The 52,700-nt window shown below is 41.6% G+C and carries 50 protein-coding genes, 1 tRNA gene, 1 other RNA gene and 2 pseudogenes; 45 read left to right on the plus strand and 9 right to left on the minus strand.

The window, feature by feature from the left end; translation table 11 throughout:
- From DSBG_RS12345 to DSBG_RS12385, 9 genes are all read left to right on the plus strand, one after another.
- On the plus strand, nt 1–1,245 hold the full coding sequence (locus DSBG_RS12345; RefSeq protein WP_068964634.1) for a peptide ABC transporter substrate-binding protein: 1,245 nt from the start codon (nt 1–3) through the stop codon (nt 1,243–1,245).
- 172 nt (nt 1,246–1,417) lie between these two features.
- Complete coding sequence (locus DSBG_RS12350) at nt 1,418–2,749, plus strand: HAMP domain-containing sensor histidine kinase (protein ID WP_068964635.1); 1,332 nt, start codon at nt 1,418–1,420, stop codon at nt 2,747–2,749.
- Nucleotides 2,746–3,372: a response regulator gene (locus tag DSBG_RS12355; RefSeq protein ID WP_068964636.1), complete on the plus strand. Its 627-nt coding sequence runs from the start codon at nt 2,746–2,748 to the stop codon at nt 3,370–3,372. The genes DSBG_RS12350 and DSBG_RS12355 overlap by 4 nt, the downstream gene beginning before the upstream one ends.
- A gap of 150 nt (nt 3,373–3,522) precedes the next feature.
- Complete coding sequence (locus DSBG_RS12360) at nt 3,523–5,151, plus strand: peptide ABC transporter substrate-binding protein (protein ID WP_068964637.1); 1,629 nt, start codon at nt 3,523–3,525, stop codon at nt 5,149–5,151.
- 70 nt (nt 5,152–5,221) lie between these two features.
- Nucleotides 5,222–6,154: an ABC transporter permease gene (locus DSBG_RS12365; protein WP_207647234.1), complete on the plus strand. Its 933-nt coding sequence runs from the start codon at nt 5,222–5,224 to the stop codon at nt 6,152–6,154.
- A 4-nt stretch (nt 6,155–6,158) separates the two neighbouring features.
- Nucleotides 6,159–7,076 (plus strand): ABC transporter permease, encoded by a 918-nt coding sequence (locus tag DSBG_RS12370; RefSeq protein ID WP_068964639.1) that lies wholly within the window; start codon nt 6,159–6,161, stop codon nt 7,074–7,076.
- 14 nt (nt 7,077–7,090) lie between these two features.
- Nucleotides 7,091–8,086, plus strand: a complete 996-nt coding sequence (locus tag DSBG_RS12375; RefSeq protein ID WP_083236845.1) for an ABC transporter ATP-binding protein — start codon at nt 7,091–7,093, stop codon at nt 8,084–8,086.
- Between the two features lie 17 nt (nt 8,087–8,103).
- Complete coding sequence (locus tag DSBG_RS12380; RefSeq protein WP_068964641.1) at nt 8,104–9,057, plus strand: ABC transporter ATP-binding protein; 954 nt, start codon at nt 8,104–8,106, stop codon at nt 9,055–9,057.
- Between the two features lie 225 nt (nt 9,058–9,282).
- Nucleotides 9,283–9,882 carry a nucleoside/nucleotide kinase family protein gene (locus DSBG_RS12385; protein WP_068964671.1) on the plus strand — a complete coding sequence of 200 codons (600 nt, stop codon included), beginning with the start codon at nt 9,283–9,285 and terminating at the stop codon, nt 9,880–9,882.
- Between the two features lie 261 nt (nt 9,883–10,143).
- Here the strand turns inward: DSBG_RS12385 and DSBG_RS12390 are convergent.
- Nucleotides 10,144–10,219, minus strand: a tRNA-Arg gene (locus DSBG_RS12390).
- A 261-nt stretch (nt 10,220–10,480) separates the two neighbouring features.
- Here DSBG_RS12390 and DSBG_RS12395 point away from each other — a divergent pair.
- Both DSBG_RS12395 and DSBG_RS12400 read left to right on the plus strand, forming a co-directional pair.
- Nucleotides 10,481–11,371, plus strand: a complete 891-nt coding sequence (locus tag DSBG_RS12395; RefSeq protein ID WP_068964642.1) for a YitT family protein — start codon at nt 10,481–10,483, stop codon at nt 11,369–11,371.
- A 71-nt stretch (nt 11,372–11,442) separates the two neighbouring features.
- On the plus strand, nt 11,443–12,462 hold the full coding sequence (locus DSBG_RS12400; RefSeq protein ID WP_242877591.1) for a hypothetical protein: 1,020 nt from the start codon (nt 11,443–11,445) through the stop codon (nt 12,460–12,462).
- A gap of 6 nt (nt 12,463–12,468) precedes the next feature.
- Here the strand turns inward: DSBG_RS12400 and DSBG_RS12405 are convergent, their stop codons facing one another.
- A complete protein-coding gene (locus DSBG_RS12405) occupies nt 12,469–13,260 on the minus strand; it encodes a polysaccharide deacetylase family protein (RefSeq protein ID WP_068964643.1) in 792 nt (263 codons plus the stop codon).
- 145 nt (nt 13,261–13,405) lie between these two features.
- The gene (locus tag DSBG_RS12410) at nt 13,406–13,663 is read right to left on the minus strand and encodes a hypothetical protein (RefSeq protein ID WP_068964673.1); all 258 of its coding nucleotides are present in this window, start codon (nt 13,661–13,663) and stop codon (nt 13,406–13,408) included.
- 211 nt (nt 13,664–13,874) lie between these two features.
- Between DSBG_RS12410 and DSBG_RS12415 the strand changes: the two genes are divergently transcribed.
- From DSBG_RS12415 to DSBG_RS12470, 12 genes and pseudogenes are all read left to right on the plus strand, one after another.
- Nucleotides 13,875–15,137: a tetratricopeptide repeat protein gene (locus DSBG_RS12415; RefSeq protein ID WP_068964644.1), complete on the plus strand. Its 1,263-nt coding sequence runs from the start codon at nt 13,875–13,877 to the stop codon at nt 15,135–15,137.
- Nucleotides 15,138–15,260: 123 nt separating this feature from the next.
- Nucleotides 15,261–15,791, plus strand: coding sequence for a hypothetical protein (locus DSBG_RS12420; RefSeq protein ID WP_068964645.1), 531 nt, complete (start codon nt 15,261–15,263; stop codon nt 15,789–15,791).
- The gene (cobO, locus tag DSBG_RS12425) at nt 15,791–16,324 is read left to right on the plus strand and encodes a cob(I)yrinic acid a,c-diamide adenosyltransferase (RefSeq protein ID WP_068964646.1); all 534 of its coding nucleotides are present in this window, start codon (nt 15,791–15,793) and stop codon (nt 16,322–16,324) included. The genes DSBG_RS12420 and cobO overlap by 1 nt, the downstream gene beginning before the upstream one ends.
- A 275-nt stretch (nt 16,325–16,599) precedes the next feature.
- A complete protein-coding gene (glnA, locus tag DSBG_RS12430; RefSeq protein WP_068964647.1) occupies nt 16,600–17,928 on the plus strand; it encodes a type I glutamate--ammonia ligase in 1,329 nt (442 codons plus the stop codon).
- Between the two features lie 305 nt (nt 17,929–18,233).
- Nucleotides 18,234–18,446: a hypothetical protein gene (locus DSBG_RS12435; protein ID WP_242877593.1), complete on the plus strand. Its 213-nt coding sequence runs from the start codon at nt 18,234–18,236 to the stop codon at nt 18,444–18,446.
- 149 nt (nt 18,447–18,595) lie between these two features.
- A pseudogene (locus DSBG_RS12440) lies at nt 18,596–20,496 on the plus strand (PrkA family serine protein kinase).
- An 18-nt stretch (nt 20,497–20,514) separates the two neighbouring features.
- Nucleotides 20,515–21,652: pseudogene (yhbH, locus tag DSBG_RS12445) on the plus strand (sporulation protein YhbH).
- 71 nt (nt 21,653–21,723) lie between these two features.
- Nucleotides 21,724–23,208: a SpoVR family protein gene (locus tag DSBG_RS12450; RefSeq protein WP_068964648.1), complete on the plus strand. Its 1,485-nt coding sequence runs from the start codon at nt 21,724–21,726 to the stop codon at nt 23,206–23,208.
- Nucleotides 23,209–23,442: 234 nt separating this feature from the next.
- Nucleotides 23,443–24,057 (plus strand): DedA family protein, encoded by a 615-nt coding sequence (locus DSBG_RS12455; RefSeq protein ID WP_176716266.1) that lies wholly within the window; start codon nt 23,443–23,445, stop codon nt 24,055–24,057.
- 68 nt (nt 24,058–24,125) lie between these two features.
- Complete coding sequence (locus DSBG_RS12460) at nt 24,126–24,731, plus strand: DedA family protein (RefSeq protein ID WP_009621530.1); 606 nt, start codon at nt 24,126–24,128, stop codon at nt 24,729–24,731.
- A gap of 101 nt (nt 24,732–24,832) precedes the next feature.
- Nucleotides 24,833–25,351, plus strand: coding sequence for a peptidylprolyl isomerase (locus DSBG_RS12465; RefSeq protein WP_083236846.1), 519 nt, complete (start codon nt 24,833–24,835; stop codon nt 25,349–25,351).
- 160 nt (nt 25,352–25,511) lie between these two features.
- Nucleotides 25,512–26,420 (plus strand): selenium metabolism-associated LysR family transcriptional regulator, encoded by a 909-nt coding sequence (locus DSBG_RS12470; protein WP_068964650.1) that lies wholly within the window; start codon nt 25,512–25,514, stop codon nt 26,418–26,420.
- Between the two features lie 21 nt (nt 26,421–26,441).
- On the opposite strand, the gene DSBG_RS12475 is transcribed toward DSBG_RS12470, so the two are convergent.
- Entirely contained in the window at nt 26,442–27,326 is an 885-nt protein-coding gene (locus tag DSBG_RS12475; protein ID WP_083236847.1) for an amidohydrolase family protein, read from the minus strand.
- Nucleotides 27,327–27,470: 144 nt separating this feature from the next.
- On the opposite strand from DSBG_RS12475, the gene DSBG_RS12480 reads away from it, so the two are divergent.
- From DSBG_RS12480 to lgt, 6 genes are all read left to right on the plus strand, one after another.
- Nucleotides 27,471–28,439, plus strand: a complete 969-nt coding sequence (locus tag DSBG_RS12480; RefSeq protein ID WP_068964651.1) for a DnaA/Hda family protein — start codon at nt 27,471–27,473, stop codon at nt 28,437–28,439.
- A 130-nt stretch (nt 28,440–28,569) separates the two neighbouring features.
- Nucleotides 28,570–29,541, plus strand: coding sequence for a 6-phosphofructokinase (gene pfkA, locus DSBG_RS12485; protein ID WP_068964652.1), 972 nt, complete (start codon nt 28,570–28,572; stop codon nt 29,539–29,541).
- A 38-nt stretch (nt 29,542–29,579) separates the two neighbouring features.
- The gene (locus tag DSBG_RS12490) at nt 29,580–31,007 is read left to right on the plus strand and encodes a glucose-6-phosphate isomerase (protein ID WP_068964653.1); all 1,428 of its coding nucleotides are present in this window, start codon (nt 29,580–29,582) and stop codon (nt 31,005–31,007) included.
- Nucleotides 31,008–31,484: 477 nt separating this feature from the next.
- Nucleotides 31,485–33,590 (plus strand): cell division protein FtsA, encoded by a 2,106-nt coding sequence (locus DSBG_RS12495; protein ID WP_068964654.1) that lies wholly within the window; start codon nt 31,485–31,487, stop codon nt 33,588–33,590.
- A gap of 56 nt (nt 33,591–33,646) precedes the next feature.
- Complete coding sequence (locus DSBG_RS12500; protein ID WP_068964655.1) at nt 33,647–33,844, plus strand: hypothetical protein; 198 nt, start codon at nt 33,647–33,649, stop codon at nt 33,842–33,844.
- 157 nt (nt 33,845–34,001) lie between these two features.
- Complete coding sequence (gene lgt / locus DSBG_RS12505) at nt 34,002–34,787, plus strand: prolipoprotein diacylglyceryl transferase (protein WP_068964656.1); 786 nt, start codon at nt 34,002–34,004, stop codon at nt 34,785–34,787.
- Between the two features lie 38 nt (nt 34,788–34,825).
- Here lgt and DSBG_RS12510 read toward each other — a convergent pair whose 3' ends face one another.
- Together DSBG_RS12510 and DSBG_RS12515 are read right to left on the minus strand one after the other, a co-directional pair.
- Complete coding sequence (locus DSBG_RS12510) at nt 34,826–35,257, minus strand: formylmethanofuran dehydrogenase subunit E family protein (protein ID WP_068964657.1); 432 nt, start codon at nt 35,255–35,257, stop codon at nt 34,826–34,828.
- A gap of 242 nt (nt 35,258–35,499) precedes the next feature.
- Nucleotides 35,500–35,871: a TIGR04086 family membrane protein gene (locus DSBG_RS12515; protein WP_068964658.1), complete on the minus strand. Its 372-nt coding sequence runs from the start codon at nt 35,869–35,871 to the stop codon at nt 35,500–35,502.
- Nucleotides 35,872–35,977: 106 nt separating this feature from the next.
- Between DSBG_RS12515 and panB the strand changes: the two genes are divergently transcribed.
- From panB to DSBG_RS12535, 4 genes are all read left to right on the plus strand, one after another.
- The gene (gene panB / locus DSBG_RS12520) at nt 35,978–36,811 is read left to right on the plus strand and encodes a 3-methyl-2-oxobutanoate hydroxymethyltransferase (protein ID WP_068964659.1); all 834 of its coding nucleotides are present in this window, start codon (nt 35,978–35,980) and stop codon (nt 36,809–36,811) included.
- A gap of 133 nt (nt 36,812–36,944) precedes the next feature.
- Nucleotides 36,945–37,406, plus strand: coding sequence for a hypothetical protein (locus DSBG_RS12525; protein ID WP_040412646.1), 462 nt, complete (start codon nt 36,945–36,947; stop codon nt 37,404–37,406).
- Between the two features lie 56 nt (nt 37,407–37,462).
- Nucleotides 37,463–37,642, plus strand: a non-coding RNA gene (ssrS, locus tag DSBG_RS12530) — 6S RNA.
- A gap of 241 nt (nt 37,643–37,883) precedes the next feature.
- Nucleotides 37,884–38,546: a histidine phosphatase family protein gene (locus DSBG_RS12535; protein ID WP_068964660.1), complete on the plus strand. Its 663-nt coding sequence runs from the start codon at nt 37,884–37,886 to the stop codon at nt 38,544–38,546.
- A 96-nt stretch (nt 38,547–38,642) separates the two neighbouring features.
- On the opposite strand, the gene DSBG_RS12540 is transcribed toward DSBG_RS12535, so the two are convergent.
- On the minus strand, nt 38,643–39,665 hold the full coding sequence (locus DSBG_RS12540) for a phospholipase D-like domain-containing protein (RefSeq protein WP_083236848.1): 1,023 nt from the start codon (nt 39,663–39,665) through the stop codon (nt 38,643–38,645).
- 148 nt (nt 39,666–39,813) lie between these two features.
- On the opposite strand from DSBG_RS12540, the gene DSBG_RS12545 reads away from it, so the two are divergent.
- The 12 genes from DSBG_RS12545 to surE all read left to right on the plus strand — a co-directional run bounded on the left by DSBG_RS12545 (nt 39,814) and on the right by surE (nt 50,374).
- Nucleotides 39,814–42,153 carry a M28 family metallopeptidase gene (locus tag DSBG_RS12545; protein ID WP_242877595.1) on the plus strand — a complete coding sequence of 780 codons (2,340 nt, stop codon included), beginning with the start codon at nt 39,814–39,816 and terminating at the stop codon, nt 42,151–42,153.
- A 68-nt stretch (nt 42,154–42,221) separates the two neighbouring features.
- The gene (locus DSBG_RS12550) at nt 42,222–42,461 is read left to right on the plus strand and encodes a YkuS family protein (protein ID WP_009621503.1); all 240 of its coding nucleotides are present in this window, start codon (nt 42,222–42,224) and stop codon (nt 42,459–42,461) included.
- 442 nt (nt 42,462–42,903) lie between these two features.
- Nucleotides 42,904–44,178, plus strand: coding sequence for a class I SAM-dependent rRNA methyltransferase (locus DSBG_RS12555; protein ID WP_068964662.1), 1,275 nt, complete (start codon nt 42,904–42,906; stop codon nt 44,176–44,178).
- A gap of 110 nt (nt 44,179–44,288) precedes the next feature.
- Nucleotides 44,289–44,738, plus strand: coding sequence for a Fur family transcriptional regulator (locus DSBG_RS12560; protein ID WP_068964663.1), 450 nt, complete (start codon nt 44,289–44,291; stop codon nt 44,736–44,738).
- 268 nt (nt 44,739–45,006) lie between these two features.
- Complete coding sequence (locus DSBG_RS12565) at nt 45,007–46,176, plus strand: tetratricopeptide repeat protein (protein ID WP_068964664.1); 1,170 nt, start codon at nt 45,007–45,009, stop codon at nt 46,174–46,176.
- Between the two features lie 180 nt (nt 46,177–46,356).
- On the plus strand, nt 46,357–46,734 hold the full coding sequence (gene queD / locus DSBG_RS12570; RefSeq protein WP_068964665.1) for a 6-carboxytetrahydropterin synthase QueD: 378 nt from the start codon (nt 46,357–46,359) through the stop codon (nt 46,732–46,734).
- A 4-nt stretch (nt 46,735–46,738) separates the two neighbouring features.
- A complete protein-coding gene (queC, locus tag DSBG_RS12575) occupies nt 46,739–47,431 on the plus strand; it encodes a 7-cyano-7-deazaguanine synthase QueC (RefSeq protein ID WP_068964666.1) in 693 nt (230 codons plus the stop codon).
- Between the two features lie 61 nt (nt 47,432–47,492).
- Nucleotides 47,493–48,050 (plus strand): DUF366 family protein, encoded by a 558-nt coding sequence (locus tag DSBG_RS12580; protein ID WP_068964667.1) that lies wholly within the window; start codon nt 47,493–47,495, stop codon nt 48,048–48,050.
- Nucleotides 48,050–48,784, plus strand: a complete 735-nt coding sequence (locus DSBG_RS12585) for a 7-carboxy-7-deazaguanine synthase QueE (protein ID WP_068964668.1) — start codon at nt 48,050–48,052, stop codon at nt 48,782–48,784. The genes DSBG_RS12580 and DSBG_RS12585 overlap by 1 nt, the downstream gene beginning before the upstream one ends.
- Before the next feature lie 46 nt (nt 48,785–48,830).
- Complete coding sequence (gene folE, locus DSBG_RS12590) at nt 48,831–49,406, plus strand: GTP cyclohydrolase I FolE (protein WP_176716267.1); 576 nt, start codon at nt 48,831–48,833, stop codon at nt 49,404–49,406.
- 13 nt (nt 49,407–49,419) lie between these two features.
- Nucleotides 49,420–49,605: a YpmA family protein gene (locus tag DSBG_RS12595; protein WP_009621486.1), complete on the plus strand. Its 186-nt coding sequence runs from the start codon at nt 49,420–49,422 to the stop codon at nt 49,603–49,605.
- A gap of 13 nt (nt 49,606–49,618) precedes the next feature.
- Nucleotides 49,619–50,374 carry a 5'/3'-nucleotidase SurE gene (surE, locus tag DSBG_RS12600; protein ID WP_068964669.1) on the plus strand — a complete coding sequence of 252 codons (756 nt, stop codon included), beginning with the start codon at nt 49,619–49,621 and terminating at the stop codon, nt 50,372–50,374.
- Between the two features lie 172 nt (nt 50,375–50,546).
- Here the strand turns inward: surE and DSBG_RS12605 are convergent, their stop codons facing one another.
- Together DSBG_RS12605 and DSBG_RS12615 are read right to left on the minus strand one after the other, a co-directional pair.
- Nucleotides 50,547–50,774: an alpha/beta-type small acid-soluble spore protein gene (locus DSBG_RS12605; RefSeq protein ID WP_009621480.1), complete on the minus strand. Its 228-nt coding sequence runs from the start codon at nt 50,772–50,774 to the stop codon at nt 50,547–50,549.
- Nucleotides 50,775–51,158: 384 nt separating this feature from the next.
- On the minus strand, nt 51,159–52,700 hold a 1,542-nt coding region (locus DSBG_RS12615; RefSeq protein ID WP_068964678.1), incomplete at its 5' end, for a putative polysaccharide biosynthesis protein.

Here is a 52,700-nt window from a genome sequence, read left to right on the forward strand (position 1 = left end):
ATGGATCCTTCGAATGCCACAGGGTATGCATACCCAATAGCTGCTTATATTAAGGGGGGAGCTGCCTATAATGCAAAAATGGGAAAAGCTGAAGATGTCGGTATAAAAGTGATCAATCCACAAACATTAGAAGTAACGCTTGTCAATGTTGCTCCTTACTTTCTGGCTCTGACTGCATTTCCGACCTATTTTCCAGTTGATAAAAAGGTTGTTGAAGCGAATAAGGATTGGAACCTTAAAGCGGAGACATTTGTCAGTAATGGTCCTTTTCAAATGAAATCGTGGATTCATAATAAGGAAATCATCGTTGTGAAAAACGATAATTACTGGGATGCTAAATCGGTTAAAATTTCAGAACTTACGTTTAACCTTATTGAAGATCCTAAAGCTGCACTGACTGCCTATGAAACAGGTCAAGTTGATGGAATAGATAGAGTTCCGGCAAGTGATACTTATCGTCTACTTAAATCGGGAGATCTTAAAATTGATCCTCAAGTAGGTACCTACTATTATGCTTTTAATGTTACGAAGAAGCCTTTTGAAGACCCAAAAGTGCGCCAAGCCTTGACCTTATCGATCGATCGCCAGGAAATTATTGCTGATGCAACCCAAACAAATGAAAAGCCGGCCTTTGCTTTTGTACCATACGGTATTAACGATGCCAATACAACTAAACAATTTCGCGATGTCGGCGGTGACTACTTCCAAGAAGACGTCGCAAAAGCTAAGAAACTCATGTCCGATGCGGGTTTCCCCGGTGGAAAAGGTTTTCCGGAAATCAAAATCCTATTTAATCCTAATTTCAATCACGAAAAAATTGCAACTCTTATCAAAGATATGTGGAGTAGAAACCTTGGAATCTCCGTTACACTTCGCAAAGAAGAAGGTCAAGTCTATTTGAAATCGTTACAAAGCTTTGATTTTGATGTAGCTCGTGTTGGCTGGACTGTTGACTATATGGACCCACTGTCTTTATTGGATATTTTCACAAAAGGTGGTGCAAATAATAAAACTGGGTGGGCTAACCAACAATATGATACGCTTATTGCAGGAGTAAAGAAAAACCTGAACCCTGAGGCCCGCATGCAACAAATGCATGATGCTGAAAAAATCTTAATGACTGAAATGCCTGTGATGCCTATCTATTATGAAAACCTTAAATACACTTCAAAGTCATTTGTTAAAGGTGTAATTCATTCGCCCCTTGGTCTTGTAGACTTTAAAAACGCATCTGTAGAAAAATAAACATAAAACTTCGTAAAAAATGAAGTTTTCCAATTGGTAGGTCAACTTGACAGAGGTGAGATCAAATCGTAAAGTTGTCTTATTGGGGAGAGTTATACCCACTTGAAGCGGAAAAATTATCAGTATTCCGATTTCATGTTACAATCTCATGAGTAGGAAGGTGGTAATTTAAGTGGGGAAAGTCGTAAGGTCGCGGAAAATATGGATAGGAATTGGGTTGTTTTTGTTAGGTGTCTTAATTCCACTTTGGTTAAAACCGCAACTTCTGAGGTTAGATCAATTACTCCAAACGATGGATCATAGAACTGACGGAAATGCGTTAATGATTGACGCATTTCTTACTGTATCAATTAATACCATTATTACCACCCCCCAGTTTCTCAGTGTGGTGATGCTAGGGGATGGAATGGCAGATGTTTTCAATCGTCCTGCCTTAAAGACTATCGTTCCCCTGGTTGCTGTGCCACTCGCTTATGTTATTGTTAATGTAATGACGCCGCTAAACTATAGTTTTGGAGCTACAGATATTTTCCTTTGGCTTACGATCGTGGTTATGCAGCAACTAAGCAAACAAAAATTGAATATGGGAATGAAATTACTGGTTTTCTCCCAACTGATTTTTGGTGTTGCTTGGTTAAATCAAGTTCCTTTTCTTACTCAATATGGTTTCGGACGAGGTTCTCTATCGATAAAAGTAAAGCAGGCAGCGATTCAACTTGGATTTGGTCGAGTGCTCGCCCTTTATGCGAATGTACTGTTTTTTATCTTCGTGGCTAGCGCTCTCACTTTATGGATTTACTTGATTTTATATATGGAAAAATGGTCTATTTCTCAGGACCTGCATCGTGCTCAACTTGAAGCTCATGAATCTCGATCAGGACGTGAGGTTCTTCATCTTGTCCATGACCTTAAAACTCCACTTGCTACAGTCGAAGGATTGGTTTCTTTAATGGAAATACGATGGCCCGATCCTAAGATGCAAGAATACTGTCAAACCATTTATGGCTCGATTCAAGCGATGAGTAGAATGGTTTCGGAAATTTTGTATGAGGATCGAAAGAACTGGTGTGAGCTTAAAGAATTAATTGATTATATTCGAGCTAGTCGGCTAAGTGGAACTAATTTATTGGTGGATATTGAGTTAGAGGAAGAACCTCACCCGATTATTTACATTAATAAAATTAGGCTGACTCGAGCAATCATAAATTTAATTGATAATGCCTTGGATGCCACTCGAGAGCAAGACAATGGAAGAGTAGTCCTGCGCGCGAAAACATTGCCAGACGCAGTTATATTAGAGGTTGAAGACAATGGGCATGGTATTCTGGCAAACGATGTAAAAAAAATCTGGAAAACCGGATACAGCACTAAAAACCATCCTGGAGTTGGTTTAGCTTTTGTGCGACAGGTAGCGGAAGGTCATGAGGGATCCGTTAATATAAAAAGTGAAGTGGGGCAGGGGACGAAAGTTTGGATAACCCTGCCATTGGGAGAAAGCCAATGAGAATATTAATTATGGACGATGACCAGTCTCTTCGTTATATGCTGAGTGAAATATTTAAATTTGTTGGTTGGGAACCCGAGGCCTATCCTAATGGAAGAGCCGGAATTGAGGGGTTTCTCAAGCATGGCGCGGATATCATTTTAGTGGATTATCATATGCCGGAAATTGATGGCTTAGAAACAGTTCGTCTAATTCGGGAACAAGATCAGCAAATACCAATCCTTGTACTTACCGTTGATGAAAGGCAGGAAATTGCCGATCGTTTTTTAGATGTAGGTGCCACCGATTTTGCCCTTAAACCTGTCAAAGCACCTGATTTAATTGCTCGCGTGCAACTGCATAAACGACTGTTGGATATGACGAAAACTTTTCAAGCAACACCTAAAGTCCAAGACGAAGTGTTCGTAACCAAGGGAATTAGCAAGCCGACGCTATCTTATATCGAACGATATCTAACGACTTGCCAGCAACCTTCCACAGTAGAGGAAATTTCCAAGGAATTATCCCTCGCCGTTCCCACCGTTTATCGCTATCTGATGTATCTTGTTCAAAATGGTAAAGTAAAACCAATTCCTAGTTACAAAAAAATAGGACGACCGAAAAATCGATATTGTTGGATTTAACGCAACCTTTTAAGGAGTCCCAAGGGGGATTCTCTCAAATCCGGCAAATATAATCAAATTAATACTTTTTATCTTTTTTATTTCTTTAGTTGGTCCATGCATTTTGTTATAATAACTAAAAATGCTGCACATTAATTAAGGAGGATACATATGACTAACGCAAAAAGGTTGATTGCTGGAATCTCAACCACTATGCTACTTGCCGGGCTACTTACAGGGTGTGGTGGAAACACGGCTCAATCAGGCAGTGCGGGAAATTCTAAGCAATTATTAAAAATGACTTTGCTGGCAGAACCGCAGGCCCTGGACACATCAGTTGCTAACGCCGCCGTATCGTTTGATATTCTGAATGCGATTAACGAAGGCCTCTATCGATTAGGAGCAAACGGAGAACCGATACCTGCTTTAGCTGCTTCGATGCCGGTGATTACGAACGAAGGAAAGACTTATACAATCAAGCTACGGGATAACATCAAATGGTCAGATGATTCACCAGTGACGGCAAAAGATTTCGAATATGCTTGGAAGCGTACGTTGGATCCAAAAACAAAAGCGGATTACGCCTTTATGGTTGCTTGGATTAAAGGTGGAGATGCCTTCATGAACGGAAAGGGGAGCGCTGACCAGGTTCAGGTCAAAGCAATTGATGACAAAACCCTCACGTTCACACTGGAGAACCCAATTCCTTTTATGACGGCCCAACTCTCTTTCCCAGTCTTTTTCGCAGAAAAGCAAGAGTTTGTCGAGAAATATGGTGACAAGTATGCTGCTGATGCTGACAAGCTGTTGTTCGATGGTCCTTTCCAACTAAGCAAATGGGATCATGAACAAAGTTTGACCTTAGTGAAAAACGATAAATATTGGGACAAAGATAATGTAAAACTGAATGAAGTAGATGTTCAAATCGCTTCGGACAATAATACCTTAGCTAACTTGTATCAATCCAACGCCATCGATGTAGCTCGCATCACCCGAGACCAGGTGGATCAATGGAAAGCTAAGCCCGATTATCAGATTTCACCCCAACTCTATATTACCTACGTAGAGATGAATGAAGCTGTGCCAGCCTTGAAAAACGATAAAATTCGTCAGGCTCTGGCTTTGTCGATTGATCGCAGCAATTTAGTCGATATTGTATTCCATGATGGAAGCCAAGCGCCGACTGGATTCGTACCGAATGGGACTATGGACGGAAACAATAAAGAGTTCCGTAAAGATGCAGGAAATGTACTGCCGAAATATGATCCAGCCAAAGCCAAAACATTATTAGCTCAAGGATTAAAAGAAGCAGGACTTACCTCCTTCCCAATCTTAAAATTCACAGGTGATGATACCGAAGATGGGAAAAAGGCTTTGGAATTTATCCAAGGGCAATGGAAACAAAATCTTGGGATTGATGTAACAGTTGAGTCGATTCCCCACAAACTGAGGATTGAACATGGACAAACGCATCAATTCGATCTGTTGTTATTTAACTGGGGTGCGGATTATAATGACCCAATGACTTTCCTAGATTGCCATGAATCAACTTCTTCCTTCAACGAAAGTCAGTTTAAAGATCCAGAGTACGATCAATTGATTGAAAAAGCTAAAGCAGAACCTGATGGAGCGAAACGTGCTCAATATTTAGTTGATGCTGAAAAGATTTTAGTTGCTAAAATGCCAGTTGCTCCCGTGAATTTCCGTGCTTATTCCTATCTGGTTAAACCAAACGCCAAAAATATTTTATTCTTCCCTTATGGTTCAGAGTGGGATCTCAAAAACGCATCTGTCGAATAGTTAGATCAATTTAGAAAAGATAGAGGGGTTCCATCCGGAACCCCTTCCTTTTTAGTTTGTAGGAGGTGTTATGATGTATCGTTTTATTCTGCGACGTTTCTGTTATATGTTGATCACGTTCTGGATGATTGTAACTGTGACTTTTGTGCTCATGCATAATTTGCCAGGTGATCCATTCGCCAATTCCGAGAAACTTTCTACCCAACAGAGGGCGTTATTGTCCAAAGAATACGGACTGGATCAGCCGATTTCCGTTCAATATAAAGACTATCTCATTAACATAGCAAAGGGTGACTTAGGAGTATCTTTTGCTTATCCTACCCGTAGAGTCACTGAGATCATTAAACAGTCCTTCCCTGCATCAGCTGAACTTGGAATAGAATCAATTATTTTTTCTGTTTTAATTGGGTTGATTCTCGGGATTACAGCAGCTCTCAAACATAATAAATCTTGGGATTATGGAGCGATGTTTATTGCTATTGTCGGTGTTTCAATTCCTTCATTTGTTCTGGGACCAATTTTGCAATATCTAGTGGGTGTCAAATGGGGGATTTTACCCGCGGCTCTTTGGGATGGACCCGCCAACCGAGTCTTACCCGCCTTGACCTTATCATTTATGACGATTGCTATAACTGCGAGAATGATGCGTACCTCAATGCTTGATGTCCTTCATTCGGATTATATCAAAACAGCTCGGTCGAAAGGATTGTCTCAATTCTCTATTATCCTTAAGCATACCTTGCGTAATGCGATTCTACCGATCGTTACAGTTCTTGGACCTATAACAGTCAATGTTATTACGGGAACTCTTGTGGTAGAACAGATTTTTGCCATACCAGGCCTAGGAAAATACTTTGTTCAGGCTGTTTATTCTAATGATTACACGTTAATCATGGGGTTAACCATCTTTTATAGTCTGTTGCTCATCGTGGTGATGTTCTTGACGGATATCGCCTACGGATTCATTGACCCTCGAATTCGTTTAGCGAAAGGGAGGAATTAATACTATGCCGGAAGTCAGAGATAACCTGTTTGTCCCCGTTATAAAACAGGCTGACCAACAAGAGAAAATTACTCGACCTTCGATCACCTATTGGCAAGATGCTCGGCGACGGTTGAGGAAAAATAAGTTCGCAATGGCCGGTTTCTATTTCTTACTGGGAATTACTTTATTCGCTCTTCTTGGGCCGTTTTTACAAAAAAATGGGTATGATGTGCAACACCTGACAGCGAGAAATGAGATGCCCAACAGCACATTTTGGTTTGGAACGGATGAATTCGGACGAGATCTTTGGGTTCGGCTCTGGTGGGGAACCCGTATCTCGTTGTTCATCGGGATTATGGCCGCGCTGATGGACTTGTTTATTGGGGTTCTTTATGGTGGAATTTCTGCCTATTACGGTGGGAAAATCGACGATATGATGCAGCGCTTTATTGAGGTGGTCTACTCCATTCCGTATTTATTGATCACGGTGTTACTCATAGTGATGATGGGATCGGGAATTTGGACGATTGTATTTGCCTACGGTATAACCGGTTGGATTTCGATGGCTCGTCTGGTTCGAGGACAAATCCTTTCCTTGAAAGAACAAGAATACGTGTTGGCGGCCACCTCTTTGGGTGCCAGCCCTTGGCGAATCATTACCAAACATCTTATTCCCAACGCGCTTAGTTTTATTATTATTCAGATTACCTTTACGATTCCTCAAGCTATTTTTACAGAAGCTTTTCTTTCCTTTCTCGGACTTGGAGTTAAAGTTCCCCTAGCTTCATTAGGAATGCTACTCTCGGATGGAGTTGGTTCGATGCGTGTATACCCCTGGAGATTGTTGTTCCCGGCCCTGGTCTTTTCGTTAATGATGGTCTCGTTTAATCTTCTCGGAGACGGTTTGCGTGATGCGCTTGATCCAAAATTTAGAAAATAAAAGGAAGTGTCCGTGTGGAAAACATTCTGGAAGTAAAAGATCTAAAAGTATCTTTTCATACGTATGCGGGAGAAGTTCAGGCTGTGCGAGGCGTTTCCTTTGATTTAAAGAAAGGGGAAGTCTTAGCCATTGTGGGGGAATCTGGGTGTGGGAAATCAGTAACTTCTCAAACCATAATGCGATTAATTCCGAGCCCACCTTCCATTATCAAAGAAGGTTCAATTCTCTTTGACAAGAAGATAGACCTGTTGCAACTTACCCTAAAAGAAATGGAATCAATACGTGGTTCCGAAATTGGCATGATCTTTCAAGATCCAATGACATCCTTAAATCCAACAATGACTATTGGCAAGCAAATCACCGAAGGATTAGTCAGACACCAAGGGCTCAGCAAGGAGAAAGCTCAAAAGCAAGCGATTGAACTACTTTCGTTGGTAGGTATTCCTCGTCCTGAAACTCGGATAAAACAGTATCCGCATGAATTTTCGGGTGGGATGCGTCAACGGGTAATGATTGCTATTTCTCTGGCCTGTCGTCCCAAATTATTGATTGCTGACGAGCCCACTACGGCGCTCGATGTAACAATTCAAGCCCAAATCATCGATTTATTAAAGGATTTACAGGAGAAAATTGGCTCTTCAATTATCATTATTACGCACAATTTGGGAGTCGTTGCCGACATCGCTCAACGTGTGGTGGTTATGTATGCCGGAAAAATAGTGGAGCAAGGAACAGTGGATGACATTTTCTACCGTGCCCAGCATCCCTACACCTGGGGGCTTTTACATTCCATTCTACGGCTCGATGATGATGAAAAGAGCGAACTAGTGCCAATTGAAGGAATGCCGCCGGATTTGTTAGCTCCTCCGCAAGGATGTGCTTTTGCTGCACGGTGTCCGCACGCTATGAACATTTGTTTAAATGAGGATCCGCAAACTCAGATTATACAAGATGAACATAGCATGGCTTGTTGGCTAATGGACAAGCGAATGAGGACGGAAATTCGCTAAAGCAAGGAGGGAACACTGTGTCTGATCCAATTTTAGAAGTTAAAAATCTAAAAAAATATTTTCGCGTGACGAATGGCGTTTTGAAAGCCGTGGACAATGTCAATTTATCTATTCAACGGGGAGAAACCTTTGGCTTAGTGGGAGAATCGGGATGCGGAAAGTCTACTTTGGGACGCACAATTATGCGCTTATATAATACATCTGAGGGACAGGTTCTTTTTAATGGAGAGAATGTTCATCAGCTAAAAGGAAATAAATTGAGACAGTTTAATCGCCAAATGCAGATGGTGTTTCAAGATCCTTATGCTTCGTTAAACCCCCGGATGACCGTAGGAGATATCATTGCCGAAGGGATCGACATTCATAGATTATCTAGCGGTGTCAAACGACGGGAGCGGGTCTCTGAGTTGTTGCATACAGTTGGTCTTCCCGAAGAGCATGCTTCCCGTTTCCCCCATGAGTTTTCCGGAGGACAAAGGCAACGAATTGGAATCGCGCGAGCCCTCGCGATCAAACCCCAATTTATCGTTGCGGATGAGCCAGTCTCTGCGTTAGATGTTTCCGTACAAGCCCAGGTCATTAATTTGTTTAAGCGTCTACAAGAAGAAAATGGACTAACCTATTTGTTTATTTCTCACGATTTAGCCATGGTCAAACATATTGCCGATCGAGTTGGAGTGATGTATTTAGGATCGTTGACCGAAGTTGCCCAGTCTAACGAATTATATCGTAATCCTCTTCATCCCTATACCGTAGCCTTATTATCTGCAATTCCAATCCCTGACCCTGAAGTGGAACGAAAACGGGAGAGAATTATTTTAGAAGGGGATGTTCCTTCTCCGATTAATCCTCCACCGGGTTGTCGCTTTTTTGCTCGGTGTCCAAAAGCCATGCCTCAATGCCAAGTGGATACTCCGCGTTGGATTGAAGTGAAAACGGACCATTATGTAGCTTGTCATTTATATAAATAGTCATATCCATCGGTCAACGGCCAGAAACTCAATGATTATTCGACGACGTCGGTTACAGGCTTCCTAAACGGAGAACGGTAGCCGATGTCTGTTATTGTTCAAGAGTTAATATGGTTTAAATACATGTTTCGTTCGTTCTATGCTCAGGTTTGCCATTCTTTGATAAGCGATGTTACAATAGAATCTACAGTAAAGTGTAGTAGTGATTATGAGGGATGGGACGATGTGGGTAAGATATTCTGCCTAATGGGTAAAAGTAGCTCTGGAAAAGATACTATTTCTAAAAAGCTTTTACAAGATAAACAACTTAATTTGAAGTCTATAATTCCATATACGACGAGACCAATAAGGCACAACGAAGTCCAAGGGTTTGATTATCACTTTGTATCTGAAGAATTATTGGCACATTATCGAGAAATGGGTAAGATTATAGAACAGAGGGATTACTATACTATTAATGGTAAATGGTCTTACTGTACGATTGACGATGGTCAAATTAACTTGACGCAGGATAATAATTATCTGCTGATCGCTACGTTAGAGTCCTATGAAAACCTTCAAAATTATTTTGCGACAAGTGATGTTATTCCCCTGTATATTGAAGTTGACGATGGAGTTAGACTGCTACGGGCAATAGAAAGGGAAAAACAGCAAGCTCAACCTAACTATGAGGAGCTATGCAGAAGATTTTTAGCGGATAGTAATGATTTTAGTAAACAAAAACTAGAAGATCTTGAAGTGACAAAATTTTATCCAAATGAGAATATAAATCAATGTATTAACCGTATTAAAACTGATATTTTGCAAGTAATTCATAAGTCGTAGTCTTATGATGATGATCTGGAATTATAAAAAATATAAGTAATAGGAAAAATGGGTGCCCTGAACTCGTAAAATACCTGCAAAAGAGGTGGTAAAAAATTTACCACCTCTTTTGTTACTAGTTAGAAATGTATCGCCCTTACACTTAAGTCCCTACCCGCCGAAAAAGAATAAGGAGAATCTTTTCTTTATCATTATAGAGAAAGAGAAGTAGTAATTAAAATAAAAAAAGCCACAAACAAGTTGTGACTTAATTTTTAAGTATGGTGCGCCCGGCGGGATTTGAACCTGCGACCTCCGGCTTCGGAAACCGTCACTCTATCCACTGAGCTACGAGCGCTTATAGAGAACACTTTAACACTTTACTCAATAATAAGTATTTTGTCAAGCACATATTGTAAATATATACTTGGTTATGTTGATTATTTGAATCATTCTTACGATAATCCAAATATAATACAGTATATATAAAGAGTTCTAGCTCTGTGCTGGATAAACTATTGTAGGGCAACACCTAGATCTGATTTGAAGGGTTCATTAAGTTGTCTCTAGGGAGACTCTGCAGTATAATTCAACAAGGATAAACAACACGTGGATAATAATGTGTGAACGGGGGATTCAAGTGAACTGGAGACGTTTTCGTGAAATTATTCCGTGGCAATTGTTGCAACACTTGGCGGGGATCATAGTAGGTGCTGCGATCGTGAGTGTAAGTATAAACACACTAATTATCCCTAATCAAATTGCGGATGGTGGGGTCACGGGAATAGCGATCATATTACATTACTTATTTTTTTGGCCCGTAAGCTGGACGGTTCTTCTGCTGAACCTGCCACTTTTTATTTTAGGCTTACGTTTGGTGGGACGAAACTTTTTAGTTTTTAGTGTCGTGGGTGTTGGTATGCTCTCGGTTATGCTTTCTCTGACTTCACATCTCCCGGCATTGACCCATGATACGCTGCTTGCAGTGATATCTGCAGGGGTCCTTTCAGGAATCGGGATGGGCATCATCTTCCGCTCCAGTGGTTCGCTTGGTGGAACGGATATTTTAGCTGTCCTGTTTGCGCGAACAACCTCATTTAGTGTGGGTCAAATATTGCTGGGGATTGATGCCCTGATCTTTCTGGCAGTTGCCATTTTGTTTCGCCCGGAAATGGCTATGTATGCCATGATTTATATGTTTATAGCGACGCGTGTTGTTGATCTTGTACAGGAGGGATTAAGTCACTCCAAGGCGGTGATGGTAGTGACTACTCAGCCTCAGAAAATTGCTGAGGAAATCATGGCGAAGCTTGATCGAGGGGTTACACTTTTTCAAGCGACAGGGGCCTTCTCAGGCGATGCTAAACAAGTAGTTTATTGTGTAATCAATCGTACTGAATTGTCTCAAGTCAAAAAAATTGTTCGGGATCAAGATCATCAGGCTTTTGTGGCTATATCGGAGGTGCCGGAAGTTGTTGGTGAAGGTTTCTCATCCTGGAAAGGACATTGAGAAACAATAGTGATTAATCAAAGAAAAAGAATGTCAGCAATAGTTAAGAAAGATGGAAACGAGGGATAGGATTGTCAAAACGGCGCAAACATGGTCTTAGAAGACGTCGACAGGCCACGTTTTTGCTTTTATTGTCTATCATTTTTATGCTTAGTTGTGGGCCTTTTTTATGGCGTATGGAGCAATTAAGACAAGCTAAAAGTGTTTATGATGTTTCAAAAGTGAGGGATGAACTGCAGTGGTGGAATGCACATGGGGGCCTATTAAATAAACTGGAATTGTTGAAAGAGGCAAATTTATGGCTGGAACTTGAACTTAATGTGGAGAGTAAGGACTTAGAGTCTAAACTGACTATGTATCAAGACGAACGGCACAGATTCTGGTTGTTTTTGTATTACTTGAAAAACGGGAAAACCACTGAAGCGCAGAATGTCCTTGGCCCAATGGGTAAGACGCCGTGGGGTCAGTTGGGGCAAGGGCTCACGTCCTTAGCAAATGGGGATGCAGAAGAGTCACGTAGTCAGTTGGCCAAGACTGAGACAGAAGTGAGTTGGAATCAATTACCGATACAAGAGCAGACTTTAAGACATTTAATTCTAGCGCAAGCTGCAATGAGCATGGGTGATCAACTGGCAGCCAGGGCTGAGCTCGAAGAGGCCCAGAAACTAGAACCTCATAATCCGGCCTGCCTTACTGTAGCTTTTGACGTCGCTGTAGGAGAAGGACAGTGGGCAAAAGCCGTAGAGTTATGTCATTCAATAGTTACTCAAACCTGGCGAACTAGAACTACGTTGTTTGAAACCAAAAGGGCCGTCCTTGCCCTACATGAAAATAATCTGCAGGAATTGACTGCTAGCCTAGCTTCTCTAAAGGAGCTCCCCGGAGGGGATGGTTGTATCGACTATGTGAATGGAATTCAAGCTTTAAGTAAAGGTCAGCAGCAAGTAGGTAAGAACTTGCTTGAACGTGCCATGAACAGTGGGCTTGAGGGAGAGTTAAAAGCAGATGCTCAAAAAGCAGTGGCTCAGGTCATAGATCGACAAAAAGCGAATCAACTCTTGCGATCTGTCGTGGATGAAAACGTTGAATAACGGCACTTATTTATTGGTTGAACTAGGTTCTTCTTTAAGATTACTTTCAGGTGGCCAAGTGCTGTTTGCTTCAGAAAGCAATTGTCCTACTGGGATGAGTGTGTAACCTTTAGTTCTGAGGCGTTGAATGACCGTCGGCAAGGCCTGAATAGTATCTGGCGCTGAGTCTGAGGCATGAAATAAAATAATGTCCCCTGCTTTCGCCCCACCTTCGGAGTGTATCCCGTTGAGTACATTATTAATGACAGCGCCAGGGCCGGGTCGTTTCCAGTCTAGAGAATCAACACTCCATTGGATAACTCGATACCCCAGCTTGTTGGCGGTGGATATGACCTTATTATCATAGGCTCCGTTGGGTGCCCTTATCAATCGGACTTTCTGACCGGATATTTGCTCAAGGACTTGTTGGGCAGTAGTAATTTCATGTTCTATCTCGCCTGATCCTAAAGTATTGAGATCAACATGACGGTTGCCGTGTGATCCGATCTCATGGCCATCGGCCACCATTCGTTGCACTAATTGTTGATGTTTGTCTGCCCATGGACTAGAAAGAAAAAATGTGGCATGAACGCCTTCCTGTTTGAGAATATCAAGTATTGGTTCGGCTGTCTTCTCCCCCCAACTGATATCAAAGGTCAGTCCAATTGCCTGGGTGTTGACGTTTGTTGAGTAAATTGGCTTTAACTTTCCAGAAAAAACAGAAGTGACATTTTCACGATAAGCAATCAAGATGAACAAGAGGATCCCCCAGAGGGCGATATTTCGCCATGATGGACGTTTGAAGATTATAATTTGCATTTGGCATTCCTCCTTTGAGTAAAAGATATTCGTTAGAAAGCCAGATCATGAGGGTAAAACAAAAAAACGCCCTTTCAAGGCGTTAACTTTGGGAAAAATTGTTATCTAATTAAAATCTGCTTAAGCTTAAGTAAATTTGATGCCCCTAGCGTTTCTTATATCGTCCGCCCAACACTAACTTAAATAAATCAATTTTAAATAATAATTTAAGAAAAAAATGAACGACAACAAAGGAGACGCCGACAAAAACAATAAAGCGTATTAGGAAAAAGGCAACTGCAAATACCCACGTGAATACTTTACCTAAGATCAAGGCAGAGAAATAGAGACCCAGAATGAGTATGAGAAGTTTGAGTGCAACCATCCAATAATTTGAAGATTGAGTTGGACGATAAGTATTCAAGGCCAAACACTCCCTTCTTGAACCTGAAATTAGATTATCATATTTCGACTTTTATGTCTAGGTTACAATAAGGTTCGTCCTTAATTTCCTTTGATTTTATGGCTATTCAAATGCTGTTGTGCTGTGAAGAGAAGCTCCAGCTTCGAATTTAAATATTGATGCCCAAAAAATCGACTCGTGCATATGATGGAACAGACACGGAGGCGATAATATGTACGATGGGGAATTATCCGTTTGGCGGAACCTTATGGAGGTTGGAACACAGTGTCTTGGAGAAGAACAGTACATTAAAGCTGAAGAGTATTATACTCAGGGCCTCTTAAAGGCGTATCAATTAACCGTTCCGGAAATCGTCGCATTTACTCTAAGACTGTTAGCGACAGTGAGGGTGCGTTTAGGAAATTTAGAGTTTGCAGAAGAGGGTTTCAAAGAAGCATTACGTATTTGCCAAGAGATTCAGAATGCGAAAGGAATGTCCGAAGCATGGGCAGGGTTAGCCAGTGTCTCGGTTAAGAAGGGTATGCTTCGGGACGCTAGCAGGGAATATGAGCTATCAATATCTGTGTACCCGAGTTCATCTCCACCGTTAAGGTTGGGCATGCTCTATGCTGACCTGGGCCAAGTCTATGCTACCCTCAAAGATTGGGCAATGGCCAAGAAAGCCTATGAGGAGGCACATAAAATCTGCCGTTCCAATGGGTTTCCTAAAGGTGAAGGAGAGTTGGATGTTCTCTTAGGAGAATTGTGCTTTCGACAAGGGAATAATAAGGAAGCAATGATAAACTTAAAGAATGCTTGCCAAATTTTTGCTCAGATAGAGGATCTGATCGCTTTGTCAAATACACTGCAATATTTGGCGTTTCTCTACTTTGATCAAAATGAAATGTTTTTAGCCTTTGAATGTCAACAAAGGGCGGTGGCCCTGTGTTTGAAATTTGATACAAGCAATGTATTTAGTGAAAGTTGTTTTTTCTTGAGTAAAATTGAGCAAATATTAGAAAACTATGAAGAGGCAAAATATTACCTTGAATTATCGATTCAGTTTTATCCAGATCAAAATTTTGACCTAGCCTTGCGTTTTCAAAGTTTGGCGGGCTTATTCTTTCTTTCAATGGATTTAGCTAAGGCTGAAATCTATTATTTAAAAGCCTTAAGTCTTTTCGAATCGATAGAAGACAATCTGCGGATTGGTGAAGTATATGAAGCTTTAACCACTCTTAAAGAAATTCGAGAGAGTAAGGTAGTGCCACAAAAAGCTCTCGTTGAATCAGAAGATAAAGCTCAATTTCATAGAGAATTTTCACTAGAAGCCTTGGTGCGTTTAGCGGAGTTTTATGAAAAGCGTCGTAACTTTAGAGATGCCTTAGAATGTTACTGGAAGGCGCTTGAATTGGGACGAGATGCGGCAATAGCGACAGATTGGATCGAGACAAGTGTTCAGAGGGTTTCCAAACGTCTGCGCCAGAAGAAGTAATTTAAGTCGTTTTCCTAAATATTTTGAAAAGTAGCCTTTATAAATCAATGAGGTTCAGATAAAATAGCATTATAGAAACTCTCCTCCGATCAAAAGGAGGGACGGGGATGAGGGGGAATCAATGTGCGAGAGGAAGATGCGATACTCCTCGAATGCTTGGAAGATGTGTATCACACCTTTGAAACAGCCTTAAAGAAGGCTCAAAAAGTTCGTTCGATCCATGTCCGAAAATTTGAGCGACTCTTTGATGAGTTATTGAGTGAGCGACGGGTTTTTGAAGATATTTCTATTCCAGCTCGACTCATTGTTGAACAGCTACTAGAATCTCAATTTAAAGTTGGACAGGTTGCGTTGGAAGCGGAGTACTTGAGACAACCATTTACAGGCGTAAAATCTGTCAAAGTTGAGGAATTCGGAATGATCCGTGTCAAACTTGGAGATGTAGAAATTTCCTGGCGAGATGGGAATTATTCCTATTACTTCTATCCAGATAAAGTGGAATTAAGAGCGACTGATGAGAAGTCGGCAATCAAATTGTTTTTTTCTATTGCCTTCAATCGGCAAACTCTCGAAAGGTTTCCTGAAATACTAACGTCACCAAAGGTCGTTTATATACATCCACAACTTGAAAAATGGATACGGGGTGTGCTATAATGTCAAATCTTACACAAGGATTAGTACAAGTTTATACTGGCAATGGTAAAGGAAAAACAACTGCTGCCTTTGGTTTGGCAATCCGTGCGGTTGGTCATGGTTTTCGGGTTTATATTATTCAATTTATGAAAGGGAGAGACGACTGCGGAGAGTTAGAAGGTTTGAAACGTTTGTCGCCAGACTGTCAACATGAACACTTTGGAGGAAAAGGTTGGGTTCATAAAGGAGAACATCAAGAAGAACATATCCTCGAAGCTCGTAAGGGCTTTTTAAGGGCACAGGAAATCATTCTTTCGGGACAATGGGATATTGTAATTCTTGATGAAGTCATTAATGCGCTTTGGTTTGATCTAATACCTGAAAGCGAGGTTCTAGATTTACTGAGTAAGAAGCCAGCTCATGTCGAAGTGGTTTTAACGGGCCGAAATGCTTCGCAGCCAATAATCGAAAGAGCAGATCTTGTAACGGAGATGGTCCTAAAAAAACATCCTTTTGAGCAAGGGATTATGGCGCGCCAGGGGATTGAGTATTAAACTCAAGCCAAACCATTGTAAATTGAAATAACAATGGATATACTATCCTTATAAGGCTTGTAAACTGGCTAGCGCCCACGAAGACACTGTCTTTGCACGTATTAGCCTTCTTGCAGCCATCAGGCGACGCCGGTCGCCCTAGTTGCACTAGAAAGTATATAACTTTCAGTTATACTTTCTGACTAGTAGGACAAAGTATTGTCCATGCTGAGCCATTCAGGGTTGACGCATGGACGTTTTTCGTTTTTTAAGAGTGGAAGGGAGAGATTAATAATATGATGATGACCAAAGAAGATGTCTTGCGGGAAGCACATGACAAGGGGGTTAAGTTCATTCGGTTGCAGTTTACAGATATCTTTGGAATTCTTAAGAATGTGGCCATTACAATTGAGCAGCTGGAAAAGGCCCTAGATGGGGAAATGATGTTTGACGGTTCGTCAATTGAAGGATTTGCCCGCATTGAAGAATCCGATATGTATTTGAGACCTGATCCTAATACCTTCGTTGTTTTTCCTTGGCGCCCCAAAGAGGGAGGAGTCGCTCGGCTCATTTGTGATGTTTATAACCCTGATGGAACCCCTTTTGTGGGATGCCCACGCAATGCGTTGAAAAGAGTCTTAAAGGAAGCCTCTGAAATGGGGTATGCTATGAATGTCGGGCCGGAATTGGAATTCTTCCTCTTCCATACGGATGCTGAAGGACGACCAACGACAACTACACACGATAAAGCTGGTTATTTTGATCTAACACCAATCGATCTTGGCGAGAATGCACGTCGCGATATGGTTTTAACGTTAGAACAAATGGGCTATGAGATTGAAGCTTCTCATCACGAAGTGGCGCCCGGACAACATGAGATTGATTTCAAATATTCAGATGCTCTGGATATTGCAGATAAAATGGCAACGTTTCGTTTCGTTGTACGTACGATTGCTCAGCATCACGGTTTACATGCTACATTCATGCCTAAACCTATTTTTGGGATTAATGGATCAGGAATGCACAGTAATCAATCACTTTTTCAGAATGGCAAAAACGCCTTCTATGATCCCAATGATCCGATGGAGCTTTCCGAAATCGCTTACAATTATATAGCTGGCCTTATGAAATATGCCCATTCTCTGACAGCCATCACGAACCCAACAGTCAATTCATATAAAAGACTTGTGCCGGGTTATGAAGCACCGTGTTATGTAGCATGGTCCGGACGAAATAGAAGTCCCTTGATTCGTATACCTGCTAAAAGAGGTTCTTCCACCCGCATTGAACTTCGAAGTCCAGATCCTTCTTGTAATCCCTACTTAGCCCTTGCAGTCCAACTTAAGGCGGGGCTGGAAGGTATTAAGAACAAACTAACGCCACCACCTGCAGTTGATCTAAATATTTACTCTATGACCCGAGAAGAACGCGAAAACTTGGGGATAGCTTCCCTACCGGGGAGCTTAAAAGAAGCATTAGATGAGTTAAGTAAGGCTCCTGCCATCCGTGAAGCACTTGGTAATCATATCTATAATCGCTTTGTCGAGGCAAAGACTGAAGAATGGGATAGTTTTCAAGTCACAGTCACTCAGTGGGAACTTGACCAGTATTTACACATGTATTAAGACTAAAGGGGATGTGTGAAAACTCAGTCTCCAAAATTTCAAGTGGTTACAACAATCAATAAGCGTCCTCATTTTCACTATTAAAGTGGAGTGAGGACGCTTGTGTTTTGATTATATAGAAGCAAAAGTGGGGATGTGAAAAATATAGTAACAAGTTTTAGCACATCCCCTTTAGATTATAAAAATCAAAAGGTCAATAAAAATTTAAAATTGTGAATATTCTAACTTCATCTAGATTTCTAGAGCCAGTTATGCTAATATAAAAATGGTTAATAGCGAAATAGATAAAAGGAGGGTATCACAGATTGGCAATCATAATGCGTGAACCCGAACCGCGCTCTTTCCATCGTCGCCAACAACAGTTTAAAATAGGAGATCGTGTTATCACATGTAACCGTTGCCTGGGTACTGTTGTTCGCGTCGATCGTGATGAGAAAGGAGACTATATTGTAGCTCGTTTAGATATTATGCGTGGTGAATTTGCCTACGACCCCTGGGATTTGAAAAAAATCGAATAATTGTTTTATTCAAAGAAAAGAACATCTCAATTATTTGAGGTGTTCTTTTCATTTTCATCCATAAGTATATGCCTTATCTTCCAAGAGTAGGCATATACTTAAATATGACCCAACAGGTCTTGCTTGAGGTTAGAGAAGGGAGGGCTACCATGGAAGTCATAAAGTGGTTGCGTGAATATCGTGAAAATGAGGCTGCTCTGGCATGGAGCGGTACGTTTGGTGATTACTTGTCAATGGTTACTAAAAACCCTAACTTGGCATTGCATGCTCATGCTCGAATCTATGCGATGATCAAAGCTGCTGGAGTTGAAACAAACGGAGATCAGAAAAAATACAATTTTTTTGACAAGGAGCTTTTTGGGTTAGATAAGACGTTAGAGCGTCTTATCGAAGAGTATTTTCATAGTGCGGCAAAACGTTTGGATGTCCGTAAACGTATTTTATTGTTAATGGGGCCAGTAAGTGGTGGTAAATCGACAATTGTTAGTCTTTTGAAACGTGGACTTGAAGAATTCACTAGAACTGAGGAAGGAGCGGTTTACGCTATTGATGGGTGCCCGATGCATGAGGATCCCCTGCATCTGCTGCCGCTGTCCTTACGTCAAGAGTTTGAACAGAGGTATGGTATCCGGATCGAGGGAAACCTCTGCCCAGTTTGCCGTTTGCGTTTGGAAGAGGAATTTGGCGGTGAAGTTGAAAGTTTTCCAGTGAAACGAATTCTTTTCTCAGAAGAGCAAAGAGTAGGAGTTGGTACGTTTACTCCCTCGGACCCTAAGTCACAAGATATCGCCGATTTAACGGGTAGTATTGATTTTTCGACGATTACTGAATACGGATCAGAGTCTGATCCGCGTGCTTATCGTTTTGACGGAGAACTCAACAAGGCCAACCGAGGCCTCATGGAATTTCAAGAAATGCTGAAGTCCGATGAAAAGTTCCTTTGGAATCTTCTAAGCCTCTCCCAGGAGGGGAATTTCAAAGCTGGGAGATTTGCGCTTATTTCTGCGGATGAGCTAGTAATTGCTCATACCAATGAAAATGAATATCGGGCGTTTATTGCAAATAAGAAAAACGAAGCCCTACAGTCCAGAATTATTGTTATGCACATTCCTTATAATCTCAAAGTAAGCGATGAAGTAAAAATCTATGAAAAATTGATTAGCCAAAGTGACATCCAAAATGTGCATCTTGCTCCTCATAGTCTCTGGGCCACATCTGTTTTCAGTGTCCTATCTCGCTTAAAGCCATCAAAGAAACAAGGGATGGATCTAGTTAAAAAGATGCGGATCTATGACGGCGAAGATGTGGAAGGATTTAATCAAAAGGATATCAAAGAGTTAATGATGGAGGGAGACGAGCAAGGCGAAGGAATGGATGGCGTAGATCCACGTTACGTGATCAATCGAATTTCAACAGCTTTGATTCGAGATCAGCATGCGTGTATTAACGCATTAGATATTTTGAGGGCTATCAAAGATGGGCTAGCTCAGCATACCTCGATCATGAAAGAGGAAAAGGAGAATCTTCTCAATCTAATTGCGGTTGCTCGGCGTGAGTATGACGAAATGGCCAAGAAAGAGGTCCAGAAGGCATTTGTCTACGCGTATGAAGAATCTGCGAAGTCGTTATTGAACAATTATCTGGATAATGTTGAGGCGTTTTGCAATTCTACCAAGCTGTTTGACCCAATTACCAGTGAAGAATTAGCTCCTGATGAACAACTAATGCGCAGTATTGAAGAACAAATCGGGGTTTCGGAAAATGCTAAAAAAACTTTCCGTGAGGAAATTCTCATTCGGATTTCGATGTATGCCCGAAAAGGGAAAGTATTTAGTTATACGTCCCATGAACGGTTGAAGGAAGCCATTGAAAAAAATTGTTTGCTGATTTGAAGGATATAGTAAAGATCACTACCTCTGTTGAACATCCAGATCAAGAGCAATTGTTAAGAATCAATAATGTTATGGATCGTCTCGTTAATGAACATGGATACTGCCCAATCTGTGCCAATGAGATTGTGAAGTATGTTGGGGCCCTCCTTAACCGATAGAGAGGAAGGGGGATAAACGTGGCAGATGACATCATTGTGAGTCGTGATGACTGGAGTTTGCATCGCAAAGGGTATCAAGACCAAACAAGGCACACAGGAAAAAGTTGAGGAAGTCATTAAGCAACAACTCGGTGATTTGATTGTTGATGAAAGTATCATCCTAACAGATGGCAAAAAGAGCACTAAAATTCCCATGCGTTCTCTGGAAGAATTTCGTTTCCGGTATGATTTAAATAAAAAGAATCATACCGGACAGGGAACTAAAAAGATGGTTCCGGGTGAAATTTTGGGGCGTGATCAGGCCAAGGGCAAAGGCGCAGCTGGGAGTGGAGCTGGTGAAGAACCGGGTCAAGATATCTATGAGGCAGAAGTCACTTATGAGGACTTAGCAAATATTCTGTTCGAAGAACTAAAGTTACCCAATCTGGACGACAAAAAAAGACCACTAATTGCTCATGATCGTCCGGAATTCAACGATGTTCGAAAAAAAGGGCTAATGGCGAATGTTGATAAGAAGCGCACGCTGCTGGAAAGTATCAAGAGGCAGGCCTTTTCTCAAAAACAGGAGAAAGATGCCAGATTAAAAATTTCCCCTGAAGACCTGCGCTTTAAGACTTGGGAAACTCGGCCAAATTTTGAGACGAATGCTGTAATTCTGGCGATGATGGATACCTCCGGCTCAATGGGGCAATTTGAAAAATATATCGCTCGGACCTTTTTCTTTTGGATGGTTCGTTTCCTACGCCTAAAGTATGAAAATGTGGAGATACGTTTTCTAGCGCATCATACCGAGGCCAAAGAAGTAACCGAGGCTGAATTTTTTACGCGCGGGGAAAGTGGCGGAACCCGCTGTTCCTCAGTGTATCAATATGCCTTAGATTTGATTGAGACTGAATATCCTCCGGCTCACTATAATATTTATCCCGTTCATTTTACAGATGGCGATAATATTGGTTCGGATAATTCCAGAGCGCTATCCTTGATGCAACGATTAGTCGAAGTGAGCCGGGTTGTAGGCTACGGAGAGATCTTAAGAACGCATTACTCGAGTACCCTAATGTCAACGTTAAAACGCATTACAGACCCAAAACTACGCTTGGTGACGATCAGAGACCGCAATGAGGTATATGCCGCTCTCAAGACGGTTTTCTCCTAAAATTTAGCCCAAGAGTGTAGCCAGTGCTCTAACCTAAAAATGATGAACGCACAAAAGGTAGGGGGGAAGTCATGGACAATGAGAAGCGAGCCTTAAACTCCATAGCTCAGGATATCGCTCAAGTGGCCCGTGGCATGGGACTTGATTTCTATCCTGTAAATTTTGAAATCGTTCCGGCGGAAGCCTTATATACGTTTGGAGCCTATGGGATGCCGGTCCGTTTCACACATTGGAGCTTCGGAAAAGCTTTTTATCGGATGAAGACTCAATATGATTTGAATTTGAGCCGGATTTATGAACTAGTTATTAATACTAATCCGGCTTATGCTTTTTTGTTGGACGGCAATCGATTGGTTCAAAACAAACTGGTAATTGGACATGTTTATGCCCATGTTGACTTCTTTAAGAATAATTACTATTTTTCACGTACGCCAAAGGACATGGTTGAGCGGATGGGTGCCCATGCCGAGAAAATTCGAGAATATGAATTATTGTATGGGCGAGAAAAAGTTGAGCGAACCTTGGATGCAGTTCTAGCTATACAAGAACATGTGGATTATCGGTCTCATATTGGCATTAAAGGCAAAATGGAGAATTTACCCCGGGTCAATCGTCCAAGCAAAGATGAAGGTCATAAGTGCCCAGGTGATGCCTGTTCTGGGAATCATTCTTGTGGTTCCTGTGGAGGAAATTGTACTACAAAGGAACTAAGTAAGGCAGACTCTCCCAAGAAGGTTCGGACAAAAAGAACTTCTTTGCCCTATGAAGATTTATGGGGAGATCTGATGGAAGATGATTGTAAATGCGAGTCCAAACCAGAGTATGAAGATCTTTTACTCTATATTATTAAGTTTGCACCTGGCCTCGAAGAATGGCAAAGAGATATTGTTGGTATAGTTCGGGAAGAATCGCTATATTTCTATCCCCAAATCGAAACGAAAATTATTAACGAGGGATGGGCGACATTCTGGCATGCCAGAATTATGCATGAACTTGATCTTACAGATGCCGAATCCCTAGAATTTGCGCTTATGCACAGTCAAGTCGTGCAACCTTCGCGTATGGGTATGAATCCGTACTATCTGGGTGTAAAGATATGGGAACATCTGGCGAAAATTAAACCTCTAAGCGAAATTTTTGAGCTGCGCGAAACCGAAAACGACCTTTCGTTTATTCGTAATCATCTCACTCGTGAACTAGTGGAGGAACTAAATTTATTCAATTTTCGTAAAGTTGGGGCCCACTGGCAAGTTACCGAAAACGAATGGGAAAAAGTGCGTGACAATCTGGTACAGCAGCTAGTTAATGGAGGGCATCCTCGAATCGTAGTACTTGAGGGAGACTATGAGGGTAAAGGCGGGCTATATCTTAGACACCGTCATGAAGGCGTTGATCTCGATATTGTCTATCTCGAGAGAACCCTTTCCCTTGTTCAATTTCTCTGGGGTAAATCAGTCAGTCTTGAAACAGTGGTAGATACAAAGAAGGTTGTTTATGAATGTTCTAACGGACTGGTAAGTCATCATCAGTTGAGCAAAACGGGAGAAAAGTCATAATCTTTCCAAGAAATAAAAATTAGTTCTTAACCAAAGCAGATGTTAGAAATAATGTCTGCTTTGCGGACCTTGAAGGATTTTAGGGAGTGAAAGTAGAATCTAAAAAATTGAATCGAAAATAAAACAATATAAATTTTTTGGATCGATTTGGCAAAGGGAACGGGTCTGTGGTAAAATACCCACGATACTTAAGAATGAATATTGGTTATCAGAGATTAGTAAAGGGGGTTTACATTGGAAGCAATTTTAACGCACCTTGGACAATTCGTTGAATATATGATTTCATCTTTCGGCTATGCTGGTGTTTTCTTTGCCATGGCAATCGAAAGTGCTTGTATTCCTTTGCCAAGTGAAATCATTCTTCCGTTTACAGGTTACATGGTATTTGCAGGACGATTTGGTTTTTGGCAAGCAACCATCGCTGCAACTTTGGGGAACCTTTTTGGAGCACTTGTTGCTTATTATGTCGGTGTGTGGGGAGGTCTGCCGTTCCTCAAACGTTATGGGCGTTATTTCTTTATCAATAACCGAGAACTGGCTTGGACAGAACGCTTATTTGAACACTATGGTGAAGCGACCGTTTTTGTTGGTCGAATGTTACCAATCGTACGCACTTTCATTTCCTTACCTGCAGGTATCGCGCGAATGAATCCAATGAAAATGGCTGGCTATACGACAATTGGCGCGTTTTTCTGGTGTGCGCTCCTAATTTTTGTGGGTCAAAAATTAGGAGAGAATTGGGATTCACTCAAACCTTACTTTCATCGTGCCGACATAGTCGTTGGAGGGGCCATTGTTTTGGTGGTGATCTATGTGGTGTGGAAACGTCTCAAACGCTGCAAACGCTGAAACATATCAGGTTGTAACTTATTAAATAGTCGAACCACGAACCACGCATCGAGGAAGGCAGGCAGGGTATGCACGGGCTAGAGCACTATGTGACGGACATAATTTATCACTATCGTTATGAAGGCTTATTTCTACTACTTATTGGTGGTATGGTCGGTGTGCCGGTACCCGATGAATTTCTCATGACGTTTAGTGGGTTTCAAACCACATTGGGGCGAATGAATTATGGGGAAACCCTTTTTGTCGCCACTCTTGGTAGTTTTCTGGGAATGAACTTGAGTTATTGGGTTGGAAGGCGATTAGGAATTCCGTTCTTGCATAAGATTGCTCCCTATCTTCATCTGAATGAAAAAAAGATCGCTCGGGCTGAACATTGGTTTCAACATTTTGGCGACCGACTTATTGTGATAGGGTACTTCTTTCCAGGATTTCGTCATTTTACAGCGTACTTTTCTGGGATGAGTAAGCTTCATTTTGGTCGGTATGCAGTGTTAGCCGGGATGGGCGCTTTTCTATGGGCATTAACGTTTATTACACTCGGACGAATCCTTGGAGAACACTGGGCAAAAATCACGTTTATTTTGCATCGTTATTTGGCACGAGGTGGAATTGTTCTTGCCCTTATTGTGTTCTTAATCTATCTTTATAATGTGAAACGAGGTCGGGTAGACTGAAACAAAACCTTCTTAACATTAGGCGAAAGCCAAGTCAAGTGGTATAATTTATAGGATAAAAACCTAAACATAAAAACCCAAACATGAAGGAGGTCACTCAGGTGACAAATGAAAGTACACAAGACCAAGGACTTAAGCAAAATCCTATCGTTACTTTAGAGATGGAAAACGGAAACACGATTAAGATTGAACTATATCCAGAGGTAGCACCTCAAACTGTTAAGAACTTTGTATCCCTCGTCACTGAAGGATTTTTCGATGGCCTCATTTTCCATAGAGTCATTCCAGGCTTTATGATCCAAGGCGGAGACCCCAATGGGACAGGAATGGGTGGTAGTAAACAAACAATTCCAGGTGAATTTTCCGCCAACGGTTTTAAAAATGATTTAAGGCATGACCGTGGAGTTATATCCATGGCTCGGACCTCAGCCCCCAATTCAGCTAGTTCTCAATTTTTTATTGTTGTTAAGGCTTCAACTCATTTAGATGGTCAGTATGCTTCCTTCGGAAAAGTCATCGAAGGAATGGAAGAAGTCGATCGGATTGTCAGTGTTCAGAAGGATCGTAGCGATAAACCATTAGAAGACCAAAGGATGAAGAAAGTTACCATTCAACTCTAGTTACACTCTGAATGGCACTAGATTGTACACTATCGCAGAAGAAGAGGGCCTGGCCCTCTTCTTCTGCGTAGTGCGCCACGCATGGCGATTAACTAGGTGGTGAAAGTTCCACTCGGCCCACGTTAGTTCTAAGATGAAATCTCAGATGGAGGGGGTTAATATGTTAGATTTGCTGCGTTTATTTGGTCAAGTTGTAGAGGAACAGAGTTTTACTGTTGTTGCGCGAAAATTAGGAATTAGCCAACCTGCGGTCTCCAATCAGATGCGGGCGCTCGAAGAGAAACTGGGGGTGAAATTGCTATATCGCAAGGGAAAGGGTTTTGCTCTAACACCGGAGGGTGAAACAGTTTATCGGCATGCCTTCCATATGCTCGATGAATGGTCAGAGCTTATGCGAGAAATCGGAGGTTCGGAAAGGCTAATGAATGGCAAAATCCATATCGGTGCTTCACACATTCCAGGCGAATATTTACTGCCCAATTTCTTAGCTTCTTTCAGAAAACTGTATCCTGAAATACAATTCAAATTATCCATCGGAGACAGTCTAGAGATGGCAGAAAAGGCACTTGCTCACGAAGTGGATTTTGCCGTTGTTGGAGCAGTATTCGATACGGAAAAACTAACTTCTGAATACTGGGTTAAGGATGAACTAGGTTTTGTAGTCCCTTCTGATCATCCATTATGTACTGATCAAAGTGTTGAAATTAATATGCTGCGGGAATTTCCTATGATTATTCGGGAGAACGGCTCCGGCCATCGGAGGGCCTTCGAAGAGGCGCTTACTAAACGCGGACTCGATTTAAATGACTTCAACGTAGCCTTAGAAGTTGGAAGTACAGAAGGTGTGAAAAATGCTGTTCGTTCTGGGTTAGGTTATTCGTTTCTATCAAGACATGCCTTAGAGTCTCATGCCGAGCAAGGTTTAGTATGGGTGAATGTCCAAGATTTTTCGATTGAACGTGGTTTTTACCTTTTAACCCGTAGGAATAAGTCCTTGACGGTTATTGCTGATGAATGCTACAGATATTTAGCAGCTCAGAAGGCAGAGGTCGGAGGCCAAGGGAAATAAAGAAGAAACACTAAGTCTTCTTTATGACTTTTCTGTATGGAGAAATCTCTGGGCATTATCCCATAACAATTGTGTTTTTACTTCTTTCGTAAGAGGAAGCAGGTTAACGGCTTGGATGGCATCATGGGGGGAGTAGTCCATTATTGGGAAATCCGAGCCATAAATGAATTTAGTTGGATTAGCATCGATTGCTTTGAGCCAGTCTTCCTGCAATGGAAAGCGGGGGTTACCTAACATATAGGCAGTATCCAGGTAAACGTTCGAATAGTTAGCAGCTAATTTTACTGCTAGCGAGAAGTCCTTAGGAAGACCCATGTGCGCGATGGTGATCTTCAGATTAGGGAAGGACTTGAGTACATCTAGAAGTGCATCAACTCGTGTATTAGGGGTTTCAATAGGCAGCCCACTTAAATGGAGAATTATCCCCTTTCGCCTTTCACTGAGCATGCGATACATAGGCCACAAACGTTCGTCATTAGCAGCAACATTTTGCACAAACGTGTGAATCTTGACACCGGGAAAATCCCATTCATCAAGGGCTTGACTTAAGATTTTCTCTTGCCCAGTGTCATCTTGATGAAGGGCAGCAAAAGGGTGTAACCAAGGAAACTTCTCGCAAACATCTTTGAGCCATGCGTTGATTCCGGCCGCCATATCCTTTTTGTGGACGTAACCTAAAACAAAAGCCGACGTTACCCCAATGTTTTCAAGATAATTCAAAAGGGTCTCAACGGGTTGACGATAGGGCATAGTCCAACCGCGTTGCACAAACCAATCTAAAATCGCTCCCATTAAGCGATCGGGAAAAAGATGAATGTGGGCATCGCAGATTTTCTGAATATCATACATGCCTTCTCCATTGTTCTTGGCATTTATAGCAAATTTGTCATGCGTATTAGTTGTCATCAACTGTGCTCCCTTCAAGAGTGAAGCTGTATTTCTGAGTGTTTCGACATGTAAGGCTAAATTCCTTTCCAATTTAATGCGATAATAGACTCGATGCTTAGGTAAGCCTTTTTTTCTACTAAGTTAAATAAAGGAGAGGCACGTTTGAACTGGTTTTTAAGCGAATTCAATATTCGAGCCTGGCGTCTGATCAGAAGTTACCGACTAGAAGCAGCCCCAAATGTTGCGCTGATTTACGGACCCAGAGGGATAGGTAAATCAACTATGTTGCGCTCTCTTTATCAACATAACAGGTTGAATGAAGAGAGTATATTTACAGATGCTTTGTCTTTTTCTCGTCAGTATGCTTACGCAGCTCAGGATAACAAGCTTAAGCTTTTTCGGCAACGATACCGCTCTACTCGGTTGCTTCTGATCGATGATCTTCAATTTTTTGAGGGCAAAGTTAAAACGATCGAAGAACTCCATTACACGTACGAATATGTCATTGGAAATGGAGGAAAGATGGTCATTTCACTTGAAGCCGATCTGCCACAGCTGGAATTTCTCGGGGAGCGGCTGGCGTCTCGTTTTTTAAGTGGCGTCGTCGTCCCAGTTAATCGCCCTCTTGAACATGAGATGGAGCGCTTCCTGGAGGAATATATTCATCAAAAACACCTTTTCATGGACAAATTGGTCGTGGGTGTTATTGCTGGGCTTACAGACAATTTAGCAGATGCCATGAGAGTCATTGAGCAATTTATTCAATTTGCAGAATTAGAAGAAGATGAACTTAGCTTGCAGTGTTTCCAAGTCTTTTGGGATAAGGAAGAAGAAAAAAGAAAAATGGTCGCTGACCCAATGAATATTATCAACATAGTTTCCCAGAATACGAAAGTTTCTGTTGAAGAATTGGTAGGGCCAAGTCGAAAGACTAATGTGAATGAAGCGAGACAATTGGCCATATATACGATACGGACTCTTTGCCAGATTTCTTTTCCGTTAATCGGCTGTTATTTTAATCGTAAACATTCTACCATGATAACTTCTTATCAAAAAATCCAGGCTAAGCTGGCAAGTGATCAAGAACTATATAAAAAATATGAAATAATATTAAAGTCTTTTAAAGCATAGTTTTATACTTTTGTCTTTATAAGAACTTAGGCCTTAACGCATACATCAAATAATGCTAGATTAGACAAAAATAATGTGATTTACTAGAGTAGAAACTATGATAAAGAAGATAATGTGAAGGGGTGATACTATGCTGGGTAAAATACAACGGATTGGGGTGCTAACTAGTGGAGGAGATGCTCCAGGTATGAATGCAGCCCTTCGCGCAGTGGTGCGGAAAGGGATTTACCATGGGCTTGAGGTTTACGGAGTAAGTCGTGGCTATGAGGGGCTTATACACGGAGAAATTCAAGAAATGAGTATTGGTTCAGTTGCAGATATTGTGCTTCGTGGTGGAACGATATTGAAGACAGCACGTTCCGAAGAAATGCGGACCCAAGAAGGACAGCAAATGGCTCTAGAACAGTTACATAAGCATAAAATTGAAGCATTGGTGGTAATTGGAGGGGATGGGTCTTTTCGAGGAGCCCAAACTCTAGTCGCTCAGGGTATTCAGATTGTGGGGATTCCAGGAACTATTGACAATGATATCGCTGGAACTGATCTAACAATAGGATTCGATACAGCAACGAATACCGTCGTGGATGCCGTGAGTAAAATTCGAGATACAGCGTCTTCTCACGAACGGACGTTTATAGTGGAAGTTATGGGAAGAAATTGCGGAAATATTGCGCTTCAGGCAGGTTTAGCCTGTGGAGCTGAATCAATCTTGGTCCCTGAAATTCCGTATAATCTAGATGAAATCAGTGATAAATTAAAGCGTGGTCATCAACGTGGGAAAAACCATAGCATTATCTTAGTTTCCGAAGGCGTGGGAAGCGCATATAAAATCGGAGAAGAATTGCGATCCCGTTCAGGGTTTGAGACTCGGATCACTGTTTTAGGCCATATACAACGTGGAGGAAACCCAAGTGCTTTAGATGCCGTGATTGCCGCAGGCATGGGTGGCAAAGCGGTTGAGATCATTTTGGAGAAAGAATCTAATAAGATGACTGCTTATGTCGATCAAGCCGTTGTCTCTAGACCCCTAGATGCCGCTTATGGTATACGGCGACCATTTAATAAAGAACTCTATAATCTAGCGAATGAACTTTCGATTTAGCATACATCAGAAAATAATTTTAGAGATGAGGGTGAATAATGGAAAACCAAGCAAGACCTACAATAATGATCGATTATACAGGAATGATGAGTAGCTATCAAAATCCGAAGGGGTTTAAAGAAGAGGAACTGTTGGGGCTTCAGAACGCTCTGGACCAAGCGCAGGTTTCACTCTTGACCCGAAGAGAGGCTGGAGAGCTTGATTTCTCAAAGCTTTTGGTTTCCATGAAAACCGAGCTCTCAGAAATAATTGAATATGCTAATACTATTGCTCCTAAATTTGAAAATTTTGTAGTTTTGGGAATCGGGGGATCTGCTCTAGGACCGTTAGCTGTTCACCAAGCACTAAATCATTACTATTATAATGAACTTTCTCCGGCCGAGCGTGGTCACCGCCCCCGCTTTTATGTCGTGGATAATATTGATCCGGTACGCGTGAATGAGTTGTTGCAGATGCTTGAGCCAAGCAAAACTCTTTTTAATGTAATTTCAAAATCAGGTAACACCTCAGAAACTATGGCTCAATTTCTAATTGTTCGAGATACCTTACGACGGGTATGTGGAGACAGCTACGCTGAACATATTGTCGTCACGACAGATAAAGAAAAGGGAAATCTCCTGCCGATTGCTCTGAAAGAGGGATATAAACGGTTTGTGATTCCCGCTGGAATTGGCGGGCGCTTCTCAGAACTGACGCCCGTAGGATTGCTTGCTGCCGCTATATGCGGGGTTGATATTAATCAGCTGCTTGAAGGTGCTTTAGTAATGGATCAGCAGATCCGGGCAGCTAAGGGGGTAACCTCTAATCCGGCACAATTACGAGCGGCCCTAGCTCTTTTGTCATGGCAAAAGGGAAAAAATATCTCGGTGTTTATGCCCTATGCGGACGGTTTAAAAACAATGGCGGACTGGTATGCTCAATTGTGGGCTGAAAGCTTAGGGAAAGGTTACGATCGACAGGGACGTGCTGTTCACATCGGACAGACACCTGTGAAAGCGTTGGGGGTAACAGATCAACATTCCCAAGTTCAGTTATATGCTGAGGGGCCCGATGATAAGGTCATAACCTTTGTAGCCGTAGAGAAATTTAAGGAATCTCAAGAGATTCCGATCGATTTAGAGTTACCGGAAGACATTCAATTCTTAGGGGGGCGAACCCTGGAAGAGCTGTTGTTCGCGGAACAAAAAGCAACCGAATACGCCTTGACCCTTGCTGGGCGGCAACATCAGAAGATTATACTACCCACCTTAGATGCTTATCATGTAGGGCAATTACTTCTCCTTCTTGAGTGGGAGACGGCCTATATGGGTGAGTTATTGAACATCAATGCTTTCGACCAACCGGGAGTCGAGGAAGGTAAGAACGGGACATATGCTTTAATGGGTCGCCAGGGATATGAAGCCAGGAAACGTGACATTGAAGAGTATGGTAAAACACGATATGTTTTTGGGGAGGAAGTGTCTTAGCTCGTTTGTACACGCTACACTAAGCAGAAGCTTTTTCTGGTTGCTGTCGACGGGGGTGTAGAACGACCTTAGGGCTTGTGGAACAGCTCCTATATGGGGCCTTGTGCTAGGAAAGCTTGCAAAGTACTTGTGTCAATCATGATACGGTCTGTATGGTTTTCTGGAAATTGAAATTACGCTTGAAAAGCCCTCCCCAAGTAGAGGATTGATTCTACTCAAGAGGGCTTTTTTGTGTTGTTATATACAATGTAAGTTTTCTGTCCGAGAGAAAATCTATCGTGATCTTTAGAGAAACAAGCTTAGAGAGCCCTTCTTCTGGTGTTTCCCTGTAAAAATAAAGGGTGCTACTGGTGGATGGATAAGAGCTGGTATCATAGTAGAAGAATAAACGGTCTCTCACATGTGGAGTTTGTTTAACTGGAACAAGAAGGAATTTAGCTGAAATGAGTCGAATTCTCTTCTAGAGAGGTGAAGCAAGTGGAACCTATTTTTGCGCTTGATATTGGAACCCGTATGGTGATGGGACTTGTCATGACTAAGAACAAAGAGCAGGGTTATGAAATTATAGCTAGCGCTAAGACAGAACATAAGCAGCGTGCCATGTATGATGGGCAAGTTCATGATGTCGATGAAGTTGCTCGGGCTGTTATTAAAGTCAAAGAGGCCCTTGAAAAAAAACTTGATATGCCCTTAAAACAAGTAGCTGTGGCGGCCGCAGGTCGGGCGCTCCGAACCGAAGTTGCTTGTGCTGAACATAAGGAACCTCTTCCTGTGCGCTGGGAAAGGGAGGATGTATTAGCTTTAGAAATGGAAGCAGTGCATCTGGCACTTCGCCAATTGCAGTCATCAACAGATGATGATGCTCAAAGCTATCACTGTGTTGGCTACAGCCCCATCGCCTGGTGGAATGAGGGAGAGGAAATTTCTAATTTGATTGGGCAGAGGGGGAGAGTCGCAAAGGTTTCAGTGATTGCAACCTTCTTGCCCCGGACTGTTGTTGATGGTTTGGTAGCAGTATTAAGTCAGGTAGGTCTAGAAATGACAAGTCTAACTCTGGAACCCATTGCGGCAGGTCAAGCAGCCATTCCAATGAACATGAGGCGCCTTAATCTGGCTTTGGTCGATATTGGGGCTGGAACCGCGGATATAGCCTTGACACGGAATGGTTCATTTTTCGCCTATGGGATGGTCCCTATGGCTGGTGATGAGGTCACTGAAGCGATCTGCACGCACTATTTGTTGGATTTTAAGGTAGGAGAAAAAGTTAAACGGGAAATAACTACCAAAGCACAACTGAGTTTTAAGGATTTTCTCGGAGCTAAAGTCGTCGCCCAAAAAGAAGATGTTTTAAATGTAATTATGTCAGTGGTCGGCAAATTAGCGGAGAGTATTTCAAAAGAGATTCTAATTCTCAACAACGACGTTCCTCAAGCCATTATTCTGATTGGCGGAGGGAGTTTAACTCCTATGCTTTCTGAAATGATCGCTGAGACCTTGGGAATTCCTCAGAATAGAGTTGGGATTCAAGTCAGAGAACGGTTAGGAGAGATCTTTGGGGAAAAGAGTTTAAAGGGACCGGAAAGTGTTACCCCAATCGGAATTGGAATTGCTGCGCTGGAAGGCAAAGGGCTTCAGTATTACAGCGTGACGGTGAACAATACGATTGTTTCGATTTTTGAAATACAACTTGCGACGGTAGCTGAAGCTCTGCTCGCTGCGGGTATATTGCCGCGATCTTTTTTTGGTAAGCCGGGAGCAGCATTGACGTTTGAATGGAATTGCGAAATGAGGGTTATTAAGGGAACGCTGGGAAGCCCTGCCCAATTATCGGTTAATGGCATACCGGGTAAATTAGAACAGGCCTTAAAAGCAGGTGATCAAATTACGTTCATACCCGGAGAGCCGGGAAACGATGCCCAAGTGAGCTTTAAAGAGGTGTTGCCTCCACATGATGCAAAGTGGATATTATGGAACGGTCAACGCGAGATTTATGCCCCGCAGGTTTTGGTGAATAATCAGCTAGCCTACGAAACAGATAAGATTCTTGATGGATATAAAATAACTTACATCCCCAATGATGACTTAAATAATCTTCTTAAGCAAAAGGGCTATAACCTGCAAAAGAAAGAAGAGATAGAATATAGGGTCAATGGAGAAGCACATAATATTAACCTAGACCGAGAGATTTTGGTCAATGGTTGTAGGGTTGAGGATAGTAGTATAATCGATGATGGAGATTCAATAGAAGTTAATACCAAGCAGATCATGATCGGTGAGCTGGGGCTTCTGCCTAGGCCGTTCATTTTTAGCGTAAATGGAGTAGAAATAGAATTTCCTCCGCAAGAAACGATCATTTCCTTCCGTGGAATGCCTGTGTCGGAGAACCAACCGCTTGAGGATGGAATGGACCTGAGGGTAGATGGATTTAAGCGCATGCCAATCCTTTCAGACCTTTTGCCCTACGTCAAGTTTCCTGAAGAGGTCCCGCCAGGGTCCTCATTAAAACTAAGAGTCAATGGTCAAATAGCTGAATTTACAACTGTTTTACATCCGGGTGACCGCGTGACGGCGATTTGGAATTAAAAACACTTGACAATCAGGCTATAGGTCATAAAATAGTAATGGAGGTGTATAGAGAAATGTTAGAAGGATTAATGGTCCTAATTGCAATTGCTATTTTATTTGTTACATTGTACTCCGATGCAGGCTCGGCTAAAAAGAAACATTCCACCTATTTTCAAAAGGTTCAGAAACCGACTAAGAAAACAGTACGAGAGCTTACGATGCCCGATTCCAGTCAAAATGATGGTTTTTTTGCAAAACTTAATAGTTTATAAGCTTAACAGATCCGATGGTGACATCGGATCTGTTATTTATGACGAAACTTGAGACCATTGCTATTTCAGGATATAATACTATGCAGAAGATGGCTTATATCCGAAGAGTTGGGTCTAAATTCGGGAACCCGGTCTTTTTTTAATGAAGGAGGAAAAAATGCATCAGTATTGGTTCTTTATCGGAAGTTTTCCTTTGCGTGCTTACGGGACACTTTTCGCCTTGGCCTTCATCCTCGGAGTGGGCGTAACGCTTTATTTTACCAAAGCTGAAGGACGCCCCGAATACATGGAGATATTAATGGATTTAGCACCCCTTCTGCTTATTTCAGGTATCTTGGGTGCTCGCTTTTGGCAGGTGTTTTTTTTCGATTGGGCATATTATAGCAAATATCCTGGCGAAATCATCGCCGTTTGGCATGGCGGACTTTCGATTCAAGGTGGTGTGGTCGGGGCGTTATTAGTTGGCGGAATCTACGTCTGGCGAAAGAAGTTACCCTTTTGGGAGCTAGCTGATTTAGCTGCGCCAGGGCTTATGTTGGCCCAAGCGATTGGAAGAGATGCCAATCTAATGAATGGTGATGCTTTTGGCGGGCCAACAGGAGGAGATTTTGGAATACTCTATCCAGTTGGGACAATTGCCCGTGACACTTTTGGGAACCAACCGTTGTGGCCGGCAGAAGTTTGGGAAGGGCAGGTTGATGTTATAATTTTTGCCTTACTTGTGATTCTTAAATTGAAAAAATGGCCATCGGGCACAATTTTTTTGTTATATTTAATCCTTTACAACTTATCTAGATTTTTTCTGGAAAATCTCCGAGGGGATAGCCCACGGTTTCTGTTCAACTGGTCTGCAGCCCAATGGAGCAGCATGGCGGCTGTATTAATTGCCTTATTACTTCTAGCTTGGAGGATATGGAGAGAGCGGAAACATGAGGCAGCTTAGGTGTTTTGCGTGGCCCCGGGCTTGAACACTACTTCGAGTTAGACTTTCTGAATGGTACAGAATAGCGTTTCTTCGCTACCTAGAATCAATTGAATGGCTTCTAAATATTTGTTTTGTTTCTCGCGAGTATTCGTGTGTTCGTGAATCCCGACAAGGTGGTCTAATATTTCCGAACGTATCGAGATTTGTAATCCTTCGGATGTACCCGTATATTGAAAGTGATAATCATGTTGTTTCTTTTCATTCACAGTTAAAGTTCCACGTCCGTAGGTTGCGCGGTTTAATACCTGAAAGGCGTCAATGGCGCAGGAATGAGTGTAAGCAGTAACCAACAGTTGGGAGGTCGGTGCAGGACGAATTCCCAGTTCGCGCATGGCAATCTGTGCTACACGAAAACCTAAGGCAATTTCTGGACAAGTATGACCGTGAAAATCAATAACCTGCTCCCAAGGCGTTTTTTCAACACACATAGATCGTTCCCCCTTTTACTATGTTAAGTATATTGTATAACTATAGAACTTTAATATAAAGTACTTAGTATATTTTATAAACAAATGCTGTTTAAGCGCAGGAGTTTTAAGTCGAAAGATAGAAAATTATTAGGAATCCTCCAGAAAGGTTGCTTTGTGAATAGCACAAAAAATGCAAGAGAGGGAAATCTCATAGTGAGATTTCCCTCTCTTCGCAAAAGAAGTGATTTCTTGGATTGTGTTCAGGACTTTGGAAATAGTACTCCGATGATTCCGCCTACTCCACCAGAAACAAGCGCCAAGATGCTTTTCTCTCCCATTTTTAACCACGATGGGGTTTCTGACCAGAAAATAGCGGATAGGACTAGCACCAAGAAGATAAATCCTAGGCCAACAGCCAATCCATAGTACAATCCTCTTGTGCCTGCTTGATGAGCTGTGATAAAAGCAGCGATGAAGATACTTGCGCCAAAGATAATGTTGATTGATAGATCAGATTCAGGAAGTGATGTGTAGGAAAGTAGGAGCCCGAAGATAAGTGACAATGACAATGCTAAGACGGTCGCCATGAGTATTCCTTTTAGAATTAAACTAAACTGAAAGGATTTTAACATTAGTTATCCCTCCTTTGATTGATAACACCTATGCCTCAATTAAAAGGAGTATGACAGCTAAACGCTATAAAATACAAAGATTGAGAAATTTTAAGGAGGAATCGAAATGAAAAAGTCAATCCCTGATTTCGAAAAAATGAAACGAGCTGGTGAGAAAATCAGCATGTTAACAGCGTATGATTATCCATCGGCACAGTTAGTCGAAAAGGCTGGCGTTGATATGATTCTTGTTGGCGATTCTTTAGGAATGGTGGTCTTAGGGTATGATTCAACAGTTCCAGTAACGATGGAAGAAATGCTTCATCATACTAAAGCGGTCTCCAGAGGTGCAACGCAAACGTTTGTAGTTGCCGATATGCCGTTTATGAGTTATGCTACCCTGGATCTTGCTATTCAGAATGCTGGGCGACTCATCAAAGAAGGCGGAGCGGATGCCGTAAAACTTGAAGGGGGATATCACCTGGTCCCCATTGTTCAGGCTCTCACGCGTGCAGGAATACCTGTGGTTGGGCACATTGGACTAACACCTCAAACAGCAAGTCAGCTCGGTGGGTTTAAAGTTCAGGGTCGAGACCTAGACAGTGCCAAGCAGTTAGTGGAAGATGGTCAAGCAATAGAACAGGCTGGGGCCTTTTTACTTGTTTTAGAGGCAATACCGCGGCAGGTTGCGAAGCAAATTTCCTTGGAACTGAAAATTCCTACGATTGGGATAGGGGCAGGACCGGATTGTGATGGGCAAGTCCTTGTGTTTCATGATTTATTGGGGCTTTTTGAACGGTTTAAACCTAAATTCGTTAAGCAATATGCTCAACTAGGGCATGACGCTGTTCAGGCTATCCAAGGATTTCATGAGGAGGTCAAATCAAGTATATTTCCTGCAGAGGAGCATACTTTTGGGTTGTCAAACGAAGTTATTGAAAAGCTTTATGGTGATAAATAAGATTAAACACTAAATAGTATGATTAAAGTTTAATAATTGATATCCTTACAGTATAGCTTTTTCTTTTAAATTTGATATAATATAATTGATTTTTAAGAAATTCTATAATTGTTTTTGGAAGGATGGACTTGCATTGAGATTAAAGGAAAAAACCCATCGGAAATTTGTCGAATTTTTTGAAAAGATTTCTTGTATGTATCAAGGTAAGGATTTCGAGTTAGCATATTCAGATATTCAACGAGAAACAGGGGCAGCAAGTGTCACTTTGAAGCGTGCCATTCAAGCTTTAGCAGAAGACGGAGTGATTGAAGTTAATCCGGGTCGCAACTCTAGATATGCACGTTTCCGGTTCCTCTTGATTTCTCAAAACACAGACGAGAAATCTTCAGAAGCTAGTGAAACCCGGAACTTAGAGGATTTCAATAACTCAAATAGGGCTCAGTCTGGAGGAAATTCTGAATCTGTTAATGAAGACGTCAGTGAACTTACCCAGCTTGTTGATCATCTTCGTCGGCGTGTACGTAATCAAGAAATGGCAATTGCCTTACTTCAAGATCGTTTGGCAGAGATTGAAGACAAAATGCGGAAACGATGATTTAATTTCCAAGCATTTGCTAGAGATTTTTTTGTATTGTGGTGTTATAATAAAACTACATCCTGCCTTGTGCGTATGGATTACCATGGTTTTGATCCTATCAAGTGACAAGGGAGCTAAATGCCAATCGATTACAACAGGCCCTGTTATTTTGGGAAGTTGGAAAGTTTGGACTAGGTGCCCACCTGCGAAAGCGGGGTCAGAAACCTGGAGTCTTACGGCAAGTTGGGGAAGGGTAGGGAATTTTCCTTACCCTTTTATTTTACTATCAGAAAGTATAAACTTCGTTATATACTGCAAGTAGGGCTAATCCGTGCGAAGACAGTGTCTTCGCGGGCGCCAGCCAAGTTTTCTTTATATACTAGTAAGTATATCTTTTTGTTTCACACTTTCTCGAACATCTTTGTTCGATCATCTTCGTGATGCTCTAAACTTGAACGTTCTGTTTGAGTTATGAAGTGCTAAAGGGGTGTATTGATGACACGGATCATACTAACTCGTCATGGACAGACCTTATGGAACATTGAAGGGAGAGTTCAAGGAAGTCTGGATTCTCCGCTTACCGAAAAGGGGATACTTCAGGCCCGTTCTTTAGCTTGTAGACTAAAGAACCAGGGTATTGACCATATCTATTCTAGTGATTCGCTGCGAGCAATCAGTACAGCTGAAGAGATTCGTCGAGAACTTGGACTTGAAAACTTATCAACAAATCCTGCGCTCCGTGAGTTTTCATTTGGAGAGTGGGAAGGGTGTATATGGCAAGAGTTACGGGTTGCCTATCCGGATATCTTTAAGATTTGGGACTCAGAACCGCACTTGGTCACTACCCCAGGCGGTGAAAACATGGAAAAAGTCCTCGAAAGAGCTTGGAAATTTTTGCAACAAATTATTAAAGACCATTCTGGGCAGACGGTTTGTCTTGTAACGCATGGGTTAACTTTAAAGTTGTTGGTTACGAAAGCCTTGGGCTTTGAGGTTCATGAGTGGGCAAAAACACCCTGGCAACATAACACAGCATTAAATATTTTCGAAGTCAAAGATGAGCAGTGGACACCAATATTGCTTGGAGATTGTCAGCACTTAGATGAATTAGAGTTGAAATCGCCGTTGATAATTCCTCAAGAAGCTCACAAAGAATAGGTCGAATTAGTTTGTAAATTAAAGGGACAGCTGCTGGTCAGGCATCTGTCCCTTTAATTTCGCATATACGTAGTAGTGATCCTGTTCCAGTCCTTGTTAGTCAATACTTCGTTCCCAGTCTTGATTGAATACCTGACCTAATTTGTCAGATGCGGTAGGAGAGGGAACAGTAATAGAAAACTCATGATTAGTGACAAAAGAATTGAATGTCCAACCTGAGCTGCTTAAAATGAACGACGAATTATCAAAAATTGCCAAGTTCATTCCGAGATCAGGTTGTTTCGGGTAATACCTAATGTGAACGCCATTTTCTTTTAACGTTGCTAATGTATCGGATGTTTTATTAGCGTTTGTTTGATTGACAATAATTCGAACATCACGACCTTTGGCTGCCGCATCAATTAAGGATTGTTTTAGATCAGGCTCTGTAATTTCCGAGATCTCTATCCAAATCGATTTTGTACTGGTTAAAATTTGTTCCGTTAGCTGCTGTTTAACATTGGCATTAAGGGCCAAGACAATGTTATCCTCCGGTAAAAGGGACGTTTTGGCGACAGTTAAGGGAAAGGTAGTTGTGAATTCCCAATCTTTGGAAAATAAAGTCGCCGTTTTCCAAGCGGATCTTCCGGATAACTCTACGGCAAGATCATGAGCTAATAGCCCAGAGGTTGTCCAGGGAGGGCCATAGATGAGGGCCCGGCTTTGATCAATAATCATGTATTTGGTGTGGTCAATTTGTCCTTTTTGGGCGGGATAAAACTGAATCGATACATTTTGGCTCTTTAATAAATCGAGTGTTCCACGATTTACTTTCTGCCATTGGTCTAAGAGAATGCGGACATCTATGCCTGAACGAGATTTAGTGAGGAGAAGCTGAATGAGGCGAGGGTCGTCAAATTCTGCTTGCTCAACGTAGATTGACGTTTGTGCAGACTCAATGAGAGCTATCGTTTGATTATAGATGGCATCTTTATCAATAAAAAGTGCTTCAGCTGGCAGTTTAGAAATGGGTGCAACTTTAGGAGCTAGTTTTGGAATTTTAAACGAGCAACCACTTAATAACAAGATACTAAAAAACAGTAGAAAGAGAATAGAAAAGACGAATCTGCGTTTTGACATGGCACATACTTCTCCCAAGGCTAAAAATATTGTCTATATTATACCATATGTGTCCAAAAGGTTGAAAGTATTGAGAGGCATAACCTTAAGAAGTTTTTCATACCAGTTAGAAAGCATTAAGTTTTGGTTCTCTATAAAAATGGGCAAGGTGAGTTTACAGTTTGAAAGGGCAGAGGCTATGAAGCTTAACAAGACGAGTGTGATTGTATTAATAGCGATTTTGAGTCTCTTGGCAATTCCATGGCTTCTTTATTCGAAAACTAATATTTCGCCGATTCCCGATGATCCAACATCAGGGTTTTCAGCTGCGGCAGCATATGAACATGTGAAATATCTGGTCCAAAAAGTTGGCCCCCGGCCTGCGGGAAGCAAGCCGGAATTGAAAGCTTCTCAGTATATAAGTTATGTGTTAAGTCAAAATGGCTGGAAGGTACGTGAACAACCCTTCAGCAAGGTCGTCGTTCGAGAAGCCTCAGTCCTAGAAAGAGAACAACAGGTCGAATTGATTAATAGCCAGAATATCATTGCCGAATTGCCGGGAACACGCCCCGACACTATTATAGTTGGGGCGCATTACGATTCTGCAAATCTAAATGCTCCTGGGGCTGTGGATAATGCTTCAGGTGTTGGGGTTTTACTAGAACTGGCTAGAGTCCTGAGTAAAGAGCCTCATGAAGAAACTTATCAACTTATTTTTTTTGGAGCAGAAGAATATGGATTATTGGGGTCACAATTTTATGCGTCTCAAGCTGACTTATCAGCTGTTCGATGGATGCTCAATCTTGACATGGTTGGAACCCCGCTGGAAATAGAGGTTGCAGGTAAAAAGTCAGCTCCGCCAGAGTTAATTAAGCAAGTTGCGGCTTTAGCTAGTCAGAGTCATATCCCCTTCCATATTAGCCGCGATTTTATCCTAATGACCCGTGAAAGTTCTCAAGGAGGTGCAAGCGACTTCAGCTCTTTCTTGGATCAGGGAATTCCAGCTCTTGGACTAGGTATTTCTGGTCGACCTGCGGGGTATTTTCATCGACCAGAAGATCTATTAGATCGCGTCTCTTTGGAGGATATGCAGAAAGTCGGAGATTATAGTAATCGATTACTAACGACTGTCAAATTAGAGAAGATTGGGCCGAGTGTATGGGATGAACTATATTTACCTTTTCAAATTGGAAATCATGTGTTTATTCTACCTAGTCATGGAATTCGTATCGTCACCTTTTTAACGTTTATTTTTACAGGTCTGATTTTAATAAAGTATATTAGAAAAAGTTCGGAAAAACATAGAGTAAGTTGGCAAAAAGTATTGGGGATTTTAGGAATCACACTATTGCTCAGTCTGATTGTGACAGGCTTAAGTGGGATCGGGGAGAATCTTTGGCATTTGATTAAACATGTCCAATTATTGTACTACGCCTATCCTGTGTTCTTTGTTATGGCCCGTATTGGGATTGGCTTAGGGACATTTATTCTTCTTGCGGGTTGGTTTTATAAGCTTCCTTTAACCCGGAATCCTCAGATCTATTGGTTTGTCGGAGTAGTATTGCTCTTAGGAGCGAGTTTAGTGTTAGCGCTCATCCGGATTGACCTGGCATTTCCCTTTGTTTTTTGGCTTCTGTGCCTAGATTTACAGTATTTCTTACCAAACATTATCTTGGTCTTAATCGGTCCATATTTCATCTATTGGCTCCACTTTGAGCTTTTGAATTCGCAACAATGGGTGAGCTTCTACACAGCAATTCATAAATATTTTATAATTTTTGTGGTGATTTATAGCTTACTACTTGTTCCCTTCTTTTTATCTGCCTTACATATGGCGATCACAAAGACACAATTATCGAAGAAACTATTGTCTCATTTAAGAAAGCCAGCGTTAGTGGTTACTGGGTTACTGATTTTATCGCTAGGCCTAGTTCCTGTTTATACAAGAGATTACCCACAGGCAGTTATAGTTAGGGAAGAGTGGACGGGGAGCAACGGTGGAGTAGTGCATATTTTCTCTGATGAACCTCTTCCTCACCAAGTAGTGAGTGATCTCGGCGGACAGGAAGGAAAGAGCCAATATGTACCTATCCAAAATCAAAAACCACCAATACGCGTCGATACATCTGTGGAAGAGAAAAACAAAGATTCACAGAGAATCCTCGATATTTCATTTAAACTTAGCTATACGAGTGAACCATATTTGATTAGGCTCAAATTGGAAAGTACGTCCCCGTTTGATGTTCAAACCGACGAATTTTTACCAATATCCAAACTTCCTAAAAAATTGCAACTGAAAGGTGTACAACAACCCTCTGGAAAATATTCAATCACCTTACAGAGGACGCCTCCGCATCGAAATATTATCCAATTGTCGATTAAAACACAGAGTGTAATGACGTGCTCTCTAGAAGCGACGTTCCCTGATCCCTCACCTCGAATACAAATTCAACATGCTCTCTTATCCGTAGATTACCAGATCCAGTATAAAGAAAGTTATGATTTGTAAGGAAAATTAATCCTGCATACGTTGTAGAAATAAGGGGAAATATAAAAAGTATGAGGAGGGTAAAATAAATGTATAAAACTATAGCAGTTGAAGAAGGACTAGCGAATGTTACACAGGCCCTTCATAATGCAGGATTTAAAACTACCCCTTTAGAAGGAGAAAAATTGCAGAATGTCCGGGCTGTTGTCGTCAAAGGGGACGGAACAGATATCTTAGCGCCTGAATGGCCTGTTAAAATGCCAATTATCAATGCAGCAGGTCGGAGTGCAGATGAAATCGTGGACGTTCTTCGAGATCGTCTCTCTTAGACGCTTAAACTTAAAACTGTAAAACATAGCGAAATTGTCCTACTTCCCGTCTTCCGACTCGATGGTCAGTGTTTGAGTTCGGTGCTCGATTCAGGTATTTCTTAATGGTTTTGCTAACCTCGAGGAATTACTTGTTTTCGAATCACGAATTTTGCACTACGAACATTGATTTTAGGGGACGGTTTTTTAGTGCCAATATGGGATATGTTTCCATATAATAAACTAGAAATGATCTCTTTAGGAAGGAGTTGCTCTTATGTTCTTTGGCGTTATCCCCTTTGCTTTGGGTTTTGGGTTAGGGCCTTGGTACTAAAGATTTCGTCTCAATTTATAATAAAACTCGAATTAAGGAAGCAAAAGCTTCCTTTTCCTCGTGTTTCACGGTATATTTTTAGGGACGTTCATCTCATATTAAGGGAAGACCGGAAAGCGAGGAAGATAAATGACCGTTTCAAAAGTGTTTCTTAAACAAAATCGTAAAAAGAGGCTTGAGCAGGGACATCCTTGGGTGTATCCAGGTGAAATCGAAAAGATAGAGGGAGATCCTCAAGGTGGAGATATTGTACATATTGTTAATCATGCTGGGCATTTTTTAGCCCAAGGTTTTTATAACCCACTATCCCAACTCAAAGTACGCGTTGTGACCTATTCTGAAAATGAAGTCGATGAAAACTTATTTTTTGATAAAATTGAACAAGCTTGGAAGCGGCGGCAGTGGTTATTGCCGGAAGTTTCATCCTGCCGGGTTGTTCATGGAGAAGCTGATTTCTTGCCAGGGTTGATTATCGATAAATATGAAGATGTGCTGGTGGTACAAATTCTTTCTCTGGGGATGGAAGTGCGTCGACAATGGATCTTTAAGGCTTTAAAGAAGATTTTTAGGCAGCGGGGAATCTATGAACGGAGCGATGTTCCGGTTAGACGGCTCGAAGGGCTTGAGGAAAGAGTAGGTTTTATTGAGGAGCCCTTTGACACCAAAGTAACGGTTCGTGAAAATGGACTAAGTCTCTTGGTGGATGTTGCTGAGGGGCAGAAAACAGGCTATTTTTTTGATCAACGAGAAAATAGAGCTGCTTTGAAACCTTTGATGTCAGGGTGGGGGCTTCGGCATGGTATTCAAGTGCAGGAAAATGGACATCCCCTAGATACGAAAGGAAAAGAAATTAAAAATCCTTTTTGGAACGGTGCCGAAGTCTTGGATTGTTTTTCGCACACAGGTTCATTTATGTTACATGCTTGTCTTTTTGGAGCCAAAAAGGTGACCTGTTTAGATGTTTCAGAGAAAGCTATAGAAATGGCCAAAGGTAATGCTTTGCTTAATGGGTTTCTTCATCGAACTGAATTTGTGGCAGCCAATGCTTTTGATTTTTTGCGTGAACAGGTAAAACTTAAAAAATCGTGGGACGTCGTCATTTTAGATCCACCTGCGTTTGCCAAAAATCGCCAAGCTTTACAAGGGGCCATACGGGGGTATAAAGAAATTAACCTACAGGGTATGAAATTGGTACGTAACGGGGGAATCTTAGTAACTGCCTCATGTTCCTATCACCTAAGTGCCACACTTTTTCTGAATATGCTCCAAGAGGCTGCCCGTGATGCGCATAGAGTGTTGCGACTTGTAGAATTCAGGCGTGCTGGTATCGATCACCCCGTGCTTCTTGGAAGTGAAGAAACTGACTATCTAAAATTCGCGATTTATGAAGTATTTGATCGGTAATTATAACAAATGACTTTGTTATGGATCCTTCTTGACATATATATAGAAATATATCTCTATGCAAGGGTCAGTATTTGACATATAATAGCAAATATGGAGGAGGGCAAGGGGTGGAAGAAATAAAAACGTTTGAAAATATTTGCAATTTGTTACGCAACCATTCCTATAAGGTGACCCCTCAGCGTCAGACGATATTACAAACGTTTCTAGAACATGTTGATCGACATCTGAGTGCTGAAGAGGTTTATATGCTAGTTAAGCACCAAAACCCTGAAATTGGCTTAGCTACAGTTTACCGTTCCCTTGATATATTGGCGGAAATTGGAGTTTTGCTGAAAAATGATTTTGGTGATGGGCGAAGCCGGTATGAATTTAGCAGAAAAGACGAACATCACCACCACCATCATCTCATCTGTTTACGTTGCGGGGATGTCTCGGAATTTGATGATGATTGGTTGGAATCTCTTGAAACCGTAATTACTAAACGAAACCATTTTAAAATCGTGGATCATGATTTAAAATTTTATGGTTATTGCCATAAATGTGAAGAGGCGCTGTAAAAAACAGCGTCTCTTCACATTTGTAGTAATATTCTCTTGTAAATGAGTTTGAGAATATAATTATTTCATGACAATAGAAGAAATTGTAACAATCAGAGCTGGTTTTACTAGAAATGTGACGGCGGTAATGGGTATTATAACGTCTTTTTACGAATTACCGCACATTTGATAGGCATTTGACGTGCGATTCTTGGAATAAAGAGCAGGGGATAGGGCATCAAAAGGAGAAGACGTATATGGTAAAATAAGTAAAAAAGGGGTGAAGGCTATGGATCTCCCTTTGGCCTCGAATGTCAAACAAAAGCGGCAATCTTTGCAAAGTTCTTACTTATGGAATTCCCTTCGAGCCAAATGGCATCATCGGTTAGGTAAAACGGATGAGGCTATTCAGAATTGGGTCGATTTATTAAATCAAGATTGCCCTAAGCCACGTCTAAAAGAGGTTCGATATTTGATCGAAACTCAGGCCTTTCAAGAAGCAAGAGATTATTTGGAAGGTCTGCCAAGCAAGCAAAGTGACGACTATTCAGCGGAAATAAGCTATTTACTCGCCCGGTGTTATCTAGGACAAGCTCTTATTCCACAGGCCAAAGAAATGATCGAACAAGCAATTCATTTAAAGCCACAGAAGGCGATTTATTGGGACTTACTCGCTGATTGTCATTTGGAATTTGGAGATTGGCGTGAGGCGATTAAGGCGCTGGATAATTCATTGCGGGCGGCACCTCAAAATGCAGAAACAAATTATCGACTGGGGATTATACACGCATATCATGAAGAAAATCTGGAAGCATTAAGGTGTTTTCAGGGATGTTGTCAGCTTCGACCACGTGAATCATTATATTGGGAAATGAAGGCTGAGATGCATTTGCTTTTGGAGCAGGTGGCAGACGCTTGTATAAGCTTTGATAGAGCGCTTCGTTATGGAGGAACTCCAGATTTAGCTTCCAGGTTAGCGTATTGTTATGTCCAAAATAATGAGATCAAGAAAGGAATTCAATATTACAAATTCGCTCTCAAATATGAACCTGATCATTATGATTCAATAAACAATCTAGCAGCAGTTTATCAAAATGAGGGACGTTCTCAAGATGCTTTAAATTTGTTAGAACGTGCAAAAAACATCTATCCTAAGGATCCGATTTTACTCAATAATATTGCCTTTACTTTGGTACATCTGGGGCGCACAAGGAAAGCTGAGGAGTATTATCGCGAGGCATTAGAATTAGTACCCAACCATCCCCTAATTCTTTATAATTTAAGTGTTTGCTTTACTCGCAAAGGAAATTGGCAGGAGGGCATTAATTCACTGAATCAACTCATTGAACTAGACCCAAATCATTCAGCGGGATGGGCTCTATTAGGCAATATTTATGACCAAATGGATCAATTTGATACGGCTATCGACTGTTTTAATAAGGCCTTGAAATTAGCATAATTTGGAGAGAGGCATTAAAAACATCGTGGTTGCATAGGAATCAGACTTTCACCTAAGCGGCGAAAGTCGATTTTTTTTATGCTGAAGTTGCTTTGAATTTTAGATTTATTGATATTTCATTTTCTTTTGTAAATAATAATGGTAAAATGAACTGTAATATGTCAAATAAGGAGCTTTAAGATGTTTCAGGTATGTGTACAAGCGCATTTCGATGCTGCTCATTTTATCCGCAACTATAATGGTAAGTGTGCTAATTTGCATGGACACCGTTGGACCGTTGTAGTATGTGTCGAAGGCAAGCAATTAGATCATTTAGGGTTATTGATAGATTTTAGTGAAATTAAACAAACCATACAAAAAACTTTAACGTCTCTAGATCATAATGTGATCAATGATCTACCTTACTTTGGTCCCAAAGGGGTCAATCCTACAGCCGAGCACCTCGCGCAATTCGTGTTTATGGAACTTAAGAAAGATTTGCTACTTAATGAAAAGCGCTTAGCATGGGTTAAAGTCTACGAATCTCCTGATGCATGGGCCATTTTTAAGGAGGACTGATTGAATGGCTGGAATTGCTTTACTTTCGGGTGGTTTAGACTCAACGCTTGCCGTGGCGCTCTATTTAGAAAAGGCTGGAATAAATTTAGCCCTCACCTTTGATTATGGACAAAGGGCAAACGAAAAAGAAGTTTCTGCAGCGCGAAGAATTGCCGATTATTATAATATACCTCACAAGGTGATTGCCTTGCCCTTTTTACAGGAACAGACTCATTCTGCTCTAGTTAATCGCTCTGAAGATTTGCCTCTATTGAAATCCGACGAACTTGATGATTTAAGCCGAGCTCAGCTAAGTGCCCATCAAGTGTGGGTTCCAAATCGTAATGGCCTATTTATGAATATTGCTGCTGTCTATGCGGAGAACCTGGGTGAACCCGCAGAGTTGATCACGGGTTTTAACCAAGAAGAAGCAGCGACCTTTCCAGATAACTCCTTAGAATTCATTGGTGCTATGAACCGATGTTTAAGCTATTCGACCCAAGAAAAAGTGACCGTCGTGAGTCCCACCTCAACTCTGACCAAAACGGAAATTGTTCGAGAAGGGTTGCGACTGAAGGTTCCTTTTGAGGATATATGGAGCTGTTATGAGAGTAAAGAAACAATATGCGGGCAATGTGAAAGCTGTCAACGCTTAAAACGTGCCCTGCATAGAAATGAAGCCCAGGGACTTGTCGATCAACTGTTTGGTGCCGAATGAGGATACTTTGTAAAAAGCGCTTCAAAAAGGTTTCAAACCGCCCGAGAAAGAGGGAATGGTTATGAAATACATTGTTCAAAAAAAACCCTTAAATTATGATGGCAGTCAACTACAATCCCTATTTGCCTATAAAAATTTTGGTCTTAAGGGTGACAGTATTATTGTATTCCGCGGCTCGTGTCGTGTGGAATTAAACGAGATGGTGGATATGGAGGATGTCTTAGCACAGGATTGGATTTACAGTAAGGACATGCTACATTTCATTGTTGAACATTTTGAAATGGATTTAGAAAAGACCATTATTCGCCAACGGCTACTTATCGCTACAATTAAGGAAAAGCTTGAAGAGCTTGGTGTTACTACCTTGAGGAGGAGTGGAGATGATCTCTATGAAGCTGACAGAAAACTTTCTGTGAGTATCAGCACCCTTTCGCCGGTATCCACCCTGATTCATTGTGGCTTGAATGTGTCGAATGAGGGTACGCCTGTTCCGACCATTGGCTTAGAAAATGTCCATGTTCATGATGTTTTATCGTTAGGGGAGAGTGTTGCCAGACATTATTGTGATGAGGTTCTATCCATGCGCCTCGCGCGTTGTAAAGTTCGAGGGGTGCAGTAATGTTCAGTTTACCAGTTACAGAAATTTTCTCGTCGATCCAAGGAGAGGGACCTTATGTTGGGGTCCGGCAAATTTTTTTGCGTCTGCCAAACTGCAACCTAACCTGCCCGTATTGTGATACTGAGACCAATATACCGCAACAGTTTCGAATGGAGACGGTGCCGGGCTCACTGCATTTTAACAAGCTGAATAATCCTATCTCCCTTGAAAAGTTGCTAGAATTATTATTACAGACCTTTGATTTTTCACTGCATCACTCACTAAGTGTCACAGGAGGAGAGCCTCTCCTTTGGGCAAATGAACTTCAGGTATTATTGCCTCTTTTAAGAGAGAAACGGTTAAAGATTTACCTCGAGACCAATGGAACTTTACCAGATCAACTTCTTCAAGTTTTACCTTGGGTGGATGTGATTAGCATGGATATAAAGTTGCCTTTCGGTGGTCAAGCTTTCTGGGATGTTCACGAACCTTTTCTGCGATATGGCCTTCAAAAAGAGGTTTTTGTCAAAATTGTGGTTAATACGGAAACTACCCTGCGAGACCTTAAAGATGCTCGCGATTTGATTGCGAGAGTTGATTCATCGATTGTGACGATTCTTCAACCTGTTACAAAAACTCAAGGCATTATTACTCCTAAACCTTATCAGCTTTTAGAGTGGCAAAACCTTTTTCTTGAGAAACTCATCAACGTTCGAGTCATTCCTCAAACACATGTTTTTATGGGACAACTTTAGATATACGTTAACAGAGGGACTATAGAGTAAAGGAGAGAGAAAGTATATGGGGATGGATTTAGAAAAAATTGAACAGGCTGTTTACATGATTTTGGAGGCTATAGGTGAAGACCCTGACCGAGAAGGATTAATAGATACACCTAAACGTGTAGCTAGGATGTATGCGGAAGTATTTTCCGGGTTACACCAAGACCCAAGTCAGCATTTTAATGTGCAATTTACGGAAGAAGAACATGAAGAGATGGTCATTGTCAAAGATATTCCCGTTTATTCTATGTGTGAGCATCATCTCGTCCCTTTCTATGGAAAAGCACATGTTGCCTATATCCCGCGGAAAGGTAAAATAACTGGGTTGTCAAAATTTGCTCGTGTCGTAGAGGGCTTTGCGCATAGACCACAGCTTCAAGAACGATTGACATCACAAATTGCCAATGCTGTAATGGATGAACTTGACCCACTTGGAGTTGTCGTTGTCATTGAAGCAGAACATATGTGTATGACTATGCGAGGCGTCAAGAAAGCGGGATCCCAAACCTTGACCTCGGCAGTGCGAGGGGTATTTAAAACCAATGACAGTACAAGATCTGAAGCTTTCTCAATGATTCGAGGACACAAACGTTAAGAAAGAGGTAGTTATGGATAATCAATCGTCCGATCGACAAGGCAGAATAGAACTTATTGCGACACAACGGATCGGCGTGAATAGCGAACTGTATAAGGTTGTTGATTTTTTAAACAAAAATTTGAAAGATCATCGCCTTATGTTTGGTCTGACGAAAAAAGAAGATAAAATGGTTATCTCTGTCTATGAAGTAGAGTGATCGGGGGAATGGCATGCATATCTTACTGACAAATGATGATGGCTATAATGCACTTGGGATTCAGACATTATATCGAACTCTTCGATCGCAGACAAACCATGATATTAGCATTGTTGCCCCAGGAGGTCAGCGTTCCGCCACAGGCCATTCTATCACTCTGTTTCAGCCTTTGTTTCTAACAGAACATAATCTCGATGGACATCTGAAGGGGTATTCTGTTAGTGGGACTCCGTCTGATTGTGTAAAACTGGCGATCCAAGGGGAGCTTATATCTAAGCCGGATCTCCTTATTTCCGGTATCAACCATGGTTCGAACTTAGGTACGGATATTTTTTATTCGGGGACTGTTTCAGCTGCGATGGAAGGGGTATTACTCGGAGTTCCTTCACTGGCAATATCACTGGCCAGCCTTGAATGCACAGATTTTGAACCTGCCGCTGCCTATCTTGCAGAGCAATTAGATTTCATTGTTCAGCATCATCGAGCAGGATTAGTGAATATTAATATCCCTGGAAAACCTCAAACTGAGTGGCGTGGTTTGAAAGTGACTAAGTTAAGTAAAGCTGTCTATGAAAACGTATTTGAACGTCGCGTTGACCCGCGTGGCAGAACTTATTATTGGCAGTCTGGAAACTTAGCCCAAGATCTAGAAATGGAGACTGATTTAAGAGCTATCCAAGAAGATTATATTTCCATCACTCCCATGCATAGTGATTTGACGGACTTTGAATGCCTTCAGACATGGCAAGCCAACTTTGACAGGAAATAAACAAAACCTGACCGCTGGCGGAAGTCCTTGGTTGCACTTATGCCCTGGTCATGGATGGCCAAGTGTCCCTGTAGCCAAGGATGTGCGAGAAGGGACTCACCCGAAACTAGTACTTTCTGACTTGGTATAATGAATAAAGGAGTACAGATAAGTCTGTACTCCTTTATTAGATTTAAAGGGAAGTGTTGTTGAGTGATTCCTTTGCTCTGCGAATCATCGTTTTGACCATACTCCCGCCAATTCGTCCACCGACATGGCCACATTCGCGGGATGTCATATTCTCCCACCCTTGAGATTTAATTTTTGAACTTAAGCCTAACTCATCAGCGACTTCCCATTTAAACTGCTCCAATACAGATTGAGGCAAAATGCCGCTGTTTCGATTATTACGTCGACTCATAAATGCATCTCCTCTCACTCTATTTCGAGACAATTGTAGTATTCACAAATAATCGGCGGTATATAGCATTCAGATTCTGGATATATTATTTCTTTTTGCTAATGGAGGAAGTTCTAAGATGATATTTGGAACATTTATAGTTTATTTCTTGCTTTTTATAGTTATTTTTTCTTATCCTGGATTAAAAAACAAAAAGAAATCAAGTTCACTACTAAAGTTCTTCTCAATCCCTGCTTTTTTAGGCCTGCTTATGGTCTTTCTGACCGTTATCAAGGTGTACTTTATCTACAAGTTCTTGGTGCTATTATTTGTTCTAGTCACGTTGTTATTATCCTATTGGCAATGGGGAGAGCAACTTCGGCGTTGGTGGAAATGATTTTTTTGTTAGAGTGGAAGAAATTTTCCGATCCAAGGAAGCCTTCTTAAATCATTATACGTAACAGCGCCATTGAAACATAAGATGGCACTGTAAATTATTAAACCTAGAGAAAATTCACCCAGATATCCTACGACATGCCTACCTAAGATCGGATCCAAAAAATGAAAAACCAGCAGCATGCCGATGCCCCCACTGAGTGGTTGGAGGACGAACCGTTGCAGGTCTACAGGCATCCCTGTATTTCGTATAATAGCCAAAAGATTGAGGAATGCCATAATTACAAAACCAAGGGTATAAGCCCAAGCTGTTCCTCGCAGACCCCATTGAGGAAGGCCGGTTAGATACACTAAGATTGGAATACGCAAAATAGCCGCAATGATGGAATGAAGGACTGGAAGATGAACTTTGCCAAGTCCTTGGAGAATTCCTGTTGTGGTTTGTTGTATGTACGAAAAAATTCCACCCAAGGCCAAGACGCGTAAAACGGGAGCGATCTCGGTGCTCTTAAAAAAGGCGGTGAGTGGCAAGGAGAAATAAAATAGGATAATCAGACAGGGAATTCCGATTAAGATGGTTAAGCGAATGGCTTCAGCGCTACGGGCTCGGACGATATGAAATTGGCGTTGAGTAGCTGCTTCGGAAATGGCGGGGACCAGTGAAGTTGCCAGGGCAAAAGTAAAGACACTCGGAAAGGTGAGTAAAGTAAAAGCTGCGCCTCCAAGTTGGCCGAATAGGGTTACTGCTTCTCGAGCCGCGTAGCCTGCTACTTGGAGACGCAAAGGAATGAGCATGGCATCCAAGGCAGATAGCCCGGTTGAGAGCAGCCTTCCGACCGTAACTGGTGAAGCTAGCTGCCATAATTTATGCAAGATATGTCGTGAGGAATAACTAGCTTTTTGACTCTCTGCTTGAAATTTAAGATTTGCCCTTTGGTATTGAAAGACAATTGCTAACAAACCAACCACTTCTCCAACCAGCATGCCTAAAGCTAATCCTGCTGCAGCCCATTCAACACCAGAATCGAGGAGACGCAGTGCTGCTGTATAACCGAAAGCGACTCGAATAGTTTGTTCGCAAATCTGGCTAATGGCTGTTGGAACCATATTTTGTAATCCCTGGAAGTAGCCGCGGAAGACTGACGATATAGAGACGATAAATATTGCCGGTGTGCAAATTTGAAAAACTGTAAGTACTCGGGGATCAGGGAAAACTCGCTGAACTAAGTAGGGGGAAACGAAATAAAGAATGATTGCTACAGCGGCACCTGAAGCACCAAGGATTTTCAAGGCAAGTCGGAAAATGGCCTTTGCTTGTAAATAGTGCCCAAAGGATACTTCTTCAGAGACCATTTTAGCAATCGCCAGCGGGATCCCAGCAGTAGTGAAGACAAGGGCCAACATGTAGATCGGGAAAACCATAGTAAATAGACCGTAGGCTTCACCGCCGATATGGGCCATAATTAAATATTGATAGGCAAAACCCAGCATTCGATTCAGCAAATTGGCTCCCAATAATATGGTCGCTCCATAGACAAAGGTCCTTTTCGG

This window comes from Desulfosporosinus cupriresistens (assembly GCF_001707885.1).
In the GTDB taxonomy this organism is placed as follows: Bacteria; Bacillota; Desulfitobacteriia; order Desulfitobacteriales; family Desulfitobacteriaceae; genus Desulfosporosinus.

What these genes read in the sequence shown, in the direction of transcription:
- DSBG_RS12345 (WP_068964634.1), top strand. Translation starts at nt 1, where the DNA reads ATGGATCCTTCGAATGCCACAGGGTATGCATACCCAATAGCTGCTTAT.
- DSBG_RS12355 (WP_068964636.1), top strand. Translation starts at nt 2,746, where the DNA reads ATGAGAATATTAATTATGGACGATGACCAGTCTCTTCGTTATATGCTG.
- DSBG_RS12360 (WP_068964637.1), top strand. Translation starts at nt 3,523, where the DNA reads ATGACTAACGCAAAAAGGTTGATTGCTGGAATCTCAACCACTATGCTA.
- DSBG_RS12365 (WP_207647234.1), top strand. Translation starts at nt 5,222, where the DNA reads ATGATGTATCGTTTTATTCTGCGACGTTTCTGTTATATGTTGATCACG.
- DSBG_RS12370 (WP_068964639.1), top strand. Translation starts at nt 6,159, where the DNA reads ATGCCGGAAGTCAGAGATAACCTGTTTGTCCCCGTTATAAAACAGGCT.
- DSBG_RS12395 (WP_068964642.1), top strand. Translation starts at nt 10,481, where the DNA reads ATGTGTGAACGGGGGATTCAAGTGAACTGGAGACGTTTTCGTGAAATT.
- DSBG_RS12405 (WP_068964643.1), bottom strand. Translation starts at nt 13,260, where the DNA reads ATGCAAATTATAATCTTCAAACGTCCATCATGGCGAAATATCGCCCTC.
- DSBG_RS12415 (WP_068964644.1), top strand. Translation starts at nt 13,875, where the DNA reads ATGTACGATGGGGAATTATCCGTTTGGCGGAACCTTATGGAGGTTGGA.
- cobO (WP_068964646.1), top strand. Translation starts at nt 15,791, where the DNA reads ATGTCAAATCTTACACAAGGATTAGTACAAGTTTATACTGGCAATGGT.
- glnA (WP_068964647.1), top strand. Translation starts at nt 16,600, where the DNA reads ATGATGATGACCAAAGAAGATGTCTTGCGGGAAGCACATGACAAGGGG.
- DSBG_RS12450 (WP_068964648.1), top strand. Translation starts at nt 21,724, where the DNA reads ATGGACAATGAGAAGCGAGCCTTAAACTCCATAGCTCAGGATATCGCT.
- DSBG_RS12460 (WP_009621530.1), top strand. Translation starts at nt 24,126, where the DNA reads ATGCACGGGCTAGAGCACTATGTGACGGACATAATTTATCACTATCGT.
- DSBG_RS12470 (WP_068964650.1), top strand. Translation starts at nt 25,512, where the DNA reads ATGTTAGATTTGCTGCGTTTATTTGGTCAAGTTGTAGAGGAACAGAGT.
- DSBG_RS12475 (WP_083236847.1), bottom strand. Translation starts at nt 27,326, where the DNA reads ATGACAACTAATACGCATGACAAATTTGCTATAAATGCCAAGAACAAT.
- pfkA (WP_068964652.1), top strand. Translation starts at nt 28,570, where the DNA reads ATGCTGGGTAAAATACAACGGATTGGGGTGCTAACTAGTGGAGGAGAT.
- DSBG_RS12490 (WP_068964653.1), top strand. Translation starts at nt 29,580, where the DNA reads ATGGAAAACCAAGCAAGACCTACAATAATGATCGATTATACAGGAATG.
- DSBG_RS12500 (WP_068964655.1), top strand. Translation starts at nt 33,647, where the DNA reads ATGTTAGAAGGATTAATGGTCCTAATTGCAATTGCTATTTTATTTGTT.
- lgt (WP_068964656.1), top strand. Translation starts at nt 34,002, where the DNA reads ATGCATCAGTATTGGTTCTTTATCGGAAGTTTTCCTTTGCGTGCTTAC.
- DSBG_RS12510 (WP_068964657.1), bottom strand. Translation starts at nt 35,257, where the DNA reads ATGTGTGTTGAAAAAACGCCTTGGGAGCAGGTTATTGATTTTCACGGT.
- DSBG_RS12515 (WP_068964658.1), bottom strand. Translation starts at nt 35,871, where the DNA reads ATGTTAAAATCCTTTCAGTTTAGTTTAATTCTAAAAGGAATACTCATG.
- panB (WP_068964659.1), top strand. Translation starts at nt 35,978, where the DNA reads ATGAAAAAGTCAATCCCTGATTTCGAAAAAATGAAACGAGCTGGTGAG.
- DSBG_RS12535 (WP_068964660.1), top strand. Translation starts at nt 37,884, where the DNA reads ATGACACGGATCATACTAACTCGTCATGGACAGACCTTATGGAACATT.
- DSBG_RS12540 (WP_083236848.1), bottom strand. Translation starts at nt 39,665, where the DNA reads ATGTCAAAACGCAGATTCGTCTTTTCTATTCTCTTTCTACTGTTTTTT.
- DSBG_RS12550 (WP_009621503.1), top strand. Translation starts at nt 42,222, where the DNA reads ATGTATAAAACTATAGCAGTTGAAGAAGGACTAGCGAATGTTACACAG.
- DSBG_RS12555 (WP_068964662.1), top strand. Translation starts at nt 42,904, where the DNA reads ATGACCGTTTCAAAAGTGTTTCTTAAACAAAATCGTAAAAAGAGGCTT.
- DSBG_RS12565 (WP_068964664.1), top strand. Translation starts at nt 45,007, where the DNA reads ATGGATCTCCCTTTGGCCTCGAATGTCAAACAAAAGCGGCAATCTTTG.
- queD (WP_068964665.1), top strand. Translation starts at nt 46,357, where the DNA reads ATGTTTCAGGTATGTGTACAAGCGCATTTCGATGCTGCTCATTTTATC.
- queC (WP_068964666.1), top strand. Translation starts at nt 46,739, where the DNA reads ATGGCTGGAATTGCTTTACTTTCGGGTGGTTTAGACTCAACGCTTGCC.
- DSBG_RS12580 (WP_068964667.1), top strand. Translation starts at nt 47,493, where the DNA reads ATGAAATACATTGTTCAAAAAAAACCCTTAAATTATGATGGCAGTCAA.
- DSBG_RS12585 (WP_068964668.1), top strand. Translation starts at nt 48,050, where the DNA reads ATGTTCAGTTTACCAGTTACAGAAATTTTCTCGTCGATCCAAGGAGAG.
- folE (WP_176716267.1), top strand. Translation starts at nt 48,831, where the DNA reads ATGGGGATGGATTTAGAAAAAATTGAACAGGCTGTTTACATGATTTTG.
- DSBG_RS12595 (WP_009621486.1), top strand. Translation starts at nt 49,420, where the DNA reads ATGGATAATCAATCGTCCGATCGACAAGGCAGAATAGAACTTATTGCG.
- surE (WP_068964669.1), top strand. Translation starts at nt 49,619, where the DNA reads ATGCATATCTTACTGACAAATGATGATGGCTATAATGCACTTGGGATT.
- DSBG_RS12605 (WP_009621480.1), bottom strand. Translation starts at nt 50,774, where the DNA reads ATGAGTCGACGTAATAATCGAAACAGCGGCATTTTGCCTCAATCTGTA.